Here is a 57,671-nt window from a genome sequence, read left to right on the forward strand (position 1 = left end):
CAATCTCTCCCACGGGCTCATAGGCACTAGGGTTAGGGGGAGCTCACCGGCTATCTCCCGATGATCAGTCGGGGATCTTCTCCGCTAAGGCGGAGAAGATCAAGACATAAGGGTTGGGGTGAGGGGCTGGCACGCTCTTTCAGGCAGACGTTAACAGGCTCACCCGTAGCGAAACTCGACGCCAAACGTCCCCAAAGGATATTCCCACTGCTTAAGAATGGTGTCGCCGCACAGCACACGGCAGGTGCCGCACTCCAGACAACCGGCAGAATCGAAATGGATATTGCCTGCGCTGTCTTGCTTATACAGCCCGGCAGGGCAGGCCAGCATCAGCTTACGGAACTCGTCCATATTGGGGTTATCCACCAGAATGATGTGCGGGTGGCCCTCATTAACATGGAACTTGTTGATGCCCAGCTTGACGTCTACGTTGACCGGATTTTCGCTGCTCATAGCGCTGTCGCCCCCTTGATGCCGTCTTTCAATAAATTCATCAGCCCAATCTGTTTCACCCTTTTCATCAGGGCCTTACGCACGGGCTGGGTAGGGCTGCCATCGATGGTGAACATATCCCCCATGATGTCCGCGACCATGCGCGGATACTGCGTAAACAGGCGCGGGTTTTCCATCAGCGCAGGGATTTTGCGGAAGTGGTGCACCTCATGCATCACACAGTTTTGCTCCAAGGCGTGCTTATATTCCCCCAGGCTACTGGCGGAAAAGTTCTGCCGCTGCTTGGCTGCAATGGCCGTATTGGCAGCCGCCTGGGCCGATGCAATGGCTAGATCCATACCGCGTATGGTAAAGCCCAGGTTCAGGCAGAATCCTGCCGCATCGCCGACGATCATCACGCCGCCGTCAGCCAGCGTGGGTATCATCGCCTTGCCACCTTCCGGAACCAGGTGAGCACCGTACTCCAGCAGCTTTCCACCCTGGATCAGCGGGCGAATGGATGGATGCTGCTTAAAGTCCTCCAGCATCTGGGGCACGCTTTTCCCCGCGTGGCCAATCTCTCCCAGGCCGCATACCAGCCCTAGAGAGATGGAGTCCCGGTTGGTATAGAGAAATCCGCCCCCCATCAGGCCGTTGGACGGAGAACCGGCGAACAGCCAGGCGGCGCCGTCATTGCCAGAGAGGTTAAAGCGATCTTCGATCACCGAGGGGGATAAACCGATAAGCTCTTTGACGCCTACGGCATAGTGATGTGGCGAAGAAGGGGGCAACAGGTTAATCGAGCGGCCGAGCATGGAATTCACGCCGTCAGCCAGGATCACTATGTCAGCCTTCAGGATATCGTCGCCCGCCTGCACGCCGGTAACCTGATTACCTTCCCGTATCAGCGCGTCGACGCGGACGCCCGAGATAAACTGTGCTCCGGCCTGTTCGGCTTTTTCCATCAGCCAGGGATCGAAGCGGTTGCGCAGCACGGTATAAGACGCCTGAGCGGCAATGTCCGGTTTTTCGCTGTGAAAATCGAGCGTGACGGCGCTTTCCTCCGTCATGAAAGAGATCTTCTCGCGGGTGACCTTGCGCTCTACAGGCGCTTCTTCCGCGAACCCCGGCATGATGCGTTCCAGGCTATGGGCATACAGGCGGCCCCCGGTCATATTCTTACTGCCAGCACTGTTGCCGCGTTCAATGACCAGTACATCCAGCCCGGCCTGCGCCATCACGTAGCTGGCTACGGCACCTGCGACGCCAGCACCGACCACGATGGCATCAAATTTATCATCCGACATGCTTATGCTCCCTATCCCGCCGCGGGTATGCGGCGGGATGCGTGCGGTGTATCAAAGGGTTAACGACCTAATTGGTCGATCAGGGCAGGGACCACTTTGTAAATGTCGCCCACCAGGCCGTAATCGGCATAGTTGAAGATCGGGGCGTTTTTGTCTTTATTCACCGCGACAATGATCTTGGCACCGTTGCCGCCGACCATATGCTGGATCTGCCCGGAAATGCCCAACATCAGGTAGAGATCGGATTTCAACTGCACGCCAGATACCCCGATATAGCGCTCGCGTTCCATCCAGTTTTCACCCTCGGCGATAGGACGAGAACAGCCAACTTCCGCTCCCAACAAGGCTGCCAGCTCATGGACCATTTTCAGGTCGTCCTGTGCTGCCAGCCCACGTCCGACACCAACCACGCGTTTGGCCTTGCTGAGATCGACGCTGCTCAGCGCTTTGGCACGGCGTTCTTTGCAGAGGATTTCCTGGCGCGGGGCAACATAGCTGAGCTGAGTGACCAGGCAGTCATGCGCTGGGTCGGTAGCGGCAGGCTCCATCACGCCGGGCGCCAAGGTGATGATGGCGGTGGTGGTATTGATTTTTTCCTTACCGAAGGCCAATCCGCCGTACATACGGTGTTCGGCGATGAAATCAGCCCCGTCGACGTGTACGGCGGTTACATCGTTCACTACCGCTGCGTTCAGTAACACACCCAGGCGGGCGGTGAGTGCTTTACCGCGTTTGGTGGCTGCCATCAGCACCAGGGCCGGAGTCTGTTCGCCGTTGACCTCTTTCAAGATATCCGCCAGGGTCTCAGCATAATTTTCAATGCGCTGCAGTGCGGAGGTTTTCTCCAGCACGTAGATGCCGTCTGCACCCAGAGACTTGAGCCTGGCAACCTGTTCGCTGTCCTGCACGATGGCATAAACATGCTCGCCCCACTGGCGTGCGCCTGCCATCAGTTCGCCGTAGCGCTCAACGTTGTCGCTGAACACCCATACGTTTGTCAGTTTACTCATGATGATTTTCTCCAGTCGTGGGTTAGTTCAGCGCTTTTTTCAGATGGTCCGCCAGCTCGGCAATGGCTTCCGGCGAGTCATTTTCCAGAATGATGCGTTGGCGCTGTTTCTGTGGCGGTACGGTGATCTCGACCAGCTCGGCCAAAGGCGGCGTCTGGCTCCAGGCAATGTCATTGGCTTGCCACTGATTGACCGGCTTTTTGCCGGCGCCGAGGATCGCCTTCATCGTCGGAATACGAGGAACGTTAATGTCTGAGGTTACGCAGATCACCGCTGGAAGTGGCAACTCAAGCACTTCCACCTCTTCTTCTAACGTGCGCTCAACCAGCACACGGTCACCGGCAAACTGGATCTGGCTAACGGCATTAACGGTAGGAAGCTGCAAGATCTCCCCAACCAACAGGCCCACCTGCTGGGCGTATAAATCCCCGGAACCTTCACCAAACAGCATCAGGTCAAAGCCGATTTTGTCTGCGGCGGCGGCCAGCGCGTGTGCGGTATCCATCGGCAGCGCGTTTTCCAGTTGCGCATCCTGCACCAGGTAAAGCTCATGAGGGCCGCGCGACAGCACGTCCTTACGCACCTTGGAGTTTTGCAGCAGCGAGCCGCCCACGCAGAGCGCGGTAATTTGATCGTTCTCGGTTGCCAACTGGGTGGCTGCCTCGATCGCATTCAAATCGAACTGACTGATTTTGGCTTCGGCGTGATCGAAGTCGAGCGTACGTTGTGCGGTAACCACAATATCTTGCTCTTCGGGGACCAGCTTAAAGCAGGTTATTATTTTCATGATATCTCCTGTGGGTCGCTCGCTGGCGGCAGAGAGCGTTCTATCAGCGGAAAGGACAAAAAGCATGACAATATATTGCGAGTGCGCAGGGGGATTTACGACTGGATAATCTGTTTTTGTTGCTAACAATCTTGCAAAAAAACGGCTAATAACGGATGGATTGCCGTGCGGGAAAGTGGTTTGCCAGTGAGCAAGGTAAGCTGGCGGCGCGATCGTAGAGATTTTATTTTCGTGCCATCTTGCATGCGGGGCAAACTATCTTGTTTTAGTCGTCTGGGCTCATATTGTATATTGTTTTCTGTCGCTCTATTTTAGCCACTGATCATTTTGCCAAAGCCAACTGTATTGTGTGGAGGTTGCCATGTTTCAGCGCTGTTTCGATAATAAAAAAGAAGCCCTTTTTGCGCAGGGGATGACGCCAAAACTCTCGCGGTTCGTCATCAGTGACGATCCCAACTGGGAGTCTGGGCATCATGTGCATAATGATGAGAGCGAGCTGATTTACGTTAAGCAGGGGGTGGCCAGGCTGGTCATCGACTCCTCTTACTACGTGGCACACGCTGGTGATATCGTGGTTATTGAGCCTGGCCGGCTGCACGCGGTGGCATCGGACAGCGCCTCCCCGGCCACCACCTATACCTGTGCTGTCTATGGTTTCAAATTTCAGGGCTGGGAAGAAAATCAGATTTTACAGCCTCACTCCTGCCCGGTAGTTTCCGTTGGGCAAGGGGGGGAGGTGATAAAAACGATCCTTCATGAACTTGGCGTCAGGTTACCCCAGCAGAAAAACGAGTTAACCTCATCGATTTATGATGCTTATGGTTATGCCCTCACCGCGCTGTTTTATGAGAACTTTAAAAACGCTTACCGTTCAGAGTTGGGATACATTAAAAAAGATGTGTTGGTGAAGGATGTGCTGGTTTATTTGAATAATAATTATCGTGAAAAGATCACTCTCGAACAGCTAGCTAAAAAGTTCCGCGCCAGCGTCAGCTATATTTGCCATGAGTTTGCTCGCGAGTATCATATATCGCCGATTAACTATGTTATTCAACGCCGGATCACCGAGGCCAAGTTTACGCTGACTAATACCGATAACAGCCTTAATGAGATCGCCTGGCGGGTCGGGTACGAAAACGTCGATCATTTTGCCAAATTATTTATGCGCCATGTCGGATGTTCCCCAAGTGATTATCGTAAACAGTTCAATAATAACTTGGCGGAACCGGTGTGTTTACCGGGTTGAATCTACTGGTGGCTTATTGATAACTCGCCAGGAGGTTGGCTTTGGCTACCTCCTGGCGTTTTAGTGCCTTATTTGCTCTGGTAGTCTTTCAGGATCTGGCGGCCAGCAATGTAAATCATGATTTCATCTGTGCCACCGCCAATCCTTTCGCAGCGCACGTCACGCCAGAAGCGGGAAACGCGAGCCTCATCCGTATAGCCCAGCCCACCCATGATTTGGATGGCGTCATCAATCACTTCCATCGCCGTACGGGCGCAGTGGAGCTTACACAGCGCGGCGCTTGTGCGCAGTGACTGTTTCTGGTCCGCTTGCCAAGCGACCTTCATCACCATATTGCGCATGTTGTCGACCTTGATCGCCATCAGCGCCAGCTTTTCCTGGATCATCTGGTTATGGCCGATCGGCTTGCCGAAGGCGATACGCTGGTTGGCGTAACGGGCGGCATCTTCAAACGCGCACTCGGCGAAGCCGGCGCTGCGTGCGGCGTTGATCAGGCGTTCCATTTCAAAGTTGTACATCACATTGAGGAAGCCCATGCCTTCTTCACCGACCATATCGCTCTCATCCACCTCAACGTTATCGAGGTAAACTTCGCAGGTGCTCAGCATATGCCAGCCAATCTTGTGCAACGGATTGACCTTAATGCCCGGCTTATTGGATTCCATCCACCACAGGGTGAAGGCCTTTTTCGGATCTTTGGGCTCGGGATCGCGCGCCAGTACCAGCATATACGGGTATTCTTTCGCACCGGTGATAAAGGTTTTTTGCCCGTTCAGATACACCTTGCCGTTTTTACGGGTGTAGGTGGTGGTCGCGGCGCTATTGTCCGAGCCTGCGCCCGGTTCGGTCAGGGCCAGCGCATAGGCCGGATCGCCGGTGGCCAGCGTACTTTCTGCCGTCTTGCGCAGCTGTTCGGCTGAGCCGAAACGACGCATGCTGTGAATACACTGGCCGTTGGTGATCAGGAACGCCGGTGCGCCACATTTGGAGACTTCCATCAGCGCCAGCATCTGGGTGACATAGTCCGCCGGAATGCCGCCGAACTCTTCCGGCACACCTAACAGGGAAATACCGCTATCGGCGAGCGCGCGCATAAACTCGGTAGGGTAGGTTGAGGTCTGATCGCAGGTGCGGAAATACTCTTCCGAAAAGTTATTGCCGATCAGTTCCCGAATACTGGCAAGCAGCAGTTCCTGCTCTTCAGTTAAAGAAAAGTCCATAGCCTTACTCCTTTTAATATACTGCTTCAGGTAAAGTGAAACCCATGACGCCGTCGATAAACAGTCTTTCGTCCATCAGTTTTAACTGCGGGGAAATAACCGGGGCGAAATCCATTTTTGCCAGAATGTCTTTTTCCAGATCGACGCCGGGGGCAATTTCAACCAGGTGTAGACCATCGGCTTTGAGCGTAAAGACGGCGCGTTCGGTGATGTAGCGCACGTCTAATCCCCGCTCGAGCGCGATTTTGCCGCTAAAGGTGATCTCTGGTAATTGCTTGATGAATTTTTTGACGCGCCCTTCCTGCACAATATTCAGCTTGCCGTCGGCGACCTCGGTTTTTAAACTACCGGCGGTCAGGGTGCCGCAGAACACAATCTTTTTCGACGTCGCGCTGATATCGATAAAGCCACCGGTTCCCATGATTTTGCCGTTGAATTTATGCACGCCGACGTTGCCCTGTTGATCCACCTCGGCAAAGCTCAGGTAACAGACATCCAGCCCACCGCCGTGGTAGAAATCGAACTGAGAGGTCATATCCAGGACGGCGCGGGTGTTGACGTTCGCGCCGAAGGCCACGCCTTGAGAGGTAATGCCGCCGATGGGGCCGGTCTCGACCGTCAGCACGAAATCATCGGCACACCCCTCTTCGCGGGCGACCAGGCCGATGCCGTCGGCAATGCCCACTCCAACGTTGCCCACCGCTCCTTTACGCATCTCAAATAGTGCACGTCGCGCCACCAGTTTGCGCTGGTTAAGGGGCAGGGCGATTTGGGTGCTGTCATCAAGCACGAAATCGCCGGAAATAAAGCGGTTCACCGGGGCGCCGCCATACAGCTGCGTCTGCTGCGGATCGACCACCACGATATCAACCAGATAGCCAGGGATGCGCACCGATTTAGGGTGCAGCGTCGCCTTCTTGACCATCTTTTGCACCTGCATCATCACGATGCCGCCGTTGTTGTGCACCGCCTGGGCAATCACCAGCGCGTCCAGATACATCACCTCGTCTTCGAACGAGGCATAGCCTTCGCTGTCGCAGGTGGTGGCGCGAATAAAGGCGACGTTGGGCGCAATGGCCTTGTAGTAGAGATATTCCTGGTTATCGATCTCGACCAGCTTGATGAGATCTTCTTTGGTCACTTCATTGAGTTTGCCGCCCTGCTGGCGCGGATCGACGAAGGTACCAATCCCGATTTCGCTTAAAATCCCCGGCTGGTGCGCCGCTGCGGCCCGCAGGGTTTGGGTCAACACGCCTTGGGGATAGTTGTAGGCCGCAATCTTGTTCTGCTCGGCCAGATCGGAGATGCGTGGGGATTGCCCCCAATGCCCGCACAGCGCCCATTTCACCAGCCCAACCTGTGCCAGCGGGCTGATGCCACGATCGGCCCGGTCACCTAACCCTGTCGGGCTGATTAATGACAGGTCACGCGGGGTTTGCGTGGTTTGATATTTTTCTGCCAGCGCGGTAATTAAGGTGGTGGCCTCCAGAATACCGCCACCGGCTCCTAATACGCACAAGGTGGCTTCGTCAGGAATATAATTTACCGCCTCTTGTGCCGATAATACCGGGACTCTGCCATTGATTCTTTTCGGCTTTACCAGATCCATAACTACTCCTGTTGATGACCGATGCATTTATTTTGCGGGGCAACCAAACCCACACGCAGGCGTGCGGATGCCGCAATTAAGCTGCATTAAAATTGAATGCTCTTTTTAGTGACTTGTTTTATTCGGCGGGAATACTATTATTCCCGCCGACAGTAATATCAGTGCACCACTGAATTAATGCAGTATCGTTAATATGGTGCGTAAATCCGTGACGGAGATTTGCCCAGGTGCGGAGGCTTTCTTGACTGCGCCAAAGGTAGCCGCTGAGCCAAAGGTTTCGCCCGCTAGCCGGGACACAATGCCGGTTTTGGCCATCGACATGGTGATTATCGGCCCGTGGGCATGCTTCTCGTGCATTTCCAGCGTCGCGGCCAGCAGCGTCAATACGTCACTTTTGTTTTGCGGCATCAGGGCGATCTTCGGAATATCGGCGCCCAATTCCTGCATTTTGCACAGGCGTTTGACGATTTCCTCCTGCGGCGGCGTTTTATGGAAATCATGATTCGACATGATGACTTTGACGTTCTTGGCGTGGGCATGGGCCACGGCCTCTTTGACCAGTTCGTCACCGGTAAACAGCTCCAGATCGATCATATCGACCAGGCCGCTGTCCACCGCCGCCAGATTGAGCGCGATATAGGCCTGTGCGGGCAACGCCTGCTCACCGCCTTCCTGGGCGCTGCGGAAGGTGAACAGCAGCGGCTTGTCGGCAATGATCTCTTTGATCTGACGTGCGGCGGCTATCACGTTGCTGAGCGTGGCGACATCCGCAAAATGATCGACGCGCCACTCCAGAATATCGAAATCGGCGTGACGATAATCCTGCGCTTCAGCCACCACACTAGGGATATCTTTACCCATCAGCGAGACAATGATTTTTGGCGCGCCTTCGCCGAACACAATGTTTTTTACGGTTATGGTTTTCATTTTTACCTTTTGCATGCTCTTTTGCCGCAATCAATAAGGTGGTGATTTAAGCCCATCACCACGCGCTACGGGAATGCTACGCCTCGAATCCCATCACCTGCTTAACGTATTCCAGTGGGAAATCCTTGCCAGTCCACAGTTTGAACTGTTCGGCGCCTTGCCATAACAACATGCCGTAACCGTCCACCGTTTTGCAACCTGCCTGTTGGGCCATTTGCAGCAACTTGGTCATGTGCGGGTTATACACGCACTCCGTCACCAGCAGTTCCGGGCGCAGCATGGCGATGTCGCTGACGATACTCTCGTTTTCCAACGGCTTCATCCCGACCTTGGTGCCATTAGTCAGGATATCCGCGCTGGCGATGGCGCTGGCAAACGCTTGCTGATCTGCCAGATCGGTCACTGTCACCTTACAATCGGTATTTTCGTTGACCCGTTTGGCAAAGGCGAGCGCCTGTTCAAAGAACTCGTCCTTACGATTAAACAGCTTGATCTCTTTGATGCCTTCAACGGCGGCCTGTGCGCCGATGGCGGTAGATGCGCCACCCGCGCCGACCAGCACCATGGTTTTGCCTTTGATATCAAAACCGGTTTCCTTGATGGCCCGAATATGCCCGGTACCGTCGGTGTTATAGCCGCGCAGATAGCCGTCGTCGTTGACGATGGTGTTGATAGTGCCGACCAGTTTGGCTGCTGGCGTTAATTCATCGACATACTGGCAGGCAAACTGCTTGTTAGGCATCGAGACGCCGGTGCCGCGCATTTTTAACGCCTTCAGCCCTTCAATGGCGCTGGCGAAGGTGGTGGTGTCGACTTCGAAAGCCATATAGGTAAAAGGTAGCCCGACTTTATCCAATGCTTTATTTTGCATCTCTGGTGATAAGCTGTGTCTGATCGGATAGGCCATCAGCCCGATAAGCTCATATTTTGCGGTTACATCCATTCTAAACTCCTTGTCTAACCATGTTCGTGTGGGGCGCAAACCTGCGTAATTGCTGTTTTGGGTTATTGGAAAAAGCGCTCACCCAATCGCAGGTCACTTTGCGGGACTTTGAATACTCTGTAATAGCGAATGAAGACAATGATGGCGGTAACAAATGCCAGCAGGGCAAAGGCAATATCCAGCAGGATGATGTATTGCAAACCAATGGTGGAGAGGTAGCCGGTAATCAATGGGATCAAGAAGTTGGCTAACCCGCCCATCATCATATAAACGCTGGTGACCTTGGCTTTGCTTTTCGGGAAAAACTCCGACATGACGGAGACGCCAAGCTGCAATATCCCACCGGCGGCAGAGAAACCAATCGCAAAGGCACCAAGGTTACAAACCAGCGGTGAGGGATACAGATAGATAATGGTTGCCGCGATCACCGAGACACCGGCGTTAAACACGTTGGCCCACACCGGGCGCACCGTGCTTTTTAACAGCAGGGCGAAGATAAACACGCACATCAGCGAGCCAAGGCTATACCAGGAGATGGTTTTCAGCGCGTCGGCCTCCGCCATACCGGCAAATGCCATTGCGTATTTAGGCATCCAGACCACGATCACGTAGAAGGTAGAGAATGCGGCTACGCCGAAGATAACGGAGGAGACGCCCTCCAACCAGGCCAGCGGCTTACTGTTCATCTGCGGCAATTCTTTAGCCACGGAGGCATCAACCAGCTGGCTGGGGAACTTGCTTTTAAGCAGTAGCAAGGTGATCAGGACGAACAGGATCCCCGGGATAACCATCGCGTAGCCGTACCAGATGTGGCTGACCAACAGGTAGCTGACCAACATCGGGTATAACATCTGGCCGAAAGAGATCATGGCTTTTACCAGGATCACCGCCGAGCCGGAAGTCTTGGGATAGCTTTCCATCAGGGCAGGATAGCCGCCGGTATCGAGCGCCGCATTGGCAACGCCAACGCAAACCGCCAGGCCAAAGGCGACGATCAGATTAGGGCTGGCCGGGATGCCAAAGAAGAACAGAATATACAGGGCGACGCCGATCAAAATGGCGGCGCGGCGGCCAAACTTATCCGATATCACGCCAAAGAACAGAATACTGACTAGCCGGCCCAACCCAATGCCGGATATCAGGTAGGCGATACCCGCGTTGTCGGTGCCGAACTTCTCGGCCAGTGGCGTCATGTTTTGCGCCAGCGTAATGACGCTGGCACCGTGGAGAAAATAACTCAAATAGATACTGATGACCGCTAACAAAAATGGCGCTTTGAAGGCCTTGCTCTGGCTCATGCTGTTCTCCGCTTGTCGCTAATTTTTTACGTTTTTGGATCCAGGGGACCTGTTGTTCTGGTGGCCTTTCTTTTTAATCAATCGTTAATCATTGCGGGAAAGTAATGGGTGAAAATATCCCGGTAAGTCACACTGCGGTAAATAAATTGGGTCATGGATAACTGCCAATACACCGGCAACCTGACGTGTGCTGAGTATAGGTAATGCAGTAGGTGATAAATACGTAATATGCCATTTTAGTTTTCAACTTTATTGCAGGGAAAGATGCTGAGACGGCGCGTGATGGTGTTGCCGAATTGTGCCGGTATTTCCCCAGCTAAATTAGGTGCGAAGGGCTGTAGCCAGGTGTTTCCTTTTTGGGGGCAATGAAAGCTAATGGTTATTAACAAGCTATTTACTTTGTCTGGGGAACAGCGGCTGACGGAATACTGTCTCATATTGCATGCGGTGATAATAATATTGTCTCTGCAGCCAGTCGGAGGAATAAAACCACATTTTCCAACTGGCTCATAACGTAGGGGCGCTTCATGCTGCGCCCGTTTATCTGCGTGTTCAGGAGGAGGTAAAAGTGTGGGATCAGTTGATAACTTGGGCCATCTTGAAGGGACGGTTAGCTTCTTTATGGCTACGGTAGCCAATAAACAGCGCCAGTAGAAAACCACAGGCTGCAATAGCGGTATCGAACCACATAATGTTGGCGATACTGGTTTCGGAAATCTTGGCGGTAATCAACGGAATGGTGAAGGTTGCCAGGCTGCCGGCGCTGTAATAGATGCCGGTGGCTTTGCCTTTCGCATTGGGAAGGCGGGTAGCCATCAGCGTCAGCCCCAACTGCATGACCCCGCCTGCGGCAGAGAAGCCGATAACAAAGGCGAAAACCATCACGACGTACATGTTGGGATACAGGCAAACGGTGAGTAAGGTAATGAAGGAGATAAAGGTATACAGCATCAGAAAGGTGGTTGATTTAAACCTTTTCTTTACCAGCCCGGCGGTGATGAATACGCACATCAGTGAGCCGATGGTGTAGATGCTCAGCAGCTTGATCGACATCGTATAGCTCATACCCGCCACAAACTGGCCATACTGTGCCAGCCACTGGCTGATCAGGTAAAAGGTGGCCATGGCGATATAGCCATAGAGGGTATAGCTGATCAGATCAACAATGGAACAGCGGTGATTGTCATCTGTTCCTACATCGGGCTCGGCGGCCACTCGTCGCCCCGGGTGAGCGGGGAATGGGCAGCGCAGCAGGAACAGGCCGTTGAGCAGCATAATGCCGGCGGCTATCAGGAAGGACCAGCCAAACCAGACCTCAGCCCAGACCAGCAGGCTGATGACCATCGGCAACATAAACTGGCCGCCGGAGACAAAGGCTTTGATCAAGATATTGGCGGTGCCTGGCGACTTGGGGAACGCCTCCATCAGCGTAGGGTAGGTGCCCGAGTCGAGAAAACTGTTGGCGACGCCGGCTAAAAAACCAAATACATAAGCGATAATAATGGTGTGGCTAAGCAGAATGCCGAAAAAGAAGCCCAAATAGCACATTATCCCCAGGAAAATAAAGGGTCTGCGGCCAAAACGATCGGATAACATGCCTGTGATTAATAACACACTTAGCCTGCCAATGCCCAAAGAAGAGATGACGATAGAGATGCCTGCGGCATCGGTGTGCCATTGTTCTGCCAGATAAGGCATATTCAAGCTGATTAATATTACCCCCATACCGTGCACCAGATAGTTCAGATACAGCCCCAAGGCCGTTGGTACATACTTTTTTTCCATAGGTTGTTGCTCAGAAACTCGTTCATAATAAATAATTCGTGCCGGGAAAAACGGCTGGGCACGAGATTGTTACAGGCATTAGCCTGCTGTCAGGAGTGATAGTCAGTTAAAACTATGGGCAGGCGGTGTTGATAAGCCGTCCTTATTAAATTCCGTCCAGGTTAACGAGCGCGATTTATCCTATTAGTTTGGGTTAACATAGCCGCTCTAGATCATAAGCATAAAGTTGTGCGGCGACCGACTGATAAATTTTCCATTCCAGATAATCACCTTGGGGGTAGACAGCCAGGAAGGACGCATAATCGGGGAAGAAGCGCATGGTGTTATTCCCAATGCGATTGTTGATCTTGTCGATGATGGCGTTGATGTGGGTTTTTCTTTTTTTAATCATTTTTGTGAATGTATCAATAATAGCGTCCGGTATTTCACTTTCACCACGCTCCCATTGCTGCCATGTAGCTAAATTGTTGTCAGGTGAAATATAGGTCGCACATTCTTCGACCGTCATAAAAAAAAGCTGACGCAGTGCCTGCAGTTCTAAATGATTCATGATGACGCAGATCCACGTTAGAGAAAACCATTCAGAATAAATAGCATTATTGGGCGTTTTTCGTCTTGAACAGGGTCACACTATTTGGTGCAATATTATTTGTTGCCGGGGTGTGAATATATTACCGCATTATGGCTTTTTAATTGGCTTAAATGTAAAGCCATATTGCCGGAGCGACACAACGTTGACCGCTTTCTGGGGCAAGGGAAGAAAACATATATGAAAATTCAAATGTGTTGTTGACTTGAAAGCGCCTGTGGGTATGATTTATCCACCGATCGTAGTGGAGAGACCTATGACCCTGACTTCCTTGCAGCTGTTCAAAATCCTGTCGGACGAAACCCGCCTGGGTATCGTGTTGCTGCTCAAACAGCTGGGTGAACTGTGCGTTTGCGATCTTTGCACCGGGCTGGAAGAGTCGCAACCCAAGATCTCGCGCCACTTGGCAATGCTAAGAGAGTGCGGGTTGCTGCTGGATCGTAAGCAGGGCAAGTGGGTGCATTATCGTCTTTCCCCGCATATTCCTGCCTGGGCAGCCCTGGTTATTGAACAAGCCTGGTTGAGCCAACAGGACGAAGTCCACACTATGGCACGTAAGCTGGCAGTGGCGAATGGCTCCAGCGAGGGCAAAACCCTGTGTAGCTAATTTTTTTGCGCAAACACATATGAAAATACATATATAAAATTGAGGTGGTAAGTATGTTATTGGCTGGGGCGATATTTATCCTGACCATTGTGCTGGTGATCTGGCAGCCGAAAGGGTTAGGAATTGGGTGGAGTGCCACACTTGGCGCGGGGCTGGCCTTGCTTACCGGAGTGGTGCAGATTGCCGATATCCCGGTGGTGTGGAATATTGTCTGGAATGCCACGGCGACCTTTATCGCCGTGATCATGATCAGCCTGTTGCTCGATGAGTCTGGCTTTTTCGAATGGGCTGCGCTGCATGTCTCCCGCTGGGGAAACGGGCGGGGGCGCCTTCTGTTCACTTACATCGTGTTACTAGGCGCAGCCGTGGCGGCTTTGTTTGCCAACGATGGAGCAGCGCTGATCCTGACCCCCATAGTGATCGCCATGCTGTTGGCGCTTGGGTTCAGCAAAGGCACCACGTTGGCGTTTGTCATGGCTGCCGGGTTTATTGCTGATACCGCCAGTCTGCCGCTGATTGTGTCCAATCTGGTCAATATCGTCTCGGCAGACTTCTTTGATCTGGGCTTCACGCAATATGCTTCGGTGATGGTGCCTGTCGATATCGCTGCGATTATCGCGACGCTGGTGATGCTGCACCTGTTCTTTCGCAAGGACATTCCGCCGACCTATGATCTTGAACGACTGAAACAACCGGCGAAAGCCATCAAAGATCCGGCCACGTTCAAAACTGGCTGGGTGGTATTAATCCTGCTGTTGGTGGGTTTCTTCGTGCTGGAGCCGCTCGGCATTCCGGTCAGCGCTATTGCTGCCGTGGGGGCGCTGATCCTGTTTGCGGTGGCCAAAAGAGGCCATGCCATCAACACCGGGAAGGTGCTGCGCGGTGCGCCTTGGCAAATCGTCATTTTCTCGCTGGGGATGTATCTGGTGGTTTATGGCCTACGCAACGCCGGGCTAACGGAGTACCTCTCCGGCGTGTTGAACCTGCTGGCGGAGAATGGTTTATGGGCCGCCACGCTTGGCACCGGCTTCCTGACCGCATTCCTGTCATCCATTATGAACAATATGCCAACGGTGTTGATTGGCGCGCTGTCCATTGAGGGGAGTACTGCGTCAGGAGTGATTAAGGAGGCCATGATTTACGCCAACGTTATTGGCTGCGATCTGGGGCCAAAAATCACGCCGATTGGCAGCTTGGCAACGCTGCTCTGGCTGCATGTCTTGTCACAGAAAAACATGACGATCACCTGGGGATATTACTTCCGTACCGGAATTATCATGACCGTACCTGTGTTGTTGGTCACGCTGACAGCCTTGGCGTTACGTCTATCCATCACTTTGTAGCGAGGAACACCCATGATCACGATTTACCACAACCCGGCCTGCGGCACCTCGCGTAATACGCTGGCGCTGATTCGCAACAGCGGTATAGAGCCAACGATCGTCCATTATCTGGAGACACCCCCCAGCCGCGCTGAACTGGTGAAGCTCATTGCAGACATGGGGATCAGCGTGCGGGCCTTGCTGCGTAATAACGTGGAACCCTATGAGCAGTTAGGGCTGGCAGCAGACGTCTTCACCGACGAGCAACTGATCGACTTTATGCTGCAACACCCGATTCTGATTAACCGGCCGGTTGTGGTGACGCCGCTGGGGACCCGCCTATGTCGCCCCTCCGAAACGGTGCTTGATATCCTGCCTAATCCGCAAATAGGGGCATTGGCCAAAGAGGACGGCGAAAAGATTGTTGATGTCTCCGGCAAACGGATTAAGTAAATCGGGAGGCGCGTCAGCGCCTCTCTAATTCCCCGTTTATCACCCCGCCTTGGCCGTATTAAACGGCGGCTTGGCGAACCACACCAGCAGGGTCAGCATCAGGAATACCCCGGCAGAGAGATAGAAAATATCGTTGGCCGACATCAGCAGGCTCTGCTGGGTAATTTGATCGTTGATATAGGTCGCGGCTTGCTGCTGATTGAACCCCAGATTTTGCAGATGGTGATCCAGGTTGATCGCAGCCGGGTTGAATTGCGTCACTGACTGCGTCAACTGCGCATGGTGAAACGATTCCCGGTGGCTCCACAGGGTCATGGTGAGTGACGTGCCGATCGAGCCAGATAACGTCCGGAAAAAGTTGCTCAGGCTGGTGGCCGCTGCGAATTTTTCTGGTGCGAGCCCTGACAATGAGATGGTGGTCAGCGGCAGGAAGAAGCAAGCCACGGCGAAACCTTGCATCAGCTGCGGCAACACCACGGCAGTAAAATCAATCGCCGGATTAAACGTCATCGCACGCCAGTAGTAGCAACCGGCATACACGATAAAGCTAAAGGTCACCAATACCCGCATATCAATACGATCGCCGTAGCGGCCAATCAATGGCGCGATCAGCAGCGGCATCAGCCCGATGGGGGCATAGGCCAGCCCTGCCCACACCGAGGTGTAATCAAACACCGTCTGCAGCAGTTGCGGCATCAGCACAATGGCCCCGGCATAAATCAGATACGCACAACTGATACACAGGATGCCGATGCTGAAGTTACGTGAACGGAACAGGCTCAGATCGATGATCGGGTTATCGTTGGTAGCTTCCCAGATAACCAGCAAAATCAGCGCGACTACGGCGATCACGGCCAACACAATCACGGTGGTAGAGTTAAACCAGTCGAGGTCTTTGCCTTTATCCAACATTATTTGCAGGCTACCCACACCGAGCACCAGTAGGCTCAGGGCGAACAGGTTGATTTTTACCGGCTCGGTGGGTGTTTCTCTTCCTTTCAGCTTCCATGCGGTAATGGCAACGACGATGATGCCGAATGGAACGTTGATTAAAAATATCCAGCCCCAGTCGTAGTTATCGCAAATATAGCCGCCAATAATCGGGCCAAAGATCGGGGCGATAATCACCGTCATCGACCACAGCGCCAACGCGATATTACGCTTCTCTGGCGGGTAGTTACGCAGCAGCAGGCTTTGCGATAGTGGGATCAACGGGCCTGCGACCAATCCCTGAATGACGCGGAAAAAGATCAGCATATCGAGATTGGTGGAGAACCCGCAGCACAGCGACGCCAGTGCAAACAACGTCACCGAAGCTAAAAACAGCTTACTCTCGCCGAACCGCTGCGCCAGACGCCCGGTTATCGGGATGGAGATCGCATTGGCGACGCCAAACGAGGTGATCACCCAGGTTCCTTCGTCCGTAGAAGCACCCAGGAACCCGGAAATGGTGGGAATGGCGACGTTGGAGATGGTGGAGTCCAACATCTGCATAAAGGTCGCCATCGACAGCGACAGCGTCACCAGGATCAATGACCAGCCTTTTAACGGCAGCAGTGTGTTGTTGCTCATAAATCACATCGCATTGGCTTTGATGATGTCTTGGATTTCCCCGTCGATACTGGAGGTATCGAGCACCAGCGCCTGGCTTTGGTAAGCCGGTTTCAGGCGTTGGGTGGTAGATAGGGCAGGGCCATTGGTGTTGTTTTCGCGCAAGGTCACAGTGGTGGATAAGCCAATCCGCAGTGGGTATGCCTTGAGCTGTTCCGCATCCAGGGTAATACGCACCGGCAGGCGTTGAACCACTTTTATCCAGTTACCGGTGGCATTCTGCGCGGGCAGCACCGAGAACGCTCCGCCGGTCCCCATATTGATCCCTTCAACCACGCCGTCGAACACCACGTTACTGCCATACAGATCGCTCACCACGCTCACCTTTTGCCCAATGCGCACGCCGCTGAGCTGGGTTTCCTTGAAGTTGGCGTCAATCCACAGCTGATCGGCCGGGACGATGGATAATAAGGCCTGGCCAGCACTGAGCGTTTCGCCCACCTGCACATTGCGTTGAGCAACATAGCCGGTCACCGGGCTGCGAATTTTGGTGCGTTGAAGCGCGAGCCAGGCTTCGCGCATTTGTTCTGCCGCCAACAGGATGGCCGGCTGCTGTTCAAGCGTGGAATTCTGGATCAGGGTACGATTGCTGCGATATTGCTCGATAGCAACGTCCAGCGCTGCTTTGCTGCTGCTAACGGCATTGCGCGCATGTTGCAGGTCTTCTTTTGAAAAGGCTCCCGCACCCATCAATTGGGTACGGCGTTGATAATCGGCCTGCGCTTGCTGGTAAGCGATTTTAGCCTGGGCAATATTGGCGTTATATTGTGCGTCGTTGACATAGATCTGTTTGGTTTTTCTCACCGTTTCTGCTAGCTTATTTTTGACTTTTTTAAAGTTGAGGTTGGCATCGGTATCATCTAGATTGACCAAGACATCCCCTTGCTGGACTAAATCGGTATTGGTGTAATTCACGCTGACCACGCTGCCGTTAACCTGCGAAGAAATAGTGACCTGATTGCCCATTACATAGGCATCATCGGTGCTTTGCACATTGCGTGAATTGAAATACCACCAGGTTGCACTGGCCATGGCCGCAATAATAATCACCATTAGAAAAATGAGCAGCCACTGCTTTCTTTTTTCTAATGGTGTTTTCACCTGATTACTGTCTGACTGTGGTGGTTGTGGCATGGCAAAACCCTTGCTTGTCTGTTTTATGAGCAATAGCAAACCATTACGCTGCTGTGGGCAATAAGCTCAGCGCGTAATTTATTCATTGAATGGCTTGGTTAATCACCTTCAGCTTAAAGCGGCATAGGCCTATGGGAAGAAACGCTGAAAGTTCGTAGTGATTATAAAAGCAGGCGTTGCCGTAACACAGCAGAGACATCGGAAATCATTGCAGGCAGCGTCCTACACGTGAAGTCCATCCCGCAACTACAGGTACAGGGGAAGGGGAGTGAATATGCCACAGATTGACTTCTGCACCTGATTTCGGCTCCGTACAGTGATAGGGGGGTTAGACAGCAAAAAGCGAATTAGAACTATAAACAGGCTTATGCTATAAGCTTGCAGATAACTTGAAATCCTTAAGATATTTCTTAAGCGAAGAAACATCGTTGACCAACGCTGCCCGTGTTTTTTATATGACCAGGAAACGACAATGAGTGAAACCAAGTCTTTGAGCGCCGTAATTGTTGATGACCATCCTCTGGCTCGTATGGCGATCAAGAACCTGCTGGAAAGTGAAGGCATTAGCGTCATTGGCGAGGCGGGGGACGGGGCAGAGGCTCTGCTGCAAGTGGCGCAGCATCAGCCAGACGTGGTGATTGTCGACGTCGATATTCCCATCATGAGCGGCATTGAGGTGGTTGAAAAGCTCAGAAAGCAGCAGTTCAGCCAAATCATTATCGTGGTTTCCGCCAAAAACGATCTGTTCTACGGCAAGCGTAGCGCGGATGCCGGGGCCAATGCGTTTATCAGTAAAAAAGAGGGCATGACCAATATCATCGCCGCGGTGCATGCTGCCCAGAATGGCTACAGCTATTTTCCTTTCTCACTGAACGGTTTTGTCGGCAGCCTTTCTTCGGAACAGGAAATGCTGGGATCTCTCTCCAGTCAGGAGATCAAGGTGATGCGTTCTCTCCTCAGCGGTGCAGATAATATGCAGATTGCGGCAGCGATGTTTATCAGCAATAAAACGGTCAGCACCTATAAAAGCCGTTTAATGGAGAAGCTTGGCTGTAGCTCGTTAGCCGATCTATTTGCTTTCGCCAACCGTAATAAAATTGGGTGAGTGCATGCTAAAACGGGTATTGGGGTTTTGGCTGGTTTTACTGTGTCTGATGCTGCCTGCGCAAGCAGTGATCAACGGGCCGATCACGTTAGCGCTGGCGACTAACCACCTGGTCACACCTCCGGCCATCTACTTGGGCCACGACGACTTTATCTGGCTGGCGCAAAAGCACAGTCTTACCGTCGCGGTGTATGGTGTTGAATCCCAACCGTTGAGTATGAATAGTGTTACCGGACGCTATTGGGGAATGAATGCGGATTATCTTGCGCTGTTTGGAAAGGCGCTGAATATCAATGTGAACGTCAAACTCTACGCCGATGAGCAACAGGCATTGGCGGCACTGCTTGCGGGCCGCGTCGATCTTGTTCTCACTACTCCCGGTAGGATTAGCCCGCAAAAGGCTCCCTTTATTGCCAGCTTGCCGCTGGTGCAAGGCTATCCAACCCTGGTGACGCGGCTTGCCGAGGTGATGAAGCCGTTTCACGATAATAGCGATAAGCTCAAGATAGCGATCACCCGGGATTTTCCCCCGGAATCATTTATTAAACAGGCATTTCCTAACGCCAGCGTCGTTTCTTTTGCCGATGAATATCAGGCGTTGGCCTCGGTTGCCAGCCATCAGAGTGACTACTTTCTCGGCAATAACCTCACCACCAGTTTTATTATCGCGCGCGATTTCTACCAGACGTTGGGAATGGTGAAGTTCTGGCGAGCACCGCAAAGCGGCGACGTGCTTATTGCGCTCGATAGTCAGCGGCAATTGGTCAACATTGTCGACAGATTTATCAGTTCACTGACCGAACCTCAGCATAGCCAGATTGCTCAGTCCTGGATTGATATGGGTAACCTCACCTTCTTAACCAGGGACCTAGCTTTTACCCCACAGGAAACTCGCTGGCTGGAAAAAAACCGCAAATTGCGCATAGTGATTAATCCCTATTACGCCCCGTTTAGCATGGTGGATGAAAACCAGGAAATACGCGGGATAGTTGGCGATATCCTTAACCTGATCCAGCTGCAAACCGGTTTGGCCTTTGAGCCGGTGATTGCCAATTCCAATGAAGAGATGGCCAGCATTATACGTAGTGGCAATTGGGATATCCTGTCCTCGGCCACGTACAGCCCAGAGCGGGAAGAACAAGCGGCCTTCACTCATCCGTTTTTGGCGACTCCTTTTGTGATCGTCACCCGCGTTGCAGTCAAGCAGACCGAAACGATGAAGCCTGGTATGAAAGTCGCTATTCCGGCCTACCATACGTTATCGGAAAAACTGAAAACCAAATATCCGGGTGTGCAATGGGTTGAGGTAGAGAACACCGGCGCGGCGCTGAGCATGCTGGATCGGAGGGAAATTGACGCGGTGGTGTCCACACAGCTCGCCTCACGCTACATCATCGATCACTATTATCCCAATCGGCTGAGCTATTTCCGTATCCCCGACGAGCGCACCGCCCAGATCGCCTTTGTCATTCCACGTGGCTCGCAAGAATTACAAAGCATTCTGAATAAGGCCATCGACGATATTCCCCCCAAAGAACTGATGAATTTGGCCGGGAAGTGGGTAAAAACCCCCGAAGTGAAAATTGACACCTGGAACCTTTATAACCGGCCTTTTTACCTGGTGATCGTTCTGGCTACGCTGCTGGTTGTCAGCAGCTTGCTGTGGGGAGCCTATCTGCTGCGGGCCATCCGTAAAAGCAAAGAGGCACAGGCTGCGCTGGAGTATCAGCTCGGTTTCCGCCAGACCTTATTCAACTCGATCCCCGTACCGGTGTACGTGATCTCGTTGGAAGGCGAGCTTGAAAGCTACAACAGCGCCTTCGGGGCCTTCTTCACCCCCGAGTTACATGCCGCGATGCATCATTCATTGTTCGATCGCCGTCATCCGCTGGCAGACATTTTCGCAGCGCTTCAACCCGATATCCAGCAAGGGCTGCAAGTCAACCAGGTTATCCCTCATCAACTGGTGCTGAATAATGGCACGGAAGAGCGCCTGATCCTGCACTGGTTAACGCTGTGCCAACTGCCCGCCAACACGCCGCCTACGCTGATTTGCGGCTGGAAGGACATTACCGAATCCAGGCAACTGATGGGGGCGTTGCAGGTGGAGAAAGACAAGGCCATCGATGCCAATCGGGCCAAGAGCACTTTCCTTGCCACCATGAGCCATGAGATCCGTACGCCGGTGAGTGCAATCATGGGGTTCCTGGAGTTACTGACGACCCATAGCCAAAGTCCGGCAGCAGAGAAGGAATCTATTCAGTTGGCTTATTCCACCGCTCAGTCACTACTCGGCCTGATTGGCGATGTGCTGGACATGGAAAAAATTGAGTCTGGCAACTTTGAGCTGGCGCCAGAATGGGTGGATCTGGCCTCGTTGTTAGCTACGACGGTCAGTAGTTTTGAAGGGGGGGCCACGCTGAAAAACCTGCGGCTGTCGGTCGATTACTGCCTGGAAAAAACGCAGGCGCTGTGGCTCGATCCGCAGGCGGTGAAACAGGTGCTGGCCAATCTCCTCAGTAACGCCATCAAATTTACCGTTGAGGGAGGGATCGAAGTGATAGCGCAAACGCACGCGCAGGGCACCGATCACACTCGCCTGACGCTGAGCGTGAAAGATAGTGGGGCGGGCATTAGCCCGCAGGAACAGCAACACCTGTTCAAGCCCTTTAGTCAGACCAAGTGGGGCAAGCAACAGACCGGATCGGGATTGGGTCTGACGATTTGCCGTGAGTTGGTTGAACGCATGGCCGGTACCATAGACATGGCCAGCCAGCCGGGCAGGGGCACCACCATGACGGTGACGCTCACCACCGCGGTTGCGGATCTGGAAAAGGTTATCGCCGTTTCATTCACACCTAAATCGCTCGTCAGTGGGCCTACAGCGCTGAGGATTGTGATTGCTGACGATCACCCCACCAACCGGCTGCTGCTGCGTCGTCAGTTGGCTACGCTTGGCTATCGGGTCGACGAGGCTATTGATGGTGTGGCAGCCCTGGCCTTGATTGAGGCCAATCCGTACGATCTGCTCATCACCGATCTCAACATGCCTAATATGGATGGCATAACGCTGACCCGTCGGGTGCGTGAATTCAATCAGGACATCATTATCTGGGGGCTAACCGCTAACGCACAGGCTGAAGAGAAAGAGCGCTGCCTGGCGATGGGCATGAACCTGTGCCTGTTTAAACCGGTAGATTTACCGCAGTTGGAAGCGGCGCTACAAGGTGTGACAGGACCTTCGCAGGCCGATCCACTCAGCGAGTTTATCGATATGGCTACGCTGCAGGCACTCAGCTTGGGTGACAACGCGCTGATGCGCCAGATGCTTGCGCAGTCGCGCCTGGAAAATGACCAAGATTTGCTGGCGGCGAGAAAGGCACTCCACTCTCAGGACTGGCCAACCCTGCAATGCCATTTACACCGCATTAATGGTACGGCTCAGTTGTTGGGAGCCACGTCATTACATCTGCTTAGTGAAAAACTGGAAAATGCGCTGGCGACACAACAGCATGAGGCGGTGATCGATGAGGGCATGCGCGAGCTGGAACAGTTGCTGCAGGGGCTGAATGCAGCCATTGAGGCATTTATCCGCCCATAGGTATATTCATACCCAGTAGGGGCGCGGCTTGCTGCGCCCCTTGATATAAGCCTACAACTGTAGTCCCGCACCTACAGTAATTACCAATCCCTCTCATATCTTCGAAACGATGCCTGTTCTAATATCCTTATCAAGTTTTGCGGCGAACGTAGCGTTCAAATAATAACGCTATTTATGCTGCCTGATATCGCGAATTTAATTCTTGATTAATAGGTCTCTCTTAAAAGGTTATTATTATGAACAAGGAAAATAACACCCCAGCTTATAATGAAAATGATGATGTTTACGCGTCAGTAGATTTGGCAGGTGAATTACCTAAGTCAACCTTCCCCATTACCGAGCGTAATCCGCGTAACGTCTTTAATGCTATCCGCGATGAACTGATGTTGGACGGTAATTCTCGCCAAAACCTGGCGACGTTCTGCCAGACCTGGGTGGATGACGAAATTCGTGAACTGATGGATCTGTCTATCGACAAGAACATGATCGATAAAGATGAATATCCGCAAACTGCCGAAATTGAAGCCCGCTGCGTCAGAATGCTGGCCGACCTGTGGAATTCGCCAACGCCGGAAACCACCCTTGGCTGTTCAACCATCGGTTCCTCTGAAGCCGCCATGTTGGGCGGGCTGGCGCTGAAATGGCAGTGGCGCAAAAAGCGTGCCGAGCAGGGGCTGCCTAGCGATAAACCGAACCTGATTTGTGGCCCGGTACAGATCTGCTGGCACAAGTTTGCTCGTTACTTTGACGTAGAGCTGCGTGAAATCCCGCTGGAAGGCGATCGTCTGATCATGAACGCGGAAGAAGTGCTCAAGCGCGTTGACGAAAACACCATCGGTGTCGTGCCAACGCTGGGCGTGACGTTCACCTGCCAGTACGAGCCGGTGAAAGAGGTCAGTGATGCGCTGGATCGCCTGCAGCAGGAAACCGGCCTGGATATTCCGATGCACATCGATGGTGCCAGCGGCGCTTTCCTAGCTCCATTCTGCTCGCCAGAACTGGAGTGGGACTTCCGTCTGCCACGGGTGAAATCCATTAACTCATCCGGTCATAAATTTGGTTTGGCGCCGTTGGGTGCTGGCTGGGTGGTATGGCGTGAAGCGGCGGATTTGCCCGAAGAGCTGATTTTCAACGTCAACTATCTCGGTGGCAACATGCCAACCTTCGCGCTGAACTTCTCACGCCCCGGTGGCCAGATCGTGGCGCAGTATTACAACTTCCTGCGCCTTGGCCGCGAAGGCTACGCCAAAATTCACAGCGCTTGCTACGCCACGGCTCAGCATTTGGCGGCCGAGATTGGCAAGTTAGGGCCGTTTGAAATCCTGTTTGATGGTGACAGCGATAAAGGCATCCCGGCGCTGGCGTGGAAACTGAAAGACGGCGCGGCGATCGGTGGTTATACCCTTTACGATCTGGCGGAAAAACTGCGCGCTCGCGGTTGGCAGGTTCCGGCCTATTCGATGCCGACACACCGTGAAGATCTGGTTATTCAACGCATTCTGGTGCGCCACGGCGTGAGCTACGACCTCGGTTGCCTGCTGATCGAAGATATCAAAAGGGCGCTGGTTGAATTCGAGAATCACCCTGTCATCAACCCAGTGTCTGCGCAACAAGGCAGCGGGTTCAATCACGGCTAAGGCCAGGGCTTTATTATTTCGGGGCGGCGTTGATGCCAGCCCCGCTTTTTTCCCCACCAATATTCGCTGGGAAGAGTAACCTCTTCCTGCAGGAGAATCGTTATGGCGAGCACAGAAAAAAGCGCCGCTCCAAAACAATTAACGTTGTTAGGCTTTTTTGCTATTACCGCATCTATGGTGATGGCGGTTTATGAATATCCGACCTTTGCAACCTCGGGTTTTTCTCTGATCTTCTTCCTGCTGTTAGGCGGCTTCCTATGGTTCATTCCCGTTGGCCTATGCGCCGCTGAGATGGCGACGGTAAAAGGATGGCAGGAAGGCGGGGTATTCACCTGGGTGTCTAAAACTCTGGGTGAAAAATGGGGCTTTGCCGCCATCTCTTTTGGCTATCTGCAAATTGCCATCGGTTTTATCCCTATGCTCTATTTTGTGCTGGGGGCGCTGTCTTACATCCTTAAGTGGCCTGAACTGAACGAAGACCCGATCGTTAAAACCGTCGCGGCATTGGTTATCTTGTGGGGTCTGGCGTTCACCCAGTTCGGTGGCACCAAAAACACCGCGCGCATTGCCAAGATTGGCTTCTTTGCCGGCATCCTGTTACCGGCGGCTGTCCTGGTGGTCCTGTCCGTCAGCTATCTGCATTCTGGTGCGCCGCTGGCCATCGAAATGAACGCCTCTACCTTCTTCCCAGACTTTACCCAAATGGGGACGCTGGTGGTGTTCGTGGCGTTTATCCTGAGCTACATGGGCGTTGAAGCCTCGGCGACTCACGTCAACGAGATGAAAAACCCAGGCCGGGATTACCCGCTTGCCATGCTGTTGCTGATGGTTGCGGCCATTTGTTTAAGTTCTGTCGGCGGGCTTTCTATCGCAGCGGTGATCCCACGTGGTGAAATCAACCTTTCTGCAGGGGTGATGCAAACCTTCAGCGTGTTGATCTCGCACTTCGGTCCGCAGTTTGAATGGGCAGTTCGCGTCATTGCTGCACTGCTGCTGTTGGGCGTGTTGGCAGAAATCGCTGCCTGGATTGTTGGGCCGTCTCGCGGCATGCTGGTTACCGCACAACAAGGGATCTTGCCTGCTCGCTTTGCCAAAATGAACAAGAATGGTGTGCCGGTTGCACTGGTGATTTCTCAGTTGGTGATTACCTCGATTGCGTTGATTGTCCTGACCAACACCGGGGGCGGCAATAACATGTCCTTCCTGATTGCGCTGGCGTTGACCGTGGTGATCTACCTGTGCAGTTACTTCCTGCTGTTCCTGGGCTACATCAAACTGGTACGCAAACAGCCGGAAAACGAACGTGTCTTCAATATTCCGGGTGGCAAAATGGTCAAGCTTGCCGTGGCTACTATTGGTTTGCTGACCTCTGCGGTTGCCTTTGTGGTCTCATTCTTCCCGCCTTCAGGTCTGGCCGGGGTAGAAGCCAACCATATGTACGTGACTATGCTGGTGGTGTGTTTCCTGGTGGTTGTGGCTATCCCGTTCATTATCTATGCGCTGCATGATAAACGCTTGAAGGCGACCAACCTCAAGCTGGTGCCTGTAAGCACGGATTCTGCGCCAGAAGGGCACTTCTTTATCCACCCGCGTGCACGCTCCGCGCACCATATTTTTGTCGATGACAAGCAAGTGCATTAATCGTTATTCGTTCAAGCACTGAATCACCAGGCAGGTTGCGGTGGGTAATAACCCACTTCAATCTGCTTTTTGCGTTTAAGGGGGGCGTAACATGCTGCAAATTGCTTCCTGCACCTGACTCTGACTCCGTATAGGGGGGTACAGAGGGCACCAGCTAATCATTGATTATCCAGATGGGCGCAGCATGCAGCGCCCCTACGGTTTGAGTCTGGCCGTTGATGTTACAGATCGCCTCCCATACTCGACTACAGCGCCGTAACGGCCCCCTCTCCCTTTGGGCGAGGGTTGGGGTGAGGGGCATTATTTTCGCCTGATTGAACGCCCAGTCATTGACCAATGACAAGGCGGCATGGGTGGCAGCCTCTTTATAATCAGGGCCGTTTGTCTTCTCACTGGTGTGGAACCATGGCTTATCAACTGAATCTTAACTGGCCCGAATTTTTAGAGAAATACTGGCAAAAACAACCTGTGGTATTAAAAAATGCCTTCCCGAACTTTGTCGATCCGATCACCCCGGACGAGTTGGCCGGTTTGGCGATGGAGGTTGAGGTAGACAGCCGTCTGGTCAGCCAAACCCATGGTCAATGGCAGGCCAGCCACGGGCCGTTCGAGCATTTTGATAATCTGGGGGAAACCGGCTGGTCGCTGCTGGCGCAGGCGGTTAACCACTGGCATGCCCCGTCAGCGGAGCTGGTCACCCCGTTCCGCGTGTTACCGGACTGGCGGTTGGACGATCTGATGATCTCTTTCTCGGTTCCTGGTGGCGGCGTAGGGCCACATATCGATCAATACGACGTATTTATCATCCAGGGCATGGGGAGCCGCCGCTGGCGCGTGGGTGACAAACTGCCGCTGAAGCAGTTTTGCCCGCATCCGGCACTGCTGCACGTGGAACCTTTCGAGCCGATTATCGATGAAGATCTGGAGCCGGGCGATATCTTGTATATTCCGCCGGGCTTCCCGCACGACGGCTTTACCCACCAAACCGCGCTCAACTATTCCGTTGGCTTCCGTGGCCCTAACGGCAGGGATTTAATCAGCAGCTTCGCGGACTATGCGCTGGAAAACGATCTCGGGGGCGAACATTACAGCGATCCTGATTTAACCTGCCGGGAACATCCGGGCCGGGTTGAAGAGTATGAGCTCGATCGCCTGCGTGGGATGATGACGGATCTGATTAATCAGCCGGAAGATTTTAAACAGTGGTTTGGCCGCTTTGTGACCACGCCACGCCACGAGTTGGATATCGCCCCAGCGCAACCACCTTACGAGCAGGATGAGGTTATCGAAGCGTTGATGGACGGTGCCGTCCTGACTCGCCTGAGTGGCTTAAGAGTGCTGGAGGTGGGTGGCAGCTTCTTTATCAACAGCGAACGCCTGGATACCGTCGAGCCTAACGCCGCCGATGCCCTATGCCGTTACACTATCGTCGGTAAGCAAGAGTTAGGTGAGGCGCTGCAAAACCCGGCGTTCGTTGCCGAGTTAACCGGTCTGGTTAATCAGGGGTACTGGTTCTTCGACGAGTAAACGGTATAGATTTCCCCCAGGTCACGGCGCAAGCCTTTGCCTGGGGGAGTTAATTAATCCACCAGAACACGCTTATTGGTCGCGCCCCAAAGGATCGACATCTCGGTAAACAACGCACCGCTGATGTCTTCAACTTCGTTGGCGGTGATTTCTGCATTACCTTGTTTGCCGAAGAACACCACCTCATCACCAGGAGTGACGCCTTTCACGTCGGTCACGTCCACCATCACGGTATTCATCGAGGTTTTACCCACCACCGGCACCCGCTGCCCCTGGATCAGTACATGACCGGCATTGCTGAACACACGGCGATAACCGTCGGCATAACCCACTGGGATGTTCGCCAATACTGAATCGCGTTTCAGGGTGTAGGTACGATCGTAACCGACGGTATTGCCTTTAGGGTAATGGTTGAGTGCCGCGATGGATGACTTGAAGGTCATCACGCGTTTATAGTCGTTACTGGCAATGGTATCGCCATAAAACACCCCGCCAACGCGCACCATATCAAGCCTGGACTCTGGCACGGTAAGGGTCGCAAAGGTATTGGCAACGTGTAAGGTCACGTCGCTGCGTTTGATCCCGGTAATGTCTAGCACCTGCTGGGATTGCACCTTGAAGCGGGCAAGATCCTTGCGCACCGCTGCTGCATCTTCCTCAGGATAGTGGGACATAATGCCGACCATTTTCAGATGAGATAATGCAGAGATAGCCTTGGCTTCAGCCAATCCGGCAGCTTCGCTGACTTCCAGGCCGTTACGTGACATGCCGCCAGAGTTCAGTGCCAAATGGAAACGTAGGGTTTTGCCCTGCTGGGCGGCAATGGCATCCAGGCGTTTCGCCATTTCCAGATTACCGATCAGCTCTTCGGTGTCATAGTCGGTAGCCTGGCGCATCTCTGCTTCGGTGGCATTGCGCACGCGCATCAGGCGGCCTTTAAAGCCGAGTTCGCGCACGGTTTGCAGTTCTTGGTTACTGGCCACGCCAATACACTGCACGTGGTTCTTGATCATCACGGGTGCCACCAGCGAAAGGTCATGCCCGTAGGCATCGCCTTTCAAAATGGCGCAAAGGGTAGTTTTATCGCCCAACAGTTGCTGAATCTTGTGGGTGTTATATTCCAGCGCGCTTTGCGAGATTTCCAACCGGGCATTGCTTACCACCGTCGGTGAACTTTTAACCGTAGCGGCGAGGGAATGAGTGGGGTTGGTGGCAGTGGGTTGATGGCAAGCCACCAACGTTAATAGCGGTATTAAGACTAAATGGCGTAAATGTAGCGGCATATTCCCTTCCTGGTGAAATAAAAAAGAGTTTTTATCGGCCTCAGTCAGTTTTTTTATCTGATTTGACGGCGGGTGTGGCTGAGCGATCAGCGGCATTAAATAAATGATAAAAGTGACTTTTTGTCAAATTTATTAATAATCTACAAGGGTGGAAAAGGATGCGGGTAATAAATGTAGCTATTGGGTTTTCCCCTCACCCCAACCCTCTCCCACAGGGAGAGGGAGCTGATAGCCCCAGCTCTTTTAGACGTAAATAGATAATCTCAGAAAACTCGATCGCCTCCTCATTCATGGTATGTCGACGAATTTTTAGAACCACATCAGGGAGTAAGAAGAAGAAAGATAAGGTATTATGCAGAGCGATCAATGAACTCGATCTGATCCCCTCTCCCACAGGGAGAGGGAGCTGATAGCCCCAGCTCTTTTAGACGTAAATAGATAATCTCAGAAAACTCGATCGCCTTCTCATTCATGGTGTGTCGCCGAATTTTCAGGACCACATCAGGGAGTAAGAAGAAGAAAGATTGGGTATTATGCAGAGCAATCAATGAACTCGATCTGATCCCCTCTCCCTTTGGGAGAGGGTTAGGGTGAGGGGCATCATTGTCGTATTGTTATAGCCTGACAGCATTATTTCATGGAATGCAGGCCAATCACGTTGCCTTCACTATCTTTGGCGATGGAAATAAAACCATTTTCGCCGATGGCAAATTTTTCTTTCAGGATTTCACCGCCGTTTGGGACAATGCGGCTTTCTTCTACGGCGCAATCCTCACATGACAGATAAACCATGGTGCCGCCCGCTCCAACTGGTACTCCAGCCATTTTAACCAGTGCGCCGCCAGACCCTTCCCCACCTTCCTGGTAAGGGAACATCAGGTATTCCATGCCCTCGGTTTCCAGTTTTTCTAACTGGGTGTTGAATACTGCCTCATAGAATTTCTTTGCTCGTGGCATATCAGTAACATAAATTTCAAACCAGCTAACGATATTTTTATTCATGGTATTCTCCAGTGGTATTGATTGTTGTTCCTGGTTGGTTATGTTACATGTGCTGTTTATTTACACAGTGATATAGATCACGTAATCAACTCGTGTTTGGTCTGCTGCTGGGGACTGACCAGGGCGAACGCTATTCAACAAAGCCCAATGCGATGATAAATTATCCGCTGGGTTTATTCCTGTTGCCGATATTGTAATATCTTATGCCAGATATTTTTTATTAATCATATAATGAATGTATATTTTTGGTTTTTAATTATGGATTATTCTTATTTTTAATTAAGATCAATCCATAACGTGGGGTAGGTAAGGCTTTAATGTTGACTGTGGATTTACTCTATTATTATAATTTAATCGCTTTAAGACGATTATATCTCGTCAAATTAAAGCTATTTTCTAGAAAAATAGTGCAAGTTCATTTTGGTAATTACTATAAGGATATATTTATGAAAAAATTAAACGCATATGAAGTTTCAAATGTTATTGGTGGTTATGTACTTGGTTGTGTTATTACCTATGAGCGTCAAACCACAGGTACCGGTACCTCTGCGGTAACCGTTTGCCGTCGCGTTGCCACCTGCCAAGGCAAGTTCGGTGAATTTTTGACTCGTGAACCAGCCGATCTGTCTCGCTGCGGTGCTTAATCGCAAGTAATCGTTAAGGTACGGCACTACGGATGGTGTCGTACCTTTTCTTTTCACTCCATATTCTCTTCTTCTTTCTGCGATTATTTATAGCAATTATCCCCGCGACGAAAGCTATTCTTTATCTGTAGTTTGTGATCCCAGCATCAAACCCCCTGAACAATGTTGAACGTATGTTATCGGTTTGTTATATTAATTTTCTGGCTGATGCAAAAATAGCGGCACCTTTCGGGGCATGCTGCTCAGTACGATAAGCCTGTTCTCTTTTGTTACTTATGTTTCAAGGGGTTAATCATGGTGGTTGCTACCCGGCTCGCTGATGCCAGTTTTGAACAGTGGTTAGGCCAAATCAATTCTGCCTGTGGCCGGTTTTGTGCCAAAACCCTGGCACCTGGGTTTGCCGGTGCGATCCAGGAGTTCCACACCCATGCGTTACGCCTGAGCGTAGTCGATGCTGCCCAGACCCGGCTTTATCGCACCCGCCGCGAAGTAGAGCAAAGTGACGGTTGCCACTTTTTTACCGTATTCCAACTGTATGGCCAGTCGGTTATGGAGCAGGGCGATCGGCAGGCGGTGCTGTCTGCCGGGGATATCACCCTGATCGACGCCGCGCAGCCCAGCAGCTTTACCTACCAACAGGGGTCCCGCCAGTTATCACTGTTGCTACCGCGTAGTTATCTTGAGCAGCAACTGCGTTTTACCGATCTGCCCGGTGCGCGGCGTATTGCTGCCGATAACGCAGCGGCTAAGCTTAGCCAGCAGTTGGTGTTGGGCAGTATGCAGAATACGCAGATGAGCCGCCTGGAGAGCGAAGCGGTGCTTAACGCCGTGGCCACCTTGTTACAGCCTGCCTTGATGGAGCAAGACGAGGGGCAAGATAGCCATGAGCGCATTTTTACCCGTTCGCTGGCGTTTATCGATCAGCATATTCAGTCCGAACAGCTGCGCCCAGAATGGGTTGCCAGTGAGATAGGCGTCTCCGTGCGTAGCCTGTACCGGCTATTTGCCCGTAAGGGGCTGGTGGTGGCGCAGTACATTAAAAACCGGCGTCTAGATCTCTGCGCCCAGGTTTTGCGCCAGGCCAAGGAGCGGCAAAAGCTGGCCAATATTGGTTATGACTGGGGATTTACCGATCACAGCCATTTCTCCACCGCCTTCAAGGCCCGTTTTGGCGTCTCACCGAGCGCGTACCGCAAGCAGTATCTGTAACCCCGCCTGGATGATTTGCCAGCAGATTGTCAGGAGTGACAAATCGGATGGCAAGCACAACAAAATATCCCCAGTGAAGAGTTGCTATGGTGAATTGGGGCCCCGTAAAACGGGCTCATCACAACAACAACGGCGGTAATGTCTCTTTGATGGGTGACGGGGGAAAGATGGTAGCTAACACAACAACAATCAAAACCAAACGTCTGCCAGCGGCGATTGCGCTGGCGTTAGGCTTGCTGATCGGCGCGGGTTGGCAGCCAGCGGCGTTGGCTCATGGCGCTGCGGCACATAGGGTTCCGCTGCAAAAAACGCTGGAGGAGTTTGGTGCCAGCGTGCAGTGGGATGACTACGCCCGCATGTTCGTTATCGTGAAAGATGGTGCCTATGTGAAGGTCAAACCGGATAGCCGCGAAGCCATCGTTAACGGCAAGCCGCTGAGATTACAGGTGCCGGTGGTGTTCAAGGGTAAAACGGCCTATATGTCCGACGAGTTTATCAACGAGGTGTTCCAATCCGGCCTGGATCAGACCTTTGCGGTGGAACATCGGGCCCATCCGCTAAATCCCTTGAGTGCGGCGGAGATTAACGCGGCGGTCGCTATCATCAAGGCGGCCCCGGAGTATAAAAACAACGTGCGCTTTACCGAAATCTCGCTGCGTGAACCGGAAAAAAGCCAGGTCTGGCAGTTCGTGCTAGGCGGTCGCGACGTACAGCAGCCCCGGCAGGCCGACATCACGCTGCTCGACGGGGTACACGTGATTGAAACCGTGGTCGATCTGCAACAGAAAAAAGTGCTGTCCTGGCAGCCGATCAAAGACGCTCAGGGAATGGTGCTGCTGGATGACTTCGCCAGCGTTCAGAGCATAATCAACGCCAGTAAAGAGTATGCCGAAGCCCTGAAGAAACATGGCGTTGCGGACCCGAGCAAAGTGATCACCACGCCGCTGACCGTTGGCTATTTTGATGGAAAAGATGGCCTGCAGCAGGACCAACGCCTGCTGAAAGTGGTCAGCTATCTCGATGTTGGCGATGGCAACTATTGGGCACATCCGATCGAAAACCTGGTGGCGGTGGTCGATCTGCAACAGAAGAAAATCATCAAAATTGAAGAGGGGCCGGTGATCCCGGTGCCGATGAAGCCAACGCCGTATGACGGACGCGATCGTAAGGCCCCGAAAATCAAACCGTTGGATATCATTGAGCCGGAAGGCAAAAACTACACCATCACCGGTAACACCATCCACTGGCAGAATTGGGATTTCCACCTGCATCTGAATTCCCGCGTCGGGCCGGTGATTTCAACCGTGACCTATAACGATAATGGCCGTAAGCGCAAGGTGATGTATGAAGGGTCGCTGGGCGGCATGATCGTGCCTTATGGCGATCCGGACGTGGGCTGGTATTTCAAAGCCTATCTGGATGCCGGGGATTACGGCATGGGCACGCTTACCTCACCGATTGCCCTTGGCAAAGATGCACCGCAAAACGCGGTGTTGCTGGATGAAACCATCGCCGATTACACCGGCAAGCCGACCGCTATTCCACGGGCCATCGCCATCTTTGAGCGTTACGCCGGGCCGGAGTACAAGCATCAGGAAATGGGGCAGCCGAATATCAGCACCGAGCGTCGCGAACTGGTGGTGCGCTGGATCAGTACGGTAGGCAACTACGATTACATCTTCGACTGGGTTTTCCACCAGAACGGCACCATTGGTATCGACGCTGGGGCAACGGGTATCGAAGCGGTGAAAGGGGTGAAAGCCAGAACCATGCAGGATCCGACGGCCAAGCAGGATACGCAATACGGCACGCTGATCGATCACAACATTGTGGGCACCACCCATCAGCACATTTACAACTTCCGGCTGGATATGGATGTGGATGGCGAAAATAACAGCCTGGTAGAGTTGAACCCGGATGTGAAGCCTAACGATCGGGGCGGCCCGCGCACCAGCACCATGCAGGTCGATCAGGTGAAAGTTACTACCGAACAGCAGGCGGCACAGAAATTCGATCCTTCGACCATCCGCTTGCTGAGCAACCAGAGCCGGTTGAACAAGATGGGTAACCCGGTTTCCTATCAGTTGATCCCGTATGCGGGCGGTACGCACCCGATCGCCAAGGGGGCCAATTTTGGCAAGGACGAATGGATTTACCACCGTCTGAGCTTTATGGATCGGCAACTGTGGGTGACCCGCTATAACCCGAATGAGCGCTATCCGGAAGGCAAATACCCGAATCGCTCGATCCACGATACCGGGCTGGGCCAGTACACGGCGGACAATCAGCCGATAGACAACACCGACGACATGGTCTGGCTTACCACTGGCACCACCCATGTGGCACGAGCGGAAGAGTGGCCGATTATGCCAACCGAGTGGGTGCACGCGTTGCTCAAACCGTGGAACTTTTTCGATGAAACACCAACGCTGAATCTGAACGGGCAAAAGCAGCAGTAAGCCAGATTGAAGGAGTAGAGGAACAGCGAGCTCCGGCAACCTATTGATTATCCAGACGGGCGCAGCATGCAGCGCCCCTACGGTTTGGTTCTGTTGGCGTTTGTCAGCAGTATGCCAAAGAACGACTCCTGCACCTGAGCATAACTCCGTACCAGCTCCCTCTCCCTGTGGGCTGTCTCTTATACACAACTCGGCATCTTACTGTTTTTTATGGGAATTATTTCAAGCGCATCAATAGGGCGCTCGGAAAAATTCTCTTTAAAATCAGCCTGCTATGTTTCTCAAATTACGGCCATTTGACCGCAACTTGAGATGTGTATAAGAGACAGCCCTGTGGGAGAGGGTTGGGGTGAGGGGAAGCAGCGATATCGAGTGACGGCTAATAACACAGGGGGCGAATGAGAATTCGCCCCCTGACTATTTAACGGATGCAGAACGGTTAGTAACGAATACACACCGATTTGGACTCGGTATAAGCATCCAACCAGTCCGGGCCGAAATCACGGCCGCTGCCAGACTGCTTGAAGCCGCCAAACGGCATGTTGGCGTCGATTAACGTATGAGTGTTGACCCACACCGTGCCCGCCTGAATGCGTGGCGTATAAGTCATCGCCGCTTGCAGGCTGGTGGTCCACAGGCTGGCCGTCAGGCCATAGTCGGTATCGTTGGCCTTCTGCAGAGCCTCCTCGGCATCCGCTACGCGGATCAGGTTGACGACCGGGCCAAACACTTCTTCCCGCGCCAGGTTCAGGCTGTCATCGGGATTGATCACCAGCGTTGGGGGAATATAGAAGCCTTGTAAATCAGGCCCGGCGGCACCGGTGATCAACTCGGCGTGTTTGTTGCGGGCATCATCCAGATAGGCGGCCACCTTGTTGCGGTGCTCTTTGGACACCAGCGGGTTGATCTGGGCGTTGCCATCCATCCCCGGCCCGACAGAAAGCGACTTCACTGCCTGCTCAAAACCGGCGACCAGTCGATCGTAAATCGGTGCTTCGATATAGATACGTGAGCTGGCGGCGCAGACCTGCCCCTGGTTGAGGAAGCTGCCGGCCATCAACCCTTCGATCACCAGTTGCAGATCGGCATCTTTCAGCACAATGGCCGGGTTTTTACCGCCCAGTTCTAACGTGACGCGGGTCAACCGATCCGCCGCCGCGCGTGCGATCCCTTTCCCCACTGGCGTGGAGCCAGTAAAACTCACTTTGGCGATCAGCGGATGTTCCGTCAGCGCCTTACCGCAGACCGCTCCCTTGCCGGTCACCACGTTAAACACGCCCGGTGGCACACCAGCTTCGCTTGCCAGTTCCGCTATACGCAGCAGGGTAAGAGGCGTCGTTTCAGACGGTTTGATGACGATGGAACAGCCTGCGGCCAGCGCTGGCATTACCTTCCACATGCCAATCAGCAGCGGGAAGTTCCAGGGGACAATCCCGGCCACTACGCCGATCGGCTCCTTGCGGGTATAGACCTGATATTTGGCTCCCGGCGGCATCGGAATGGAGACATCCAGGGTTTGGCCGACGATCTTGGTGGTCAGCCCGGCGGTATAGCGCATCCAGTTCAGCGTGCAGCCCACTTCAAAGGCGCGGGAGATGTTGATGGATTTCCCCTGTTCCAGGGTTTCCAACTGGGCCAGCTCCTCGGCGTGTTGCTCAACCAGATCGGCGAAGCGCAGTAAAATGCGCTCACGTTCGGCGGGTAGGCGCTGTGCCCAAACGCCAGCGGTAAAGGCCTGATGGGCTGAGATGACGGCCAGTTCCACGTCGGCGGCGTTGGCATCGGCGGTGCAGGAGATCTGTTTGCCGTCAGCAGGGTTATAGACCGCCAGCCGCGATTCGGCCTGGGAGGTTTGCCACTGGCCGTTGATATACAGGCCGTGCTGACGATCGAGGAAACGGACTACGCTGTCCAGTATGGTCACATTAGGCATACGCCCTCCTAAGGGAATAAACGGATCGTTACCCTTAACAGTCTATAGCGTTATGCCCAATGCGGTTTTCATCTGCCTGACATTTGGTTTGTACTGCGTGACACTTGCGGACTATTTACGCGCCAGCAAGGTGGCGAAACGCAGTTTGATGCGGTTGCCCTCGGCATCTACGCGGTGCAGCTCGCCGGGGTTCTCGTTATATTTGATGATGTCCCAATCCTGATAATAATCGGCTAACTCATCCGGTTTGAAGGTGAATGAGAAGGGCACCGTGCAGGGGTAATCTGGCGTATCCATGGCCGCGACGATCAGGTTGTAGCCTCCTTTAACCGTGCTGTCTTGCATATTGCGCACGATGTGTGGGATCTGCTGGCGATCCAGGAACATAAACACCACGGTAGACAAGATAAAGTCGTACTGGCCGCTAAAGCGATGAGTATTGAGATCCTGCTCGCTGGCGCTGATGTGTGAAAGCTGCTCGGTGGCTATGATCTGGTTTATTGCGGCGATCGACGCAGCGTTTTTGTCCCAGGCGGTAACATCAAAGCCTTTCAGGTTGAGATACAGCGAATTGCGGCCGCTGCCACAGCCCAGATCCAGCGTCTTGCCGGGCGCGATCAGTTTGGCGGCCTCAAGGACTTCGGAATGGGTGGCCGTCAGGGAGTATTTTTGGGTGTAGTAGTTTTCTGGCAGGGTGGTCTGCTGATCCATCATGATGTTCCTCTATATTTGATGTATATAAAATACATCTTTAATGACCTTTTGCCTAGCCGTTGAGAGGAGCACAGTATACCCGTTCAGTTTGGCCTGGCGGTATCCCTGCGCCAGGCCCTGGTTTTATCAGGCAATGCGCCTTGGATTGTGCAGCCCAAAGTTAAAGCTGTTGCAGCGGCGGCAGAACTCTTTCATCGCCGGTGGGGAATCCATCATCGGCAATTTCACCTCGATAAACGCCAACTGGTCCTGACGCGAAGCCTGCTCCAGTGCCATCTCCAGCTGTTGGCTGGTTGCTACCGCGACGCAAAACGCCTGAGTCTGCGGGCTTAGCACCGCCGGGAGTTTGGCGTAATCCCACGAGCCGATATCGTTATAAGACGACGTTTCGCCAAGGATATAGCGCTCAATGGTGTAACCGTCGTTATTGATCAGAAAGACGATCGGCTTTTGCTCATGGCGTAACAGCGTTGAGAGCTCCTGGGCGGTGAGCTGGAAGGAGCCATCACCAATAAACAGCAACTGCCGCCGTTGGGGCGCGGCCATCATCGTGCCGAGCAATGCCGGTAAGGTATAGCCGATCGATCCCCAAATCGGTTGGTTGACCACGGTAATGCCGTTTGGCATTCGCATGCCGCCGATCGCTGCACCAGAGGTGCCATTTTCAACGACCAGCACGTCATCCGCCTGAATAAAGTGCCGTATCCGCTGCCAGAAATAGTCCTGATAGAGCGGTTCGCTGCTTGGCTGCGCCAGTTTTTGCTGCGGTCCGGATAGTGGCTTCAGCGGCGGCTGGCTGGTGGCTGGAGCTTTCTCTAGTAGAGCTTGCAGCAGCTCGCTTGCCGTTACCGCAGGGTAGGAAACGTTATCCAGCTTCAGCGAAAACGGCTGAATATCCACCACCGACTGCTCTGGGATCTGCTGGCTGAAATAGCCGGTGGTGGAATCCACCAGGCGTACGCCAAAGCTGAGGATGCAATCTGACTGGGCCATCAGCTCAAACAACTCGGGGCGAGACAGATCGCCGTTGTAGCCGCCTTGCCAGCCCGGCGTGTTCTCTGAGATCGCACATTTTGCCGTGGGCATATTGGTCAACGGGATGGCGAATTTATCCGCCAGCGTTAACACCTGCGTTTGAAGTTGATATCGTTCGACCATCTGATCGATCAGGATGATTGGCCGTTTAGCACGGCTAATTCGTTCGAGCAGGGCTGCGCTGGCAAGCTGAAGATGGCTGGCATCGCTGCTTGGCAAGCGATACGGGGCGGGATTATCGGCAACCTCAATTTCCACTTCACAAATGTCTGAAGGGAGCTGCAGGTAAACCGGTTTTTTGCGTTGCCAGGCGCAGGCGATGACTCGCGGGATCTCCGTGGCGGCATTTTCCGGGGTGATGAGCGCCTGCGCCACGGTGAACTGCCGGAAACAGTTCATCACGTTATCAAAATTGCCGTCTGCCAGGGAGTGGTGCAGCAGCGCATTGCCCTGCATGGCGTGCAGCGGTGGCGTACCCGCAATGCAAATCACCGGGGACGATTCCGCATAGGCTCCGGCAATGCCGGAAAGGGCCGCCAGATCGCCCACGCCATAGGTGGTGATCAACGCCCCGGCGCCTTTGAGGCGGGCATAGCCGTCGGCGGCGTAAGCGGCGTTCAGCTCGTTACAGTTGCCAATGAATTCGCACTCTTGGTCATGCTCGATGGTTTCCAGTAGCGCCAGGTTGTAATCGCCGGGCACGCCGTAGATGCGATCCACTTTCAGGGCGCGCAGCTGTTGCAGGATGAATGAACCTATGGTGATCCTCATTGATTGCTCCACATTCACGTCAATTTATTGTTATTTAACCGCGCGCAGCAGGGAACGGCTGGCGATGTCGCGTGGTTAATCGTTGAAAATGCGAGTCGCTTGTAGGGCGTCAGCATTAACAGTTGGTGAAAGTGGCGGCTTGTTCAAGCTGAGCGGGTTTGGGGGAAGGATTGCCTATCGTATCAAGGAGTTTACGACCCAAAAGGGGTAGCAGCAGCGGTTTTCGCAAGGGGCGGTACTTTTCTTGCATTGATGGCCGCTGGAAATTGCGGCAAGGGCAGAAGCGAAAAGCCAGACGGGTACTTTCCGCCATCTTCACTTCTCTCCTGGCTGGGCGTCAATTTTTCGCTACGCCAGGAGGAAGATAATTTAAAGTGGGGGAGTGGCGCTCAGAAGAACATGATCCAGGCCGCCGAAATCGGCATCGCCAACACCAATGCTGGCAGCATATTGGCTACCGGGAACAGCTTTATACCGCAGATGCGCAAGCCGGTGGCCAACATCATTAACCCGCCAACGGCAGAGAAATCGGCCTGCATCGCCGGCGTGGTCAGCGGCAAGATGAACACGGCACCAAACGCCAGCGCTAGCTGGATGACCAACTGCGGGACGGCGATCAGCGCCACGGCCAGGCCAAGCGTGGAAGCAAAAATCAGCGCGGTGAACAGATCGAGGAACGATTTGGCGATCAGCACGCTGGCATCCCCGGTCATCCCTTCGTGCATTGAGCCAAAGATACCGGTGCCGCTGGCACAAAACAGCACGATAATGGCGACATATGCCTCCAGAAACTCTTTCTGGTCCTCTCTGACAGCGCCTTTGGGGGCCATCAGATTACGGGCCCAGCCTCCGATGCGGCTGATGCCCCGTTCGATGTAGCAAAGCTCGCCAAGCAGTGCTCCCAGCACCAGTGCCAATACCATCACCGGCATATGTGCTACCTTGCCGATCAGCACTACGCCCATCCCCATCGAGGTAATACCAAAAGTCATTGGCAATGCCAGGCGCACCCGCTCCGGCAGCCTATGACCCAACATTGCCCCTGCAATACCCCCGGCCAATATTGCTGCACCATTAATAAATGGACCAATAACCATACCTATCCCTCGGCAAATAAAACCTAAGGTTCCTCCATAAGTCGTTGAGGTGCAAGCAGGATAACCGGAGTTTTCTGACAGACAATGTGTGTACAGGCGCATAACTTGGGCGCGTACGCCAATGGGCACCAAACTTAACCGTCTCTCAACGAGGGGCGATAAAAGCATCGGGCCAGTGAGATACGGCTTGCTCAGGATAGGACGATCGGTAAGAATCCCCGGCTTTATTTTTACAGGAGTTGCGAAATGGTGGTTAAAAGGATCTTGTTAGCTGGGGGGTTGGCGTTGATATTTCCTGCACTGCCTTCCTACGCCGAAGTTAGTGCGGAAAATAGCAATGTCGCGCACGCTGAAGAGCCAGGCTGGTGGGGGCGTTTTACCGGCAACGTGGCGGAAACCTGGAACAACTCGCCTAATAAGGAGCTCTATCTCCCGGCGATCACCTGGCACAACCGCTGGACCTACGACAAGGAAAAGACCGACGAGTACAACGAGCGCCCTTGGGGGGCTGGCTATGGCATCTCACGGTTTGATGCCGATGGTGATTGGCACGCGATCTACCTGATGGCGTTCAAGGACTCTTACAACAAGTGGGAGCCGATCGGCGGTTATGCCTATGAGAAGATCTGGCGGCCGATTGAAGGGGAGGATTTCCGTCTAGGGCTTGGGTTTACCGCCAGCGTGACCGCTCGCGACAACTGGAAATATATCCCGATCCCCGCGCCGCTGCCGTTGGCGTCAATTGGTTATAAGCAACTGACCTTCCAGGCCACCTATATTCCGGGTACCTACAACAACGGTAACGTGTTCTTCGGCTGGTTACGCTGGCAGTTCTGATGATTTGCCGAAATTCTGAAAAATGCGCGGCAGCCCGAATAAACGGAACTTGTCGGTTGGTACGACGTCCGAGCTAAGCGTGGTGTTAATTGCGCCGTCATTTTGCAGTTAAACAGGAGTCTTGCCGTTATGAATACCAAACATCGCTTATTGTTGGCCCTGAGCTTGACCACGGTAATGGCTACGGGCAGTGCCCAGGCCGCCGGGTTGATGGACTCCCTCAGCAGTGCCGCCACAGAACTGAGCAAATCGGGTGGCAGCACCAGCAACGGTGGCATGTCGCTGTCTTCGCTTAGCGGATTACTCAACGGCGGTGATAACGCGTTGAGCTCCTCCAGCATGACCAACGCCGCAGGGATCTTGCAGTACTGCGTGCAGAATAACGTCCTGTCGGCGAACGGCACCGAAGCGGTGAAAGACCAACTGCTGAATAAACTGGGCATCACCAGCACGGCCAATGCCAACAGTGAAGATTACCAGCAAGGTCTGGGTGGCCTGTTGAATACCGGCAAGGGCAACACGCTGGATCTCAATAGCCTGGGCACCTCGCAAATCACCGAGAAGGTGAAGCAGAAAGCCTGCGATCTGGTGCTGAAACAGGGCATGTCCTTTATTTCATGATCCCTTTGGGGTAGCGATGCTCCCGCTTAATTCATGGTGAGAATAATTCAATGGCCAAAATCCTGATGCTTTTCCTCTTCGCCAGTGTGGCTTTGTTACAGGGGTGTACGGTGAAAACCAATGATGATGCGCCTGCGCCGCCAAAGGTGATTGGCATGGCAAATCCGGCAGATGTGTATTGCAGCCAGATTGGCGGCAAGCTTAACCCCAAGCAGAATGCTCAAGGGCAGTATTCCACCTGCACCTTGCCTGATGGGCAAGAGATTGAAAGTTGGGAGCTGTTCCGCCGCGACCATCCGGCGAAAAAATAACCCGGTAGGACGGTGCTAGAACTCTCTATCACTTATCGGATGATATTGGCCTGGCCCCTCCTCTGAAAAGGTCAATGGCAGCCTGCCATCGGGCCGATCTGCCACCGAGAGGGCCGTACGGAAGCTACAACCGCTGTGGATGTTTTTCACCTTCATCACATAGCGGCCGTTGGGCTCCAGCTTGATATTGAAACTGCTGGCGGCGGGGAGGAACACCTCGGCCAGCAGTTGCTTGGTGGCGTTCTCCAGTTTGACCAACACGGCAAATTCATTGTGCTGATTATCCAGCGTTAACGTCTGCAATTTGCTACCGGTTTGCCAATCTGGCTCATGGAGATAACCTGCCGAAGCGGGCCATGGGCTGCCCTGATTGTCGGACAGCGGCCCAACGCAGTGTTGGCGAGCCTCTCGTAACGGGGCTTCCCGCTGGATCACGTAATTCTGTGGTGCGGCAAGGGTAAAACTCTCCTCCTGTACTCCTTCACTCAAGTGGCGTTTAGCCAGAAAAACCCCGGCAGCAAGCAGCATAAAGAAGATCAATAGGGTCAGTCGATTGCGGAAGATCGGTGCCAATAGCCTGCCCGGCAGTTGAAACAGCCAGCTTGCAACTCTCAATAGCATTGTTTTTCCTTTATGGCCGCCTGTCTTTCAAGCCGCAACTTGCCTTTCAATGGGTGTTTAATCAGAGCGTTACGTCTGCGTTAACGTAACTTTTTCCAGTATAGCCAACATCCTGATGGCGAAAATCGCCAAAAGCGCTTTTTCTCAGATTGATGGCAATGTCGTCGGGTATGGAGGCGATCTGTAACACCAACGATTGGGCTCAAAACGTAGGGGCGCTGCATGCTGCGCCCGTTTTACAACACCTACGTTTTGAGCGGGTGGGGTTGTTAGCCATCTTCTTTTTAGACAAAGTATTTGTACGGTTTTGTACGTTTGTGTATATTATTGTTCGTTGTCACTTCGCCGGACCTTCAGAATGTCAAAACTGCTGCCTAATGAACGCCACCAGGCCATCCTTGCCACCTTGCAACAGCAGGGGCGAGTGCTGGCGATCGAAATGGCGGCGCAGCTGCATACCACCGAGGCCACCATCCGCCGCGATCTGCGCCAACTCGCGGCGCAAAACCTGTGCAAACGGATCTATGGTGGAGCGTTGGCGCTCACGCCTGCCGGTGGCTATTTGGCCGAGCGGGTTGAGATTAGTGGCGATGAAAAGCATCGGCTGGCCCAGGCAGCCCTGCCTCTGATCCAGAGCGGGCAGGTGATCTTTCTCGATGCGGGTAGCACCTATCTTTACCTGGCCGATCTGCTGCCCCGCGATCGGCAACTCACCGTGGTGACCAATGCGCTAAGCGTAGCCAGCCGCCTGCTGGAACGCCCCGGGATCCGCACCATTATGATTGGCGGTGAGGTGGATGCAGAAATCGGCGGCAGCGTCGATGCCAAGGCATTGGCCGAGATTGCCTCGTTTCGTTTCGACATCGCCTTCACCGGCGTCTGTGCTTACGATCCCGACAGTGGCTTTACCGCGCTGCGCTATCAGGAGGCGCAGTTCAAGAAGCAGATGCTGGCACGCGCTGGCAACGTCGCGGTGCTGTGCACCCGTGACAAGTTCAATACCTACGCGCCTTATACGCTAATGCCCGCCAGCCAGGTCGATTATCTGGTGATTGCCCGTGGCGGCCATACGCAACTCGAACAGCAGGTCACTCTCAGCGGTGGCAACGTGCTGTATATTCCCGCAGATGATGGAGAGTGAAGATGAAAATCGCCCATGTTGCTCTATGGACACAGGATATTGAGGCTCAGGTCGGCTTCTGGCAGCGCTATTTCAATGGCGTAGCGGGGGAGGAGTATGTGAGCAAGAATCGCCCAGGCTTTATCTCGCGCTTCGTTCAACTGGCGGATGGCCCCGCGCTGGAGATCATGAGCGTTCCTGGCCTGTTGCCAGGGGGGAAAGGTGAGGAACGCGTGGGTTGGGCCCATATTGCGCTGTCGCTCGGTAGCGAGGCGTTGGTGGATGAACTGGCACAGCGGGCCAAGCAAGAGGGGATTTTGCAGGCGGCACCGCGCTGGACCGGCGATGGCTTTTATGAGGCCATCATTCGCGATCCAGACGGCAACGCGATCGAAATCACCGCCTGATCACGCTTCCTCCAGGGCGGCAAACTGCTGAGCCAGAAAATCTATCAGCAGCCGTACCGCTGGCAGCATGCCACGGCGTGAGGGATAGACAATGTGGATCACGCCACCCTGAGGTTGCCAGCCGGGCAGCAGCTGTACCAGATCGCCCCGCAGGATCTCGTCGTGCATCATCATGGTCGGTAGTTGAACGATACCGGCCCCGGCAATTGCCGCAGTACGCAGCATCAGCATATCGTCGGTGACCAGTCTGGGCTGATGCTCCCACTGGAACGTCTGCCCCTCCGGGCCGCTGAGTTGCCATTGATGCTGTGTTCTGGCCGGGCCGAGATCGAGCGTTGGGTAGTTCTGCAACCCTGCGGGTGAATCGATAGCGCCGATGGTGCGTACCAATGCCGGGCTGGCTGCGATGCACCAGCTGCGCTGAGCCAGGATTTTCAATACCAGGTCGCTGTCTTCTAACGGCGGTGGCCTGACGCGAACCGCCAGATCCAACCCTTCACCCACCACATCGACCCGGCGGTTGGTCGCCTCCAGATGTACCGTCACCCGTGGATAATCCGCCATAAACCTGGCCACCATGCTACCGATACGCGTATGCAACATCGCCACCGGGCAAGACATGCGTACCGTGCCGCAAGGCTCCGCCCGGGTCTGTTCGATTGCCTGCTGTGCCGCTTCGGCCTCAACCAGCATCGCCTTGCAGTGCATATAATAGCTTTGCCCTAAATCAGTCACCGAGAAACGCCGGGTTGAACGCTGGATCAGGCGTACGCCGAGCCGTTCTTCCAACTGCGCCACGCGGCGGCTGAGTTTCGATTTGGGAATACCCAGTGCACGCCCTGCCGGGGCAAATCCTTGATGGTCTACCACGCTGGCGAAGAAATACAGATCGTTCAGGTCTGTCTGCATCGGTGCCCTTATCGTTCTATTGATAGAACACTGAGTGTATATCTTGCCGACTACTGCGGCAAATCGCCTTGGACTAAACTTCTGTCATCAACGTTAGGCCGCGAGGCCTGCAACAGGAGTTTAAGATGAAAAAGATCCTTGGTGTTTATAACAGCCCGGAAGCTCACTGGGTCGGCAACGGTTTTCTGGTGAATTCCCTGTTCTCGTATAACGAGCTGGGTGCAGAGATGAGCCCGTTCCTGCTGCTGGATCACGCTGCGCCAACCAAATTCCGTTCGCACAGTGGCCGACGTGGCGTGGGGCAGCATCCTCATCGCGGGTTTGAAACGGTCACCATTGTCTATCAGGGCGAAGTAGAGCATCGCGATTCCACCGGCAGCGGTGGGGTGATCGGCCCTGGCGATGTGCAGTGGATGACGGCAGCGTCAGGCATCTTGCACGAAGAGTTTCATTCCAAAGACTTTTCGCAGAAAGGGGGCACCATAGAAATGGTGCAACTTTGGGTCAACCTGCCAGCCAAAGACAAAATGGCGGCGCCGGGTTACCAGACTTTGCTGAACCAGGATATTCCTGTCGTGCCTCTGGCGGATAACGCCGGGCAGGTCAGGGTGATTGCCGGGAACTACGGCGGTCATGCTGGCCCAGCGCGTACCTTCAGCCCGATCAACGTGTGGGATATGAAGCTGAACGCCGGGCATACCACCACCTTGCAGGTGGAGGAAGGGCATACGCTGGCCGTGGTCATGCTGCATGGGGCGATTCTGGTCAACGGCGAGCAGATTGTGCGGGAAACGCGAATGGTGCTGCTGGATCGCGCTGGTGACTCCATCATCCTTGAGGCAAATGGTGACGTCAGCTTGCTGGTGCTGAGTGGTGAGCCTATCGATGAGCCTATCGTCGGTTACGGCCCCTTCGTGATGAACAGCGAGGCGGAGATCCAACAGGCTTTCCGTGATTTCAACAGCGGTCAGTTTGGCGCGATGCCGCTGACTACCGCAGGCAGCAATCAATAACCTCTGTGTCCCGGTACGGAAAACGAGCTCCGTATCGGGCGCATATTGCAAGACAACCTCTGTATCGTGGCCCTATTCGTCGGGCCGATCTTACCCTTAGGAAGGAGTTGTAACATGACAGCAAATTACAAGCGTCTCGATAAAGACCAGGCCGCCGTGCTGCTGGTGGATCATCAGGCTGGGCTGCTATCACTGGTACGCGATATCGATCCCGATCGTTTCAAGAACAACGTATTGGCTCTGGGTGACCTGGCAAAATACTTCAATCTGCCGACCATTCTGACCACCAGTTTTGAAACTGGCCCCAATGGTTCTTTGGTGCCCGAGTTAAAGGCCCAGTTCCCCGATGCGCCTTATATCGCACGCCCTGGTCAGATTAACGCCTGGGACAATGAAGACTTCGTTAAGGCGGTTAAAGCCACTGGCCGCAAACAGTTGATTATTGCTGGCGTAGTAACGGAGGTCTGCGTGGCGTTCCCGGCATTGTCGGCACTGGCTGAAGGTTTTGAGGTCTTTGTGGTGACCGATGCCTCCGGTACCTTTAACGAGTTGACGCGGCAATCCGCATGGAGCCGCATGGAAGCCGAAGGGGCGCAGTTAATGACCTGGTTCGGCGTGGCTTGCGAATTGCACCGTGACTGGCGTAATGATATCGAAGGCTTGGGGACGCTGTTTGCCAACCATATTCCAGACTATCGTAACCTGATGACCAGCTACAGTGCGCTGACCTCAGGCAAGTAATCGGTGTGGCGCAGCTATCAGGCTGCGCCCTGTTCCAATAAAACGTCTCCCCAAATCTCATCCCCCTCTCTTTGCTCAACGGGCAACGTATTGAAATTTACGCTTCTTTACTGAGAAACCGATTGAAAATTCAGCGGTATTTCCCCATATAATGGAGTGTTAATTTCACAAGGAGCGCGTATGGGAATCAGTGAAGAAGAAGCACTCCGCCGGTTGAGTCTAGAAAAAAATGCCGTCGGCAATTCGGCGAAATGGGTGGCAATTGTTTCAGCCGCTTACTTTGCTCTGATGGCGTTTTATGGTCATCCCACCGGCGTATTGGCCATGTCCGGCGCCATTTTTGTCGTTTCAACCACCACTTGGCTGAAGAAACGCCAGAAAGTCAAAGCCTACCGCCAGGTTCTGGCCAAGATCGGCACAGACGAAACGGTCTGATGCCGTTGCCAGGCGCAATAATTTTTTAGCGGGCTAGCATAACGGCATTAACATAACCAACTTCAACCCGCTGTGCTCCGCCGGGTAGAACGTTACCTGCTGAAAATGCCGCTCCCCCTGCTGTGGGTGGCTGAAGGTGCGTTCGCCGCCTTCACGGGCCATCACGTCCTGCTGCTTCCACCAATGGTGAAAAGCTTCGCTGTTGTGGGTCATATTGCGCACAAAGGCGCGTATCTCTTCCGTTCCCTGATGATGGCTGGTTTCGGCACGAAACTCGGCCACCACTCGTCGAGCCCGATTTTCCCAGTCGCTGACCAGCACCTTCGCCTGAGGGTGAAAAAACATGAAGTGCAGCAGGTTGGGGGTTTTTGCCTGCTTAAGCCAATCGCAGAACAACTCCTCCGCCTGTGGGTTCCAGGCCATCATATTCCAGGTGAGATCCAGCAGATAACAGGGTACGGTCATTTGATGCACGCTTTGCAGCACGGCGGCATTAACCGTTTCCTGCGGCTGTTCTTTTTCAGGATCGGTGATATGTGCCAGGGTGAACAGGTAGTGCCGCTCGGCATGGCCCAGCCGTAACGCCGTGGCGATGCGTGCCAGCGTATAGGGGGAAATTGACACCTCGCGCCCCTGTTCTATCCAGGTATACCAGGTGGCACTGATGCCGCTGATTTGTGCCAGTTCTTCACGGCGCAAACCACTGGTGCGGCGGCGTGTAGCGGTGGGCAGGCCCAGCATTTCTGGCGTGATCCGCTCGCGGTGCGCACGCAAAAAGGCACCTAGGGCTTTCTGGCTGGATATTGTGTCTGATTCCATTAGGGTGGTACCTGTTTATACTAGGATAACTGCTCATATTGTACCCGTATAGCTGCTTGATTATAGTCATTACCAGCCATCTCGGCACCGGCGTAAGCCAGATAATAATGGGAGCAGCTATGAGCATCAGCAACAGCCATAAAAATGCGGTCGACCGCCAGTTTGGCGAACAGGCCAATGCCTACCTGACCAGTGCGGTACACGCGCAAGGGAAAGACCTGCAACGCCTGGCCAAGCTGTTGGCAGGCAGTACCGATGCCCGCTTGCTCGATCTGGGGTGTGGGGCAGGACACGCCAGCTTTACCGCTGCGGCCCATGTCGGGCAGGTGGTGGCGTACGATCTTTCGGCGCAGATGCTGACGGTGGTCGGCAACGCGGCACAGGAAAAGGGATTGGAGAATATTCAGCTGCAGCAGGGCGTAGCGGAGTCGTTACCCTTTGATGATGCCAGCTTTGACGTGGTGATCAGCCGCTACTCGGCACACCATTGGCACGATGTCGGTCGGGCACTGCGTGAAGTTAAACGGATATTGAAGCCAGGCGGGCGAGCCATCTTTATGGATGTGGTTTCCCCGGGGCATCCGTTATTGGATATCTATCTGCAAACGGTCGAAGTGCTGCGGGATACTTCGCACGTGCGTAACTATGCACCGGGTGAGTGGTTGAGCATGTTGACCGAGTCAGGGTTATTGGTGCGTGAAGTCACGGCCGATCGTTTGGATCTGGAGTTCAGCAGTTGGGTGGCGCGGATGCGGACGCCTGAGCATTTTGTCACGGCGATCCGTGCGTTACAGCAGGGGGTAGCAGAAGACGTTAGCCAACATTTTGCGATTCAGGCCGACGGCTCATTTACCAGTGACATCATGATGTTCGAAGCGGTGAAAGGTTAATATTTCAGGGCAGCCGTTGCGGGCTGCCCTGAAAATCCATGCTTACTTCTTGTCTTCTAACAGGCAACGGTAGATCAAACCACCGATAACACCGCCGATCAGCGGTACCAGCCAGAATACCCACAGCTGTTGCAACGCCCAGGTTCCCTGGAAGATTGCCACGGCGGTACTACGTGCCGGGTTAACTGAGGTATTGGTAACAGGAATACTGATCAGGTGGATCAGTGTCAACGCCAGGCCGATGGCCAAAGGCGCAAAGCCTGCCGGTGCGCGTTTATCGGTCGCACCATGGATAACAATCAGGAAGAATGCAGTCAATACTAATTCAATAACGATGGCGGCCTGCAAAGAATAGCCACCCGGTGAATGCTCACCGTAGCCGTTAGACGCAAAACCGCTGGCAGTTGCATCAAAGCCGGTTTTACCGCTGGCAACTAAATAAAGTACCGCGGCGGCGGCAATACCACCAATCACCTGGGCAACCACATAGGGAATAACATCTTTGGCAGGGAAACGGCCGCCTGCAAATAATCCCATAGTGACCGCTGGGTTAAAGTGCCCACCAGAAATATGGCCGACAGCATAGGCCATGGTTACTACGGTAAGGCCGAACGCTAAAGCCACACCAGCAAAACCAATACCTAATTGAGGAAACGCTGCGGCCAGCACTGCGCTACCGCAACCACCGAACACCAACCAAAAAGTACCGAAAAATTCGGCAAAAAGTCGCTTTGACATAAATTCCATCCTGCTGGGGAAAAAACTAACGGGCGTTAGCACTAAAACTATAGAGCACCTTTTTAATATTGTAGTGGTCTAAAGCATAAATTTTCGCGCACACCTTCGATGACGGCCGGTATTAAAGCCCTATCTTTTTATTTTGTCTATGCGAAAGCGAGTATTTTAAGAATTTATCTTATTTTTTGCTGTTTTTTTATCTCGTTGATGGGTAATTTTCCTATTTTATATAGGATTAATTCCGTGTTTTATTTTTCGCGTGGGTAAATTCTTATTTTTCAATTGGTTTTTATCACTCAATAATGAAGGGCTGATTGTTTATTTCTATTTGTTATCCGCTGATTTAGATCCGGCTGTCATGAAAGTGTCACTATCGATGGTTAGGCTCTCAGGCTGTTACTTTCCCTTACAAAGAGTTAATGCTATGAGAATCAAACCGCTTGGCGTGTTGTTGGCCTCTGTATTACCGCTGTTGTCCCATGCTGCCGATATTGGCGTTGCTCGTTACAACGTCAGCTTTCCTGATGGCGATCGCGTAGGCTATTCCGGCGCTTTTGCCAGCCAGTTTCCCAATGGGCTACCGGTAGGGATTGGTTCCGGGCTGGTATTTAATGGCCAGGAAGGGGGGGATCTACTGCTGACTACCGTGACCGATCGTGGCCCGAACGCCGATGCGCCAGCAGTCGGCAAACAGGAGGCCAAGATTTTTGCCAATCCGACTTTTGTTCCCTTATTGATGGAAATCCGTATTGGTGGCGGTAAGGCCGTTGCCACCCAAGCCCGTCCTCTGCACGATGATAAAGGCCCTATTAGCGGCTTGCCGTTGCCTGGCAACCTGATTGGCTCAACGAATGAAGTGGCATTGACGGATACGCTCAAGCCGCTGCCGAGTGACAAACGCGGGTTGGATACCGAAGGGATCACGCCAGACGGCAAGGGAGGCTATTGGCTGAGTGATGAATATGGCCCCTTCCTGATCCATATCGATGGCCAGGGTAAGATCCTGGCGAAATATGGCCCAACGCCGTTAGCGGGTGAGCAGGCGGTTGCCAGCGGTCTGCCTAACATCATTAAATGGCGTCAACCGAACCGGGGTTTTGAAGGCGTAACCCGGTTGCCGGATGGGCGGATCCTGGCCGCGGTGCAGAGCACGCTGGATATCGATGGCAAGAGCAAAAACCAGGCGCAGTTTACCCGTTTGGTCAGCTTTGACCCTGCCAGTGGCAAAACGGCCATGTATGGTTATCCGATCGATATCACCCGTTACCAGAAAGCCAAAGATGCCAAGATTGGCGATATCGTGGCGGTCGATAATCAACACATCCTGCTGATCGAACAGGGCAGTGACAAAGACAAACAGATGATGAACAAGATCTATCTGGTTGATCTCAGCCAGGCTAGCGATCTGACGTCGTTCGACGGCCAGGATAAGGCGTTGGAATTTGCTGATGCCAGCGAATTGGCCAAGCGCGGAGTGAAGCTGGCCCAGAAACGTGAAGTGGTCGATCTGCGTAAACTGGGTTGGCAGCAAGAGAAGGTGGAAGGATTGGCGCTGATCGATAACCGCACACTGGCGGTGATTAACGACAATGATTTTGGTTTGCAGGCCAAGCTGGTCAACGCCGAGCCTGAAGGGAAGAAGATTGGCGACTATCAGCTGGATCAGCAAGGGAAACTGAGTTTGGCAGGTAAACCGGTAAACACGACGATTGAATTGCGTCCATTGGCACAGCCAGAGTCCTTGAGCGAACTGTGGGTGTTAACCCTGCCAGAGCCCTTGCGCTGAACGGACGCAGCAAGTCGATAGAGGAATGTCTGCCGGATAATTGGGCCAGGTTTGGCCCAATTATCCGTTGAGCGGGGGGAGGGAGAAGGAAAATTGCTTTAAAATAAAACGGGTTACCTCAGTTGACTAAATATAATTACTCATTTTTTCAAATAGAGCGTAAAATTTGCGCTATAAATAAAGTTATGCGCTATCAGGAAATACCCACTCTTACTTTCTCCTTATTTTGCTCACAATGATTGAGCTTCTTTACATTGGATGACGTCTGTTTTCAATGGTTAACTCATAATTAACCTCACTGAGAACGAGTTCAAATGAAAATAACGGAGTCAATCATGAAACTATTACCATGCATCGCAGCAGCACTGATCGCCACCGCTTCATTCTCCACCCTGGCCGCAACCATGGGCGCCAAACAGGTTGATAACGCTCAAGCCAGCAGCATGCAGAGCATCGGCGTGGTGTCAGTTTCTGGTATCAGCGGTTCACCGGATGACGCTATCCATGCGTTGAAACAAAAAGCGACTGAAGACGGCGCAACACACTATCGAATCATTGGCCTGGATAATCCAGGGGATTCCAGCGCTTGGCGCGGTACTGCAGAAGTTTATCGTTAATTAATTCACGATAAATAGTTAAGTGGCCAATTAGGTGGCCAATATAAATTACCCTATGAATTTCAAGCTGCAGCTAGGCGACAAATTTACTCATCCCCAGGAGCTTACGTTTAGTAAGTGACTGGGGTGAGTAAGTGCAGGTAACAACGCTGCAGCTTGAAAGGCGACGGGTATAGACGGCTGCGGATAATAATCTGACCAGTAAAGCTAACCTGGTTTATTGATTGATTATTATCGCAGCCTTTTGGGTTTTTATTTTATGATGCCCAGTTGCATTTTATTAACGATCACAGCCGCTTTTCCATCACCACCACTTCGTCGCCATATTGCTGGCGGCGTTCAATAGTCTGCCAGCCCCAACCGGCGTACAACGCCTCGCTGTGATCGGTGATCAGATGCAGAACGGGATGGCTGCGTTGTTGTGCCGCGCTGACGATCGCCTGCTCCAGGCGCTGGGCAATACCCTGCCGCCGATGATCCGGGTGTACAAAGACACCGGCCAACCAGGGGGAGAGATCCATGCGATGATGGTCGTCACTTGGCCACAGGCTGGCCATCCCCAGTGGGCGCTCGCCATCAATCAGCAGTAGCGTCAGGAAATCCTCGCTGGGTTTGCTGCACAAAGCAAAGCGTTGGCGGGTACGTTCTAACGTGCCGCCGCGTTGTGAACCCCATTGGCCGAATGCCCAAGCGGCACAGACGTCGGCAAAGTGTGGGTAGTCTGTCAGCGTAACAATCTGTTGAGCCATATTTATCCCCCGGTGTTGTGATACCAATTTAGCCTGCAAGGCCGCAGCGTGGCGACTGCTTTTGGTTTTTTATCTGCTGATGTCGTTCTTGGAAAAGGAAGCCATATCTTCGCTGTTGATTGAATATTTAAATGAGAGTAATTATCATATAGCACTTTATGGCGCTATTGGTGATTTCTGCCTGCGACAAAATCTGTTTAAATAGCCGGCCGCTAACCAGGAGCCAGACATGAGCCTGAAGCTACGCTTGGCACAACCGCAGGATATCCCGCAGTTGGTCGCAGTTGAACGTTCCGCCGCCCAGCTGTTTCGCCAGCAGCCAGAGTTACAGTTTATTGCCGAAGGTGAGGTGATGAGCCCGCAGCAGCACGTTGATTTTATCGATCAGCAGCAGGAGTGGGTGATGGCTAGCCCAACTGAGCAGATCGCCGGTTTTATCGCGGTGCAGCCATTTTCGCACAGCTGGCATATCGCCGAGCTTTCGGTTGCGGCCGATTGGCAGCGGCAAGGCGTGGGCAAGCGCCTGATCGAAGAGATTGCTGCTCTCGCCTTGCGCCAAGGCATCCAACGGTTAACGCTAACGACGTTCGTGCAAGTGGCATGGAATGCGCCTTATTACCAGCGCCTTGGCTTTCGCACCCTTCCTGTCGCACGGTTGGATGCGTATCTACAGCATCTTCTGGCGCATGAGGTAGATCACGGGTTTGCTGCCAATAGCCGCTGTGCTATGGAATTTACACTATCGTAAAGATTGAAATACAGATTCAGGGCGGTATGATGCAGTTACAACGCCAACGCTCGATCGACCTGCGGGCAGCTTCGCAGGCAATCTAATGCATTCAGTCACCGCAAAAGGGACAACCCGTAATGACACAAGCCATTTTTATGGTAGGAGCTCGTGGAGCAGGTAAAACCACGGTCGGCAGTGCATTGGCGCAGGCGCTGGGCTATCGGTTTATCGATACCGATCTGTTTATGCAGCAAACCACGCAAATGAGCGTAGCGGACATGGTCGCACAGGTGGGTTGGCAGGGATTTCGCCAGCGCGAAACCCAGACCCTGCAAGCGGTAACCCAACCGTCAACCATAGTTGCCACCGGCGGCGGGGCGATCCTGGCCGAAGAGAACCGGCGTTTTATGCGTCAGCATGGCACGGTAATCTACCTGCGAGCTCCAGCCAGCGTACTGGCGCAACGGCTGGCAGAGTTTCCGGAAGAGGGGCAGCGCCCAACGCTCACTGGCCGCCCCATCGCCGAAGAAATGCTGGAAGTGCTGGCGGTACGTGAGGCTCTCTATCAGGAGGCCGCACACCATGTCATGGATGGTACCGCTAATCCCCAGCAGGTAGTCGAGCAAATCTTGGCGGTCTTGCAAGGCGAGGCGGTAAAGTAACTTTCTCTGGCCACATCTTGTGCCACGATATCACTGACCAATCCCAACCAACTCGCTATGTGCTGTAGGGGCGCCGCATGCTGCGCCCGCTTAGCCTTATGCCGCTAAGTAAAATAAAGCCCTGGCGTTATGCCAAATCGCTGACGGAAGGCGGCAATATAGGCGCTGACGTTATCATAGCCACATTCGTTGGCTACGTTAGCGACGGGCATACCGGCCGATAGCGCCTCCAACGAACGGATCACCCTGGCTTGTTGACGCCAGCGGGAAAAACTCATGCCGGTTTCTTGCATAAAGCGTCGGCTAAGGGTGCGGGGGCTTAAACCCGCCCATGCAGCCCATTCACCTTGTTGGCGATCATTGGCGGGATCGTTCAATAAGCCATAGGCAATTTTCAGCAACCGGGCATCTTGCGGCAGCGGTAGTTGCAGCGGTTCGGCCTCCTCGCTTCGCATCTCATCAAGCAGAACCTCCACCAAACGTTGTTGTGCCATGTCGAGTGGTGCAGAAAACTGTGCAATGCGTTCAACCAGCGCCGAGCTTAAGGCGTTGGCGGCGGTCAGGCGTGGCGTTGCCGCCAGTGTGTTGCAGCAGGCCTCAGGTAAATAGAGGATCCAGCCGATCACCTTACCGCAGGCCAGCGCCTGATGAGGGCAGTGGGGCGGAAGCCAACCAAGGTTACCGGCGGTCATCGCCCATTGCTGCCCCGCGGTTTCCAACATCATCATCCCGTGGCTTAACAGATAGACCTGCCCCTGTTGATGCTGATGCCAAGGCGTCAGGTGCTTTTTAGCGTGCAACAAACGTTCGCTGTGCAGTTTCATCAGATTGGCCGATTAGCGTTATTGAATATCTTGATACGGTTATTATGCCATTACTGATTGGCTTTATGCTCTTCGAACGCTATCACACCGGAGAAAACAGCATGACTCACCAAACTCTTGTTCTGTCAGCTTTACAGCAAATTGTAGCCAACCCCGAACACCAGCCCGAGCTGATTGCCAAGCTGTTCAGCCGCCACTATCGCCAGACGGTGGATGGCCAGACGCTAGATTACCCGCAGTTTATCCAGCATATGGCCTTGCTTAAACAGATCACCTGCAGCATGCAGCTTGAGATCCTCGCTATCGCCGCCGCCGGAGAAAATGTCTTCACTCATCATTGGGTGAATATTGAAAAACGTGATGGCAGCCAGAGCCAGATCAGGGTGTTGGCTCATTTCACCGTGCGTGATGGCCAGATCCAATCCTGTGTTGAACTGACACAGTTGCTGGCCGGTGAACACCAGGACCGGGATTTGGGGTCGCGCCGATAACTGGCATTTCAGTGTGGTTGTCTATACTTAACAACAGGTCATCACATTGGAGAGCACTATGCCGAGTAAACCTCCCTACCCGAGAACGGCGCGTATCAAGGCCGTAGACAAGGGCGAAGTGGGCAAGCAGGTTCGTTGGTATGAGCTACGGGCCGATCACCCAAAACCCGATACGCTGATCAGCGAGCACGAAACCGAGCGGGAAGCGTTAGATGCCAAGCGGCGTTACGAGGATGAAAACCTGGGCGAATAGCCTGCGGTGTCATAACAAGTGGCCGGTATAAACCGGCTTCATTTTTTCAACTGCGTTGTGCTATCCATGACCGGTCTTCCCCCGCATTTGGGTCCATCCTCATCATTCTGTTCGAGACTTCTCTCGCTATTGGTATCTTACGCAATCTTTTAATAGCAGCATCCGCCGCGCTGATGACTTGGTGAATATTGGTATCTTATGCTGATATTGACGCTGAAAGACGGACATATGCCAATCATCTCGGAAAATGACTTTGCGATCTGTGCAGTATTTTCAATATTAAAGCATCATTCGCTGTAATTTCGCCGTGTGATAAAAATAAACTGCTTGACGATAAGTGGTGTGGGTTTTAGGTTTCTAAATATCGATTGGGAACTGGGTTCCATATAGTGGAACAAGGCGAGCCATGACTACCTTGGAAAATGCTGCTGCGGTATTAAAACTATTTTCTCAACGGCAGATAACGCATGGCCAAGGGGGGATTTCTTTTACTGATGTCGTCGAAAGGTTGAGGCTGCCAAAAAGCACCGTTTCGCGTCTGCTACAAACGATGGAAAGCCAGGGGCTTTTAGAGCGGGATCCGCAAAGCCGTCAGTACCATATTGGCTATCTGCTGCTTGGGGTGGCCAGCCATTATCTTTCCACTCCGCTGGTGGAAAGTGCCACGGCGGCGATGATGCAGCTTAATCAGTTAACCTTCTGTACCGGCTATATATCGATGTTGGAGGGGCGGGAGAATTGGGTGATGCGTACGCTGCCTGGCCGCCATTTTTTGCAGGTGGTGACACCGGTGGGGGCCAGTTCGCCAGCGGCAGAAACCTCTGTGGGGCGCGCGATACTTGCGCGAGAAAGTGATGAGCTGGTGCGTGAGCGGTTTGCTGCTGGCTACCAGGTCGCTTCGGCAAACTCTCCAAAAACGCTGGAGGCGTTGCTGCAAAAGTTGGCAACCATCCGGCAGCAGGGCTGGTCATTGGCCCGTAACGAAACGCTGCCGGGTATCAGTTCATTGGCAACCTCGGTGATGAATAAGCACCGCAGTGAGACGGTGGGGTTATGTCTTTCTTTCCCCTCACAAGCCGAGGATCAGCCTTATTCTCCCCAGGTGCTTGAGGCATTAATGACGGTTTCCCGACAACTGGCAGAAAAACTCGGTGATGACTATTGGCAAGAGATCAAATAGCTCACCGTAAACTGGCTTTATTAGCGCGCCAACACCAGGGCATGTCGCTGATTAGTTAATAGCAGAGAGAGTTATTCTGCCATTAATGTGGCCAAGGCAGGCACTAAATAATTTATTTCACCGCGTAGAGTTTCGAATAATGGAACTCCATCGGAAATCCGTGTCCGAAATATTATTTTTGCCATTTAGCAGGGATATTCACAGGGTGGATTTATGAAACCAGAGACAACGAGTAATCCATTGAAAGATATCGGTACGCTACTGGTGATGGTGCTGTTATCCATCGTCGGGGCGATAATTGGCGTACAGTTGATCACCACCTTGGGCGTGACGCCCAATACTTCGATTATCGGTGCGCTGATCGCCATGCTGCTGGCACGGATCCCGCTGCGCATGTTCCAACGCTATCGTTCGATACATACCCAGAATCTGGCCCAAACAGTAATCTCCTCAGCTACTTTCGGCGCGGCCAATAGCCTGCTGATGCCGATTGCCGTGCCTTATGTCATGGGGCAACCGCAATTGATCCTGCCGATGTTTTGCGGCGTAGCGGCGGCGATGCTGCTGGATGCTTACCTGCTGTACCGGATGTTTGACACTAAAGTGTTCCCGGCGGCAAATGCCTGGCCCCCAGGAGTCGCGGCGGCGGAGGCTATCAAGGCTGGTGACCGTGGTGGTAAACAGGCCTGGTTGCTGGTTGTCGGCGTTGTTGTGGGGATTGCAGGCTCCATGTTGAAGATCCCCATGGCGGCCTTCGGTACCGCATTTATTGGCAATATCTGGGCGCTGAGCATGTTCGGTGTTGGCCTGCTGCTGCGTGCTTATGGCCAGCCGCTGACCGGTGTCGATATCAATGCGCACTATATTCCGCACGGCGTGATGGTCGGTGCCGGGCTGGTGGCATTGATCCAGGTGGTACAGGTGATCCGCAACAAAAATCAAAGTTCGACATCCACCTATACCCAACCTGACAGCGAAG

At 53.3% G+C, this 57,671-nt stretch carries 54 protein-coding genes (1 of these 54 running past the window's edge); 29 read left to right on the forward strand and 25 right to left on the reverse strand.

The window, feature by feature from the left end; all coding sequences use genetic code 11:
* Positions 1-159 precede the first annotated feature (159 nt).
* From ACMV5I_RS19650 to ACMV5I_RS19665, 4 genes are read right to left on the reverse strand one after another with little or no spacing between them, the layout of a single operon-like run.
* Complete coding sequence (locus ACMV5I_RS19650) at positions 160-453, reverse strand: ferredoxin (protein WP_024483667.1); 294 nt, start codon at positions 451-453, stop codon at positions 160-162.
* A complete protein-coding gene (locus ACMV5I_RS19655; RefSeq protein ID WP_174334252.1) occupies positions 450-1,739 on the reverse strand; it encodes an FAD-dependent oxidoreductase in 1,290 nt (429 codons plus the stop codon). The genes ACMV5I_RS19650 and ACMV5I_RS19655 overlap by 4 nt, the downstream gene beginning before the upstream one ends.
* Before the next feature lie 59 nt (positions 1,740-1,798).
* A complete protein-coding gene (locus ACMV5I_RS19660; protein WP_121608872.1) occupies positions 1,799-2,749 on the reverse strand; it encodes an electron transfer flavoprotein subunit alpha in 951 nt (316 codons plus the stop codon).
* Between the two features lie 22 nt (positions 2,750-2,771).
* Positions 2,772-3,536 (reverse strand): electron transfer flavoprotein, encoded by a 765-nt coding sequence (locus tag ACMV5I_RS19665; RefSeq protein ID WP_024483670.1) that lies wholly within the window; start codon positions 3,534-3,536, stop codon positions 2,772-2,774.
* Between the two features lie 361 nt (positions 3,537-3,897).
* Here ACMV5I_RS19665 and ACMV5I_RS19670 point away from each other — a divergent pair, with 361 nt between their 5' ends.
* Positions 3,898-4,782 carry an AraC family transcriptional regulator gene (locus ACMV5I_RS19670; protein WP_024483671.1) on the forward strand — a complete coding sequence of 295 codons (885 nt, stop codon included), beginning with the start codon at positions 3,898-3,900 and terminating at the stop codon, positions 4,780-4,782.
* A 68-nt stretch (positions 4,783-4,850) separates the two neighbouring features.
* On the opposite strand, the gene ACMV5I_RS19675 is transcribed toward ACMV5I_RS19670, so the two are convergent.
* The 7 genes from ACMV5I_RS19675 to ACMV5I_RS19705 form a co-directional block, all read right to left on the reverse strand.
* A complete protein-coding gene (locus ACMV5I_RS19675; protein WP_024483672.1) occupies positions 4,851-6,002 on the reverse strand; it encodes an acyl-CoA dehydrogenase in 1,152 nt (383 codons plus the stop codon).
* A gap of 13 nt (positions 6,003-6,015) precedes the next feature.
* Positions 6,016-7,611 carry an acyl CoA:acetate/3-ketoacid CoA transferase gene (locus ACMV5I_RS19680; protein WP_121608873.1) on the reverse strand — a complete coding sequence of 532 codons (1,596 nt, stop codon included), beginning with the start codon at positions 7,609-7,611 and terminating at the stop codon, positions 6,016-6,018.
* A 174-nt stretch (positions 7,612-7,785) separates the two neighbouring features.
* Positions 7,786-8,538 (reverse strand): type I 3-dehydroquinate dehydratase, encoded by a 753-nt coding sequence (gene aroD, locus ACMV5I_RS19685; protein ID WP_121608874.1) that lies wholly within the window; start codon positions 8,536-8,538, stop codon positions 7,786-7,788.
* A 76-nt stretch (positions 8,539-8,614) separates the two neighbouring features.
* Positions 8,615-9,481, reverse strand: coding sequence for a quinate/shikimate dehydrogenase (ydiB, locus tag ACMV5I_RS19690; RefSeq protein WP_414825103.1), 867 nt, complete (start codon positions 9,479-9,481; stop codon positions 8,615-8,617).
* Between the two features lie 62 nt (positions 9,482-9,543).
* Positions 9,544-10,779, reverse strand: coding sequence for an MFS transporter (locus ACMV5I_RS19695; protein ID WP_196061621.1), 1,236 nt, complete (start codon positions 10,777-10,779; stop codon positions 9,544-9,546).
* Between the two features lie 576 nt (positions 10,780-11,355).
* Positions 11,356-12,564: an MFS transporter gene (locus ACMV5I_RS19700; protein ID WP_414825104.1), complete on the reverse strand. Its 1,209-nt coding sequence runs from the start codon at positions 12,562-12,564 to the stop codon at positions 11,356-11,358.
* Between the two features lie 193 nt (positions 12,565-12,757).
* Positions 12,758-13,114, reverse strand: coding sequence for a YdiL family protein (locus ACMV5I_RS19705; protein ID WP_037411538.1), 357 nt, complete (start codon positions 13,112-13,114; stop codon positions 12,758-12,760).
* A gap of 295 nt (positions 13,115-13,409) precedes the next feature.
* Here ACMV5I_RS19705 and ACMV5I_RS19710 point away from each other — a divergent pair, with 295 nt between their 5' ends.
* The 3 genes from ACMV5I_RS19710 to arsC are packed head-to-tail and all read left to right on the forward strand — an operon-like array spanning position 13,410 to position 15,535.
* A complete protein-coding gene (locus ACMV5I_RS19710) occupies positions 13,410-13,760 on the forward strand; it encodes a transcriptional regulator (protein WP_414825105.1) in 351 nt (116 codons plus the stop codon).
* Positions 13,761-13,813: 53 nt separating this feature from the next.
* Positions 13,814-15,103, forward strand: a complete 1,290-nt coding sequence (locus ACMV5I_RS19715; protein ID WP_202673068.1) for an arsenic transporter — start codon at positions 13,814-13,816, stop codon at positions 15,101-15,103.
* Positions 15,104-15,115: 12 nt separating this feature from the next.
* A complete protein-coding gene (arsC, locus tag ACMV5I_RS19720; RefSeq protein ID WP_414825106.1) occupies positions 15,116-15,535 on the forward strand; it encodes a glutaredoxin-dependent arsenate reductase in 420 nt (139 codons plus the stop codon).
* A 39-nt stretch (positions 15,536-15,574) separates the two neighbouring features.
* Here the strand turns inward: arsC and ACMV5I_RS19725 are convergent, their stop codons facing one another.
* Positions 15,575-17,107 carry a DHA2 family efflux MFS transporter permease subunit gene (locus ACMV5I_RS19725; protein WP_174334259.1) on the reverse strand — a complete coding sequence of 511 codons (1,533 nt, stop codon included), beginning with the start codon at positions 17,105-17,107 and terminating at the stop codon, positions 15,575-15,577.
* Between the two features lie 3 nt (positions 17,108-17,110).
* Positions 17,111-18,280 carry an EmrA/EmrK family multidrug efflux transporter periplasmic adaptor subunit gene (locus ACMV5I_RS19730; protein ID WP_202673066.1) on the reverse strand — a complete coding sequence of 390 codons (1,170 nt, stop codon included), beginning with the start codon at positions 18,278-18,280 and terminating at the stop codon, positions 17,111-17,113.
* A 490-nt stretch (positions 18,281-18,770) separates the two neighbouring features.
* Here ACMV5I_RS19730 and evgA point away from each other — a divergent pair, with 490 nt between their 5' ends.
* From evgA to ACMV5I_RS19755, 5 genes are all read left to right on the forward strand, one after another.
* Complete coding sequence (gene evgA / locus ACMV5I_RS19735) at positions 18,771-19,385, forward strand: acid-sensing system DNA-binding response regulator EvgA (RefSeq protein ID WP_414825133.1); 615 nt, start codon at positions 18,771-18,773, stop codon at positions 19,383-19,385.
* Between the two features lie 4 nt (positions 19,386-19,389).
* A complete protein-coding gene (locus ACMV5I_RS19740; RefSeq protein ID WP_414825107.1) occupies positions 19,390-22,986 on the forward strand; it encodes a response regulator in 3,597 nt (1,198 codons plus the stop codon).
* A 236-nt stretch (positions 22,987-23,222) separates the two neighbouring features.
* A complete protein-coding gene (locus tag ACMV5I_RS19745) occupies positions 23,223-24,623 on the forward strand; it encodes a glutamate decarboxylase (protein WP_414825108.1) in 1,401 nt (466 codons plus the stop codon).
* 102 nt (positions 24,624-24,725) lie between these two features.
* Positions 24,726-26,264: a glutamate:gamma-aminobutyrate antiporter gene (gene gadC / locus ACMV5I_RS19750; protein WP_414825109.1), complete on the forward strand. Its 1,539-nt coding sequence runs from the start codon at positions 24,726-24,728 to the stop codon at positions 26,262-26,264.
* 405 nt (positions 26,265-26,669) lie between these two features.
* Positions 26,670-27,791, forward strand: a complete 1,122-nt coding sequence (locus ACMV5I_RS19755) for a cupin domain-containing protein (RefSeq protein ID WP_202727793.1) — start codon at positions 26,670-26,672, stop codon at positions 27,789-27,791.
* Positions 27,792-27,844: 53 nt separating this feature from the next.
* Here ACMV5I_RS19755 and alr read toward each other — a convergent pair whose 3' ends face one another.
* Complete coding sequence (alr, locus tag ACMV5I_RS19760; protein WP_414825110.1) at positions 27,845-29,074, reverse strand: alanine racemase; 1,230 nt, start codon at positions 29,072-29,074, stop codon at positions 27,845-27,847.
* 630 nt (positions 29,075-29,704) lie between these two features.
* Positions 29,705-30,076 carry a VOC family protein gene (locus ACMV5I_RS19765; RefSeq protein WP_024528704.1) on the reverse strand — a complete coding sequence of 124 codons (372 nt, stop codon included), beginning with the start codon at positions 30,074-30,076 and terminating at the stop codon, positions 29,705-29,707.
* Positions 30,077-30,522: 446 nt separating this feature from the next.
* Between ACMV5I_RS19765 and ACMV5I_RS19770 the strand changes: the two genes are divergently transcribed.
* From ACMV5I_RS19770 to tynA, 3 genes are all read left to right on the forward strand, one after another.
* On the forward strand, positions 30,523-30,720 hold the full coding sequence (locus ACMV5I_RS19770) for a DUF4762 family protein (protein WP_414825111.1): 198 nt from the start codon (positions 30,523-30,525) through the stop codon (positions 30,718-30,720).
* 294 nt (positions 30,721-31,014) lie between these two features.
* Entirely contained in the window at positions 31,015-31,929 is a 915-nt protein-coding gene (gene feaR / locus ACMV5I_RS19775) for a transcriptional regulator FeaR (protein WP_414825112.1), read from the forward strand.
* 167 nt (positions 31,930-32,096) lie between these two features.
* Positions 32,097-34,388: a primary-amine oxidase gene (tynA, locus tag ACMV5I_RS19780; RefSeq protein WP_414825113.1), complete on the forward strand. Its 2,292-nt coding sequence runs from the start codon at positions 32,097-32,099 to the stop codon at positions 34,386-34,388.
* Positions 34,389-34,827: 439 nt separating this feature from the next.
* Here the strand turns inward: tynA and ACMV5I_RS19785 are convergent, their stop codons facing one another.
* From ACMV5I_RS19785 to ACMV5I_RS19800, 4 genes are all read right to left on the reverse strand, one after another.
* Positions 34,828-36,321, reverse strand: coding sequence for an aldehyde dehydrogenase family protein (locus ACMV5I_RS19785; RefSeq protein WP_414825114.1), 1,494 nt, complete (start codon positions 36,319-36,321; stop codon positions 34,828-34,830).
* 111 nt (positions 36,322-36,432) lie between these two features.
* Positions 36,433-37,035 carry a tellurite resistance methyltransferase TehB gene (gene tehB, locus ACMV5I_RS19790; RefSeq protein WP_121608889.1) on the reverse strand — a complete coding sequence of 201 codons (603 nt, stop codon included), beginning with the start codon at positions 37,033-37,035 and terminating at the stop codon, positions 36,433-36,435.
* Between the two features lie 126 nt (positions 37,036-37,161).
* Complete coding sequence (locus ACMV5I_RS19795) at positions 37,162-38,841, reverse strand: alpha-keto acid decarboxylase family protein (RefSeq protein ID WP_121608890.1); 1,680 nt, start codon at positions 38,839-38,841, stop codon at positions 37,162-37,164.
* Between the two features lie 389 nt (positions 38,842-39,230).
* The gene (locus ACMV5I_RS19800) at positions 39,231-39,938 is read right to left on the reverse strand and encodes a DUF554 domain-containing protein (RefSeq protein WP_024483879.1); all 708 of its coding nucleotides are present in this window, start codon (positions 39,936-39,938) and stop codon (positions 39,231-39,233) included.
* Positions 39,939-40,184: 246 nt separating this feature from the next.
* Between ACMV5I_RS19800 and pagP the strand changes: the two genes are divergently transcribed.
* The 3 genes from pagP (at position 40,185) to ACMV5I_RS19815 (ending at position 41,707) form a co-directional block, all read left to right on the forward strand.
* The gene (gene pagP / locus ACMV5I_RS19805; protein ID WP_024483880.1) at positions 40,185-40,775 is read left to right on the forward strand and encodes a lipid IV(A) palmitoyltransferase PagP; all 591 of its coding nucleotides are present in this window, start codon (positions 40,185-40,187) and stop codon (positions 40,773-40,775) included.
* A 129-nt stretch (positions 40,776-40,904) separates the two neighbouring features.
* Complete coding sequence (locus tag ACMV5I_RS19810) at positions 40,905-41,396, forward strand: DUF2501 domain-containing protein (RefSeq protein ID WP_414825115.1); 492 nt, start codon at positions 40,905-40,907, stop codon at positions 41,394-41,396.
* A gap of 50 nt (positions 41,397-41,446) precedes the next feature.
* Positions 41,447-41,707 (forward strand): DUF333 domain-containing protein, encoded by a 261-nt coding sequence (locus ACMV5I_RS19815; RefSeq protein ID WP_414825116.1) that lies wholly within the window; start codon positions 41,447-41,449, stop codon positions 41,705-41,707.
* A gap of 15 nt (positions 41,708-41,722) precedes the next feature.
* Here ACMV5I_RS19815 and ACMV5I_RS19820 read toward each other — a convergent pair whose 3' ends face one another.
* On the reverse strand, positions 41,723-42,328 hold the full coding sequence (locus ACMV5I_RS19820; RefSeq protein WP_414825117.1) for a hypothetical protein: 606 nt from the start codon (positions 42,326-42,328) through the stop codon (positions 41,723-41,725).
* A 358-nt stretch (positions 42,329-42,686) separates the two neighbouring features.
* Here ACMV5I_RS19820 and ACMV5I_RS19825 point away from each other — a divergent pair, with 358 nt between their 5' ends.
* Complete coding sequence (locus ACMV5I_RS19825; protein ID WP_261170738.1) at positions 42,687-43,469, forward strand: DeoR/GlpR family DNA-binding transcription regulator; 783 nt, start codon at positions 42,687-42,689, stop codon at positions 43,467-43,469.
* Between the two features lie 2 nt (positions 43,470-43,471).
* On the forward strand, positions 43,472-43,855 hold the full coding sequence (locus ACMV5I_RS19830; protein WP_414825118.1) for a VOC family protein: 384 nt from the start codon (positions 43,472-43,474) through the stop codon (positions 43,853-43,855).
* On the opposite strand, the gene ACMV5I_RS19835 is transcribed toward ACMV5I_RS19830, so the two are convergent.
* Entirely contained in the window at positions 43,856-44,764 is a 909-nt protein-coding gene (locus ACMV5I_RS19835; protein ID WP_414825119.1) for a LysR family transcriptional regulator, read from the reverse strand.
* Between the two features lie 125 nt (positions 44,765-44,889).
* On the opposite strand from ACMV5I_RS19835, the gene ACMV5I_RS19840 reads away from it, so the two are divergent.
* The 3 genes from ACMV5I_RS19840 to ACMV5I_RS19850 all read left to right on the forward strand — a co-directional run bounded on the left by ACMV5I_RS19840 (position 44,890) and on the right by ACMV5I_RS19850 (position 46,953).
* Positions 44,890-45,777 carry a pirin family protein gene (locus tag ACMV5I_RS19840; RefSeq protein WP_414825120.1) on the forward strand — a complete coding sequence of 296 codons (888 nt, stop codon included), beginning with the start codon at positions 44,890-44,892 and terminating at the stop codon, positions 45,775-45,777.
* Between the two features lie 114 nt (positions 45,778-45,891).
* The gene (gene ycaC / locus ACMV5I_RS19845; protein WP_414825121.1) at positions 45,892-46,518 is read left to right on the forward strand and encodes an isochorismate family cysteine hydrolase YcaC; all 627 of its coding nucleotides are present in this window, start codon (positions 45,892-45,894) and stop codon (positions 46,516-46,518) included.
* A 180-nt stretch (positions 46,519-46,698) separates the two neighbouring features.
* A complete protein-coding gene (locus ACMV5I_RS19850) occupies positions 46,699-46,953 on the forward strand; it encodes an ABC transporter ATP-binding protein (RefSeq protein ID WP_141131342.1) in 255 nt (84 codons plus the stop codon).
* Positions 46,954-46,986: 33 nt separating this feature from the next.
* Here ACMV5I_RS19850 and ACMV5I_RS19855 read toward each other — a convergent pair whose 3' ends face one another.
* Positions 46,987-47,772 carry a helix-turn-helix transcriptional regulator gene (locus tag ACMV5I_RS19855; RefSeq protein WP_414825122.1) on the reverse strand — a complete coding sequence of 262 codons (786 nt, stop codon included), beginning with the start codon at positions 47,770-47,772 and terminating at the stop codon, positions 46,987-46,989.
* Between the two features lie 119 nt (positions 47,773-47,891).
* Between ACMV5I_RS19855 and ACMV5I_RS19860 the strand changes: the two genes are divergently transcribed.
* Positions 47,892-48,662: a class I SAM-dependent methyltransferase gene (locus ACMV5I_RS19860; protein ID WP_414825123.1), complete on the forward strand. Its 771-nt coding sequence runs from the start codon at positions 47,892-47,894 to the stop codon at positions 48,660-48,662.
* 42 nt (positions 48,663-48,704) lie between these two features.
* Here the strand turns inward: ACMV5I_RS19860 and aqpZ are convergent, their stop codons facing one another.
* Entirely contained in the window at positions 48,705-49,400 is a 696-nt protein-coding gene (gene aqpZ / locus ACMV5I_RS19865) for an aquaporin Z (RefSeq protein ID WP_024483892.1), read from the reverse strand.
* A 424-nt stretch (positions 49,401-49,824) separates the two neighbouring features.
* Here aqpZ and ACMV5I_RS19870 point away from each other — a divergent pair, with 424 nt between their 5' ends.
* Positions 49,825-51,186 (forward strand): esterase-like activity of phytase family protein, encoded by a 1,362-nt coding sequence (locus tag ACMV5I_RS19870; protein WP_414825124.1) that lies wholly within the window; start codon positions 49,825-49,827, stop codon positions 51,184-51,186.
* A gap of 335 nt (positions 51,187-51,521) precedes the next feature.
* Positions 51,522-51,803 carry a DUF1471 domain-containing protein gene (locus ACMV5I_RS19875; RefSeq protein ID WP_121608901.1) on the forward strand — a complete coding sequence of 94 codons (282 nt, stop codon included), beginning with the start codon at positions 51,522-51,524 and terminating at the stop codon, positions 51,801-51,803.
* Between the two features lie 287 nt (positions 51,804-52,090).
* Here the strand turns inward: ACMV5I_RS19875 and ACMV5I_RS19880 are convergent, their stop codons facing one another.
* The gene (locus ACMV5I_RS19880) at positions 52,091-52,552 is read right to left on the reverse strand and encodes a GNAT family N-acetyltransferase (RefSeq protein WP_202727814.1); all 462 of its coding nucleotides are present in this window, start codon (positions 52,550-52,552) and stop codon (positions 52,091-52,093) included.
* 229 nt (positions 52,553-52,781) lie between these two features.
* On the opposite strand from ACMV5I_RS19880, the gene ACMV5I_RS19885 reads away from it, so the two are divergent.
* On the forward strand, positions 52,782-53,300 hold the full coding sequence (locus ACMV5I_RS19885; RefSeq protein ID WP_414825125.1) for an N-acetyltransferase family protein: 519 nt from the start codon (positions 52,782-52,784) through the stop codon (positions 53,298-53,300).
* A gap of 119 nt (positions 53,301-53,419) precedes the next feature.
* Positions 53,420-53,944: a shikimate kinase AroL gene (gene aroL, locus ACMV5I_RS19890; protein ID WP_202727816.1), complete on the forward strand. Its 525-nt coding sequence runs from the start codon at positions 53,420-53,422 to the stop codon at positions 53,942-53,944.
* Positions 53,945-54,048: 104 nt separating this feature from the next.
* On the opposite strand, the gene ACMV5I_RS19895 is transcribed toward aroL, so the two are convergent.
* Entirely contained in the window at positions 54,049-54,771 is a 723-nt protein-coding gene (locus ACMV5I_RS19895; protein WP_024483898.1) for an AraC family transcriptional regulator, read from the reverse strand.
* A 98-nt stretch (positions 54,772-54,869) separates the two neighbouring features.
* Between ACMV5I_RS19895 and ACMV5I_RS19900 the strand changes: the two genes are divergently transcribed.
* From ACMV5I_RS19900 to ACMV5I_RS19915, 4 genes are all read left to right on the forward strand, one after another.
* Complete coding sequence (locus tag ACMV5I_RS19900; protein WP_202673044.1) at positions 54,870-55,259, forward strand: nuclear transport factor 2 family protein; 390 nt, start codon at positions 54,870-54,872, stop codon at positions 55,257-55,259.
* A gap of 58 nt (positions 55,260-55,317) precedes the next feature.
* A complete protein-coding gene (locus tag ACMV5I_RS19905; protein WP_024483900.1) occupies positions 55,318-55,512 on the forward strand; it encodes a YaiA family protein in 195 nt (64 codons plus the stop codon).
* Positions 55,513-55,918: 406 nt separating this feature from the next.
* Positions 55,919-56,692, forward strand: a complete 774-nt coding sequence (locus ACMV5I_RS19910; protein WP_414825126.1) for an IclR family transcriptional regulator — start codon at positions 55,919-55,921, stop codon at positions 56,690-56,692.
* Between the two features lie 213 nt (positions 56,693-56,905).
* A protein-coding gene (locus ACMV5I_RS19915) for an OPT/YSL family transporter (RefSeq protein ID WP_414825127.1) crosses the window boundary here: on the forward strand, positions 56,906-57,671 show its 5' portion. It continues 803 nt past the right edge of the window; 766 of the gene's 1,569 nt are visible here — the first part of the coding sequence; the start codon lies at positions 56,906-56,908; its stop codon lies beyond the right edge, outside the window.

Source organism: Serratia sp. T13T92 (genome assembly GCF_047530105.1).
Classification (GTDB): domain Bacteria; phylum Pseudomonadota; class Gammaproteobacteria; order Enterobacterales; family Enterobacteriaceae; genus Chania; species Chania fonticola.

Coding starts and splice junctions, on each gene's coding strand:
- ACMV5I_RS19650 (WP_024483667.1), bottom strand. CDS start 453: ATGAGCAGCGAAAATCCGGTCAACGTAGACGTCAAGCTGGGCATCAAC.
- ACMV5I_RS19655 (WP_174334252.1), bottom strand. CDS start 1,739: ATGTCGGATGATAAATTTGATGCCATCGTGGTCGGTGCTGGCGTCGCA.
- ACMV5I_RS19660 (WP_121608872.1), bottom strand. CDS start 2,749: ATGAGTAAACTGACAAACGTATGGGTGTTCAGCGACAACGTTGAGCGC.
- ACMV5I_RS19665 (WP_024483670.1), bottom strand. CDS start 3,536: ATGAAAATAATAACCTGCTTTAAGCTGGTCCCCGAAGAGCAAGATATT.
- ACMV5I_RS19670 (WP_024483671.1), top strand. CDS start 3,898: ATGTTTCAGCGCTGTTTCGATAATAAAAAAGAAGCCCTTTTTGCGCAG.
- ACMV5I_RS19675 (WP_024483672.1), bottom strand. CDS start 6,002: ATGGACTTTTCTTTAACTGAAGAGCAGGAACTGCTGCTTGCCAGTATT.
- ACMV5I_RS19680 (WP_121608873.1), bottom strand. CDS start 7,611: ATGGATCTGGTAAAGCCGAAAAGAATCAATGGCAGAGTCCCGGTATTA.
- aroD (WP_121608874.1), bottom strand. CDS start 8,538: ATGAAAACCATAACCGTAAAAAACATTGTGTTCGGCGAAGGCGCGCCA.
- ydiB (WP_414825103.1), bottom strand. CDS start 9,481: ATGGATGTAACCGCAAAATATGAGCTTATCGGGCTGATGGCCTATCCG.
- ACMV5I_RS19695 (WP_196061621.1), bottom strand. CDS start 10,779: ATGAGCCAGAGCAAGGCCTTCAAAGCGCCATTTTTGTTAGCGGTCATC.
- ACMV5I_RS19700 (WP_414825104.1), bottom strand. CDS start 12,564: ATGGAAAAAAAGTATGTACCAACGGCCTTGGGGCTGTATCTGAACTAT.
- ACMV5I_RS19705 (WP_037411538.1), bottom strand. CDS start 13,114: ATGAATCATTTAGAACTGCAGGCACTGCGTCAGCTTTTTTTTATGACG.
- ACMV5I_RS19710 (WP_414825105.1), top strand. CDS start 13,410: ATGACCCTGACTTCCTTGCAGCTGTTCAAAATCCTGTCGGACGAAACC.
- ACMV5I_RS19715 (WP_202673068.1), top strand. CDS start 13,814: ATGTTATTGGCTGGGGCGATATTTATCCTGACCATTGTGCTGGTGATC.
- arsC (WP_414825106.1), top strand. CDS start 15,116: ATGATCACGATTTACCACAACCCGGCCTGCGGCACCTCGCGTAATACG.
- ACMV5I_RS19725 (WP_174334259.1), bottom strand. CDS start 17,107: ATGAGCAACAACACACTGCTGCCGTTAAAAGGCTGGTCATTGATCCTG.
- ACMV5I_RS19730 (WP_202673066.1), bottom strand. CDS start 18,280: ATGCCACAACCACCACAGTCAGACAGTAATCAGGTGAAAACACCATTA.
- ACMV5I_RS19740 (WP_414825107.1), top strand. CDS start 19,390: ATGCTAAAACGGGTATTGGGGTTTTGGCTGGTTTTACTGTGTCTGATG.
- ACMV5I_RS19745 (WP_414825108.1), top strand. CDS start 23,223: ATGAACAAGGAAAATAACACCCCAGCTTATAATGAAAATGATGATGTT.
- gadC (WP_414825109.1), top strand. CDS start 24,726: ATGGCGAGCACAGAAAAAAGCGCCGCTCCAAAACAATTAACGTTGTTA.
- ACMV5I_RS19755 (WP_202727793.1), top strand. CDS start 26,670: ATGGCTTATCAACTGAATCTTAACTGGCCCGAATTTTTAGAGAAATAC.
- alr (WP_414825110.1), bottom strand. CDS start 29,074: ATGCCGCTACATTTACGCCATTTAGTCTTAATACCGCTATTAACGTTG.
- ACMV5I_RS19765 (WP_024528704.1), bottom strand. CDS start 30,076: ATGAATAAAAATATCGTTAGCTGGTTTGAAATTTATGTTACTGATATG.
- ACMV5I_RS19770 (WP_414825111.1), top strand. CDS start 30,523: ATGAAAAAATTAAACGCATATGAAGTTTCAAATGTTATTGGTGGTTAT.
- feaR (WP_414825112.1), top strand. CDS start 31,015: ATGGTGGTTGCTACCCGGCTCGCTGATGCCAGTTTTGAACAGTGGTTA.
- tynA (WP_414825113.1), top strand. CDS start 32,097: ATGGTAGCTAACACAACAACAATCAAAACCAAACGTCTGCCAGCGGCG.
- ACMV5I_RS19785 (WP_414825114.1), bottom strand. CDS start 36,321: ATGCCTAATGTGACCATACTGGACAGCGTAGTCCGTTTCCTCGATCGT.
- tehB (WP_121608889.1), bottom strand. CDS start 37,035: ATGATGGATCAGCAGACCACCCTGCCAGAAAACTACTACACCCAAAAA.
- ACMV5I_RS19795 (WP_121608890.1), bottom strand. CDS start 38,841: ATGAGGATCACCATAGGTTCATTCATCCTGCAACAGCTGCGCGCCCTG.
- ACMV5I_RS19800 (WP_024483879.1), bottom strand. CDS start 39,938: ATGGTTATTGGTCCATTTATTAATGGTGCAGCAATATTGGCCGGGGGT.
- pagP (WP_024483880.1), top strand. CDS start 40,185: ATGGTGGTTAAAAGGATCTTGTTAGCTGGGGGGTTGGCGTTGATATTT.
- ACMV5I_RS19810 (WP_414825115.1), top strand. CDS start 40,905: ATGAATACCAAACATCGCTTATTGTTGGCCCTGAGCTTGACCACGGTA.
- ACMV5I_RS19815 (WP_414825116.1), top strand. CDS start 41,447: ATGGCCAAAATCCTGATGCTTTTCCTCTTCGCCAGTGTGGCTTTGTTA.
- ACMV5I_RS19820 (WP_414825117.1), bottom strand. CDS start 42,328: ATGCTATTGAGAGTTGCAAGCTGGCTGTTTCAACTGCCGGGCAGGCTA.
- ACMV5I_RS19825 (WP_261170738.1), top strand. CDS start 42,687: ATGTCAAAACTGCTGCCTAATGAACGCCACCAGGCCATCCTTGCCACC.
- ACMV5I_RS19830 (WP_414825118.1), top strand. CDS start 43,472: ATGAAAATCGCCCATGTTGCTCTATGGACACAGGATATTGAGGCTCAG.
- ACMV5I_RS19835 (WP_414825119.1), bottom strand. CDS start 44,764: ATGCAGACAGACCTGAACGATCTGTATTTCTTCGCCAGCGTGGTAGAC.
- ACMV5I_RS19840 (WP_414825120.1), top strand. CDS start 44,890: ATGAAAAAGATCCTTGGTGTTTATAACAGCCCGGAAGCTCACTGGGTC.
- ycaC (WP_414825121.1), top strand. CDS start 45,892: ATGACAGCAAATTACAAGCGTCTCGATAAAGACCAGGCCGCCGTGCTG.
- ACMV5I_RS19850 (WP_141131342.1), top strand. CDS start 46,699: ATGGGAATCAGTGAAGAAGAAGCACTCCGCCGGTTGAGTCTAGAAAAA.
- ACMV5I_RS19855 (WP_414825122.1), bottom strand. CDS start 47,772: ATGGAATCAGACACAATATCCAGCCAGAAAGCCCTAGGTGCCTTTTTG.
- ACMV5I_RS19860 (WP_414825123.1), top strand. CDS start 47,892: ATGAGCATCAGCAACAGCCATAAAAATGCGGTCGACCGCCAGTTTGGC.
- aqpZ (WP_024483892.1), bottom strand. CDS start 49,400: ATGTCAAAGCGACTTTTTGCCGAATTTTTCGGTACTTTTTGGTTGGTG.
- ACMV5I_RS19870 (WP_414825124.1), top strand. CDS start 49,825: ATGAGAATCAAACCGCTTGGCGTGTTGTTGGCCTCTGTATTACCGCTG.
- ACMV5I_RS19875 (WP_121608901.1), top strand. CDS start 51,522: ATGAAACTATTACCATGCATCGCAGCAGCACTGATCGCCACCGCTTCA.
- ACMV5I_RS19880 (WP_202727814.1), bottom strand. CDS start 52,552: ATGGCTCAACAGATTGTTACGCTGACAGACTACCCACACTTTGCCGAC.
- ACMV5I_RS19885 (WP_414825125.1), top strand. CDS start 52,782: ATGAGCCTGAAGCTACGCTTGGCACAACCGCAGGATATCCCGCAGTTG.
- aroL (WP_202727816.1), top strand. CDS start 53,420: ATGACACAAGCCATTTTTATGGTAGGAGCTCGTGGAGCAGGTAAAACC.
- ACMV5I_RS19900 (WP_202673044.1), top strand. CDS start 54,870: ATGACTCACCAAACTCTTGTTCTGTCAGCTTTACAGCAAATTGTAGCC.
- ACMV5I_RS19905 (WP_024483900.1), top strand. CDS start 55,318: ATGCCGAGTAAACCTCCCTACCCGAGAACGGCGCGTATCAAGGCCGTA.
- ACMV5I_RS19910 (WP_414825126.1), top strand. CDS start 55,919: ATGACTACCTTGGAAAATGCTGCTGCGGTATTAAAACTATTTTCTCAA.